This window comes from Burkholderia sp. Ax-1720 (genome assembly GCF_011753035.1).
In the GTDB taxonomy this organism is placed as follows: domain Bacteria; phylum Pseudomonadota; class Gammaproteobacteria; order Burkholderiales; family Burkholderiaceae; genus Burkholderia; species Burkholderia gladioli.
Window position 1 is genome coordinate 1 of record NZ_VWWK01000007.1, and the last position, 57395, is coordinate 57395.

Consider the following 57395-nt stretch of genomic DNA (forward strand, 5'->3'; position numbering starts at 1 on the left):
GAGGATTTCGCGCCGTCCGCGGCGCGTGCCGCCCGCGCGCCGGGTGCCGACGATGGCGCCGAACCGGCTTCGGCAGCCGTGTCGCCCGCCGCCGCCGGCCTGGCCGCCGTGCAGGCATCGCGCGCATGAGCGGCGTGCCGATCGCCGATGCGGCGCAGCCCGGCATGAGCTCCGCCTCGACGCTCGACGCGCCGGGCGAACTGACGCGCGCCAGCGGCGGCGCCGCGCCGCCCGGCGCCTTCGACGCAGGCACGCAGCCGCCGCCCGGCGAGGCCGAGCAGCCCATGCGCGGCGCGCGCCTGGCGCTGCTGACCTTCGCGCTGTCGCTGGCCACCTTCATCGAGGTGCTCGACTCGACCGTCACCAACGTGGCCGTGCCCTCGATCTCGGGCAGCCTGGGGGTGTCGAACAGCCAGGGCACCTGGGTGATCAGCTCCTACTCGGTGGCGGCCGCGATCGCGGTGCCGCTGACGGGGTGGCTGGCGCGCCGCTTCGGCGAGCGGCGCCTGTTCGTCACCTCGATCGTGCTGTTCACGCTGACCTCCCTGCTGTGCGGCATGGCCAGCGACCTGAACGTGCTGGTGGTCTGCCGCGCGATGCAGGGGCTGTTCTCCGGGCCGATGGTGCCGCTCTCGCAGACCATCCTGATGCGCGCCTTCCCGCAGGACAAGCGCACGCTCGCGCTGGCGCTATGGGCGATGACGGTGCTGCTCGCGCCGATCCTCGGCCCGGTGGTGGGCGGCTGGATCGTCAGCAATTACTCCTGGCCGTGGATCTTCCTGATCAACCTGCCTGTCGGGCTGTTCTCGTTTACGGTCTGCGTCTCGCTGCTCAAGCCGGCCCGCGACGACGGCCGCGCCGGCCCGATCGACGTGGTCGGCATCGCGCTGCTGGTGATCGGCGTGGGCGCGCTGCAGGCCATGCTCGACCTCGGCCACGATCGCGGCTGGTTCGATTCGACGCTGATCCGCACGCTGGCCGTGGTGGCCGCGCTGTCTATCGTCTCGCTGCTGATCTGGGAGCGCGGCGAGGCCCACCCGGTGGTGGACCTGAGCCTGTTCCGCGATCGCACCTTCTCGTTCTGCGTGCTGATCATCTCGCTGGGGATGATGGTGTTCTCGGTGGTGGGCGTGGTGTTCCCGCTCTGGCTGCAGACCGTGATGGGCTACAACGCCTTCCATTCGGGGCTGGCCGCCTCGCCGCTCGGGGTGCTGGCGCTGCTGTTCTCGATCCTGGTGGGCCTCTATTCGAGCCGCTTCGACGCGCGCGTGCTGGCCAGCTTCGGCTTCCTGGTGTTCGCCTGCGTGCAATGGCACAACGCGCATTTCTTCACGCTGAACATGACCTTCCTGCAGGTCATCACGCCCGGGTTGATCCAGGGCATGGGCCTGCCGTGCTTCTTCGTGCCGCTCACGGCGGCCACCCTGTCGCGCATCCCGGACGACAAGCTGGCGGCCGCCTCCAGCCTGTCGAACTTCCTGCGCACGCTGTCGGCCGCGTTCGGCACGGCGATGAGCGTGACGCTGTGGGAGAACCGCGCGACCTTCCATTACGACGTGGTCTCGCAGGCGGTGCGCAAATCCGACGGCAACACCCAGCGCTACATCGACGCCCTGCATGCCAGCGGCATCAGCGGCACGCGCGAGCTGCTGTCGATCAGCAACGTGGTGCAGAAGCAGGCCTACATGATGGCCACCAGCGACATGTACTTCATGGCCAGCATGACCTGCCTGCTGCTGGCCTGCCTGATGTGGATGACGCGCCCCAGGCGCGGCGCCGCGATGACGATCGGACATTGAGGGGAGCCGCGCCATGACCGCCAGCGCCGGGCCGCTCGCCAACGATACGGGGAACACCATGACACTCGGGGCATTGATCATCCTCTACCATCCGAGCGCGGCGCAGCTCGCGCGGATCGGCGAACTGGCGGGCGACTGCGATGCGCTGGTGGTGGTCGACAACACGCCCGGCGGCGATCCCGCCGCGCGCGCGCTGGCCTTGCGCGAGGGCATCGAGCTGATCGCGCACGGCAACCGCGGCGGCATCGCCGGCGCCTACAACGCCGGGCTTGCCGCCCTCTACGCGCGCGGCATGGATGCCGTGGCGCTGTTCGACCAGGACTCGAGCGTGCCGCCGCGCTTCTTCTCCACCATGCGCGAGGTCTGCGCCGGTTTCGGCGCGCGCGCCTTCCTGGCCGGTCCGCGCATCTTCGACGAGAACGAGCAGCGCTACCTGCCCGAGCTCGCCACCAACGGCGTGACCGTGCGGCGCCTGGCGATGCGCGCCGACACGCCGGCGCAGCGCTGCGCCTTCCTGATTTCCTCGGGCAGCGTGATCTCGCGCGAGGCCTACGCGCGCCTCGGCCGCTTCGACGAAGCGCTGTTCATCGACCACGTCGATACCGAATACTGCTTTCGCGCGCTGGCGCGCGACGTGCCCGTCTACGTGGTGCCCTCGCTGGTGCTGCCGCATCGGATCGGCAACAAGCGCCGCCATCGCTTCGGCCCGTTCGAGATCTCGGCCATGAACCATCCCTGGTATCGCCGCTACTACAGCGCGCGCAACGCCGTTCAGCTCGGCATGCAATACGGCATGCGCTTCCCGGTGGCGATCGTGCCGAACCTGCTGACCTTGTGGCAGGTGGTGCAGATCGTGCTCTGCGAGGACGACAAGGGCGCCAAGCTCAAGGGCATCTGGTTCGGCATCGCCGACGGCCTGTTCGGGCGCCTGGGTTCGCTCGACGAGGCGCGCCCGGGCTGGGCCGCGCGACTTGGCGAGAGGGTGCGCCACGGATGAAGCGGAGCTTCCTGCCGGCGCGTCCGGCACTCGCGGGCGGCGTACTCGCGGCGATTCTCGCGCTGGCCGGCTGCGTGCCGTCCGGCTTCAAGACCACCGTGCAGCCACGCGTGCCCGGCGCGAATGCGCTGGCCGGCCTGGCCACGAGCGGCACCGCCGGGCAGCCGGCGGGTGCGTGGCCCGCGCCCGACTGGGTCAGGCAGCTCGGCGACGCGCAGCTCGACCAGCTGGTGGCCGAAGCCTACGAGAACAGCCCGAACCTGCAGGCCGCCAAGGCGCGCATCGCGATCGCCCAGGCGCAGTTGCAGCAATACGACTCGATGACGGGGCTGGTCGGCACGGCCGGCGGCTCGGTCACCAAGGCGCGCGTGCCGCGCAGCGACGGCGTGGCCAACGTGCGCGCCGGCGGCGTGAACGTGCCGGTGGACCTGTTCAGCGACCCCGGCATCTCGTCCTCGTCGCTGTATGCCGGCTTCAACTACCAGATCGATCTCTGGGGGCGCAACGCGGCCGCCACGCGCGGGCTGCTGTCGAACCGCGATGCCGCGCGCGTCGACGCCGAGCAGGCGCGGCTCACGCTCGCGGTGGCGCTGGTCACGCTGTATTGCCAGCTCGACCAGGCCTATGCGCAGCGCGACCTGTTGCAGGAGAAGCGCCGCGCCAGCGACCAGATCGACGCGGTGCTGCGCGAGCGCGCGGCGCGCGGCATCGACAACGCCTACGACGCGAACGACGCCGCCATCAAGCGCGGACGTCTGATCAAGCAGCTCGCGCAGGTCGACGAGCAGATCCAGCTGGCCCAGGTGCAGATCGGCGTGATGACGGGCAAGGGCCCCGAGCGCGGGCTCGCGTTGAAGCGCCCGCATCCGGGCGACCTGGTCGATGCGCCCTTGCCGGCGCAACTGCCGGTGGACCTGCTGGGCCGGCGGCCCGACATCGTCGCCGCGCGGCTGCGCGTGCAGGCCGCGTTCTCGGCCGTCGACGGCGCCAAGGCCGATTTCTACCCGAACCTGAATCTCTCGGCGATCGGCGGGCTGTTCGCGCTGACGCCGGCCGGCCTGTTGAAGGGCCGTGCCTTCGGCGGCTCGATCGGGCCGGCCGTGACCCTGCCGATCTTCGATCGCGGCCGGCTGAAGGCGAAGCTGGCCGGCGACGTGGCCAATGCCGACCTCAGCATCGCGCTCTACAACAAGACCGTCGACGAGGCGCTGGGCCAGGTGGCCCGCCAGTTGACCCAGCTGCGCACCGTCGATACCTTGCTCGCCGAGCAGCAGCACTCGGTGGACGCCGCGCAGAAGATCGTCGACATCGCCGACGAGCGGCACCGCCGCGGCTTCGGCATGGAGAAGGACGTCAACAATGCGCGGCTGACCCTGGTGGACGAGCGCACCCAGTTGATCGACCTGATGGCCGAGCGGCGCGCCTTGCGCGTCGGGCTGATCGATGCGCTGGGCGGCGGCTTCGACGTCACGAAGCTGGCCGCGCCCGCGATCGCGCATTACGAGCTTGCTTTCCCCGCCCACGACCGACTCACCGATTCGCACTTCGACTGACCGCATGCACGACGACAACAACAAGGCGCGCCGCGAAGCCACCGGCGCAACGCAGGATGCAGGCCGGCTCGAGGCGAAGCGCGCGGCGCGGCGCCGTCACTTCGCGCTGTTCTTCGGCCTGGTGGCGATCCTGGCGATCGCCGCCGCGATCTACTGGTTCCTCAGCGGGCGTTACCGCGAGGAGACCGACGATGCCTACGTGGCCGGCAATATCGTGCAGGTCGCCGCGCAGGTGCCGGGCACCGTGATCGACGTGCTGGTCAGCGACACGCAGCGCGTGAGCGCGGGGCAGACGCTGGTGCGGCTCGACGATGCCGAGGCGGCGGTATCGCTGGCGCAGGCCAGGGCGCAGCTCGCGCAGGCGGTGCGGCAGGCGGCCAACGCGGGCGTGTCCAACGCGATGTATGCCGATGCGGTGAGCGCGCGCCAGGCCGACCTGGAGGTGGCGCGACGCGCCTACGAGGCGCGCGCGCATGCCAGCGTCGAGGTGGTCTCTCCCGAGGAGCTGGCGCGTGCCCGCGCGCAGATGGTCGGCGCGCAGGCGCAACTGGCCGCCGCCCAGGCGCAGCTCGAATCGGCGCGCGTGCTCGGCAGCCGGCTCGCGGTGGAGGACAACCCCTCGGTGGTGCAGGCCGCCGCGCAGTTCAAGCTGGCCTGGCGCAACCTGAAGCGCGCCACCATCGTCGCGCCGGTGGACGGCACGGTCGGCCAGCGCGCGGTGCAGGTCGGCCAGCAGGTCGGGCCCGGCGTGCCGCTGCTGTCGCTGATCCAGTTGAAGGCGCTGTGGATCGAGGCCAATTTCAAGGAAGGGCAGATCCGCAACATGCGCGCCGGGCAGCCGGTCAGCATCGTGTCGGACATCTATGGCTCGAAGGTGGTGTATCGCGGCCATGTGGAGGGTTTCTCGGCCGGCACCGGCAGCGCCTTCTCGATGCTGCCCTCGCAGAATGCGGCCGGCAACTGGATCAAGGTGGTGCAGCGCGTGCCGGTGGTGATCTCGATCGAGCCGGCTGACCTGGCGGCGCATCCGCTGCGCATCGGCTTGTCGATGCAGGTGACGGTCGACACGCATGAGCGCGGCGGGCACCTGCTCGACAACGAATCGCCCTTGCCGGGGCAGAGCACGCGCGTGCACGACAGCGTGGCGGCCGAGGCCGACGCGGCGGCGGACGCGGTGATCCGGGCCAACAAGAGCCGCTGACACCAATCATCAAGCCGGGCGGCCCTTCATCCGTCCTGCAATTGCTGCCGCGTGTTGCGCGTCGAGTCGTAGTGCGTTTGGCCGTCGTAGGCCAGGTTGATCTGCCGGTTGCCGGTGACGAAGGTGTTGGTGCCGTTGAGGGTCAGCCCGCCGATCGGGTCGATCACGAGCGGCCCCGACGGCTGGATGATCCGCACCGGCCGCTGCAGGACGGTCGCTATCAGTTGCGGGGCAAAATCCCCGCCGATATTGCGCCAGCTGCGGCTGGTCAGGATGTCGTCGACGATCCGGTTCAACTGCTCGCCGGTGGTGAATACCTGGAAGTAGGCGGCGTTGTCGAGGATCAGCTGCGCCACGCGCTGCCGCAGCACCGCCGGGTCCGCCGCGATGCCGTCCAGGTAATGGATCTGGTCCAGCACCGCCGCGTAGAAGCAGTTGCCGTCGCCGGCCACCGGTTGCGGCGCCAGGCCCTCGTCGTTCAGATGGATATCGAGGTTGCGCTGGTTGATGTCGATAAAGCCTTTTTTCGCGAACTCGGCGATCACGTCGAGCAGCAACTGGCGGGCGTTCCAGATCTGGTCGAACGCGTCCTGCGTGCCCCCTTTGTCGGGATGGTGCAGCAGCAGCAGCTTATGGCTCTCCTCCTTGATCAGCTTCCCAAGGCTCGGCAACTGCACCACCTGATCTCGTTTCTCGAGGCGACCCGACAGCCCCAGCGTCTCGAGCGCCGCGTTGATCCTCTCCAGCGAGACGTTGCGCGGGTCGGTGCCCTCGTCGGCGTCGAGGTCGAGGAACTCGTCTCCGTCGTCCTCGGTGTCGCTTTCGTCGCTGTAGTAACCGTCGACGGTCTCGAGCAGCTCGTCCACCAGCGAATCGCCGAGGTAGTCCTCGAGGCTTTCCAGGTCGTAGCGGTCGGCGTCCTTGCTGAAGCCGAACAGCGCGCGGCCCGCCACCTGGCCGCCCTTCGGGGCGCCGCCCTTGGTAGCCCAGGCCGACACGAACAGGCCGTTCTTGCGATTGAAGGCCTGCTGGAACGTCAGTTGTCCCAGCGCGATGCGCCGCAACAGCGCGCGCGCGAGCTTGTCGGCGCCGGGCACGCGCGTGCTGTGCGGCTCGATGAATTGCGTGAGCAGCAGGAACAGCGACCTGGCCTGGCCCTGGCGGTCCTTGCCGCTGGTTTCGCCCGATTCGATCGCGCTCAGGATGTCGAATGCCACCTCGGCATCCCGGCCCTTGAAGTGCGCGATGACGTCGTCGTAGTTGCTGGGGATCTGCTTGTCCGAATACGCGGACGAGTCGAGATAGAGGAACGGTTGGCCGCCGAATCCGCGCCGGTAATAGCCCCGCGTGTCGCCCAGGTCGATCTGCGAATAGGCGGGGTTGATGTCGGGATTGAGTTGCGGGCTGTACGGGATCAGGGCCAGGCCGGCGCTGGGGGCGCTCCCGAGCAGGCGTACGAAGTCCGCTTCCTTGTAGCCGTAGTTGAACCTGGCCTGCTTCTTGAAGATGCGTCGCCTGCCCTTCGGGCGAGCCTTCTTGAACTGGTTTCTGAGGCGCGACCAGGCCAGCTTCTCGAACAGGCGCTTGCGTTCCTCGTCGTTGAACTTGCCCAGTTGGGCAGGGCCGGCGGCAGCGGGGCTCGCGGCGGCGGGGAGCGGCGCGAGCGTGGCCGGCGTGCCGGCCGCGCGATCGGGCGTCAGGCCGGCGGCCTTGCGGCCCATCACGTCGGCCTCGCGTTCGAGGGCGGCGTCGTCATTGACGGGCAGCCCGGCCGCCTGCGTGGTGGTCGCGACGCGGCCTTGCGCCTGTTGCACGAGGTGCCAGGCCTCGTGCGGCAGGTGCGCCTGCTTGCCCGGCGCGATGTGAATCTCGTGGCCCCGCGCATAGGCATGCGCCATCAGTTGCGCCGGCCGGGACGAGTTGTAGCTGACCTTGACCTTGTCGAGGCTGTAGCCGGACAGCGATTCGATGCCGGCCTTCAGCCGATCGGGCAGGCCGGTGCGGTTGGCCGGCGCGTTCCGGCTTGCCGGCCCGGCCGCCGTGGACGGCCCGGCGGAATCGGGGCTGGCCGCCGCGTTCGTCGCGCGCCGCTGCAAGGGGCTGCCGGCCGCCGCTGCGTAGTGGAACTCGCCCATCGCGACCAGATGCTCGGCCTGCGGCGCGAGGCCGGGCGCGGGCGGGGATTCCCGAGCTTCGACGCGCTTGGGCGCCATGGCGGGCGCGATCAGGCTGGTTTTCCTGGAGCCGGGCATCGTCGTTCTGTCCTGGACGGGCAATGCGGAGTCGAAGCAGCAAGGTCCGGCAAGTATAACGGCCCGGGCGCGGCCGGATGCTGTCCGGTCGATCCTTCCGATCGCCGCGATTTTCCGCGGATATTGGCCGTGCCAATTCAAATAAAATCGGCATGGCGGATTATCGAATATCACATTGATGTAACTACTTAAAAGTTGGATAAAATCCATCGATTCGAAAATTTTCCATTTACCTATCAAAGTAAACAGGTGTATTTTCGAGGAAAAATACTATCCTTGCTTCCGGTAAGTTTCGCGCGCGGCAACGGCCCAGGAAGCCCGATCCGCCAATCGAGCCTGTTCGTCGATGGCATGGAAAACCATGCTGGACATGAATTCTCGGCGCTTCTTTCAATTCCGGATATTGCAACGGTGCCGTTCGCTGCGGCCGGTCCGTGCAATGGATTCCGTTTCGATCAATTCGCCGGTCAATATCAAAATGAAAATCGCCGGCCTGATTTTGCATGTAGTGCCTTGTGGTTGAAAGTGTCTGGCCGATTAAAGATGGATAAATGTTCCATTACCCTCAGGAGATGATTTTGAACGCAAAAATGATAAATGGTCTGGTGATCGGGCTTTCCAGTCTCGTGCTGGCGGCATGTGGCGGAGACGACGGCGCCGGCGGCGCGAGCCTGCTGAAGGCGCAGGCGACGCCCTCGGTGCAGGCGGCGGCGAACACGGCGGCCGCGGCGGCGCTGCCCTCGAATTTCATTTTCAGTGCCTACAAGGACATCACGATCAACCTGAACTGGAACACCAACGTCATCTCGACGGCGGTGACCGGTTCGCTGCAGCCGGTCCTGAGCGTGCTGCCGGCCAAGCTGAAGACGCTGACCTGGTCGTTCGCCACCGGCGAGTGCGGCAGCGAGAGCTGGTCCGGGCTGACGGGCTCGCAGGTGGCCGCGGCCAATGTGCAGAACATGGTCAACGCGGGCCGCAACTACATCATCTCGACGGGCGGCGCGGCCGGTTCGTTCAGCTGCGGCTCGGACGCGAATTTCACCAAGTTCATCAACACCTATAACTCGGCCAACCTGAAGGGCATCGATTTCGATATCGAGGCCGGCCAGAGCCAGGCCGTGATCAACGCCCTGGTGCAGCGCGTGAAGGCCGCCCAGCCTAAGTACCCGAACCTGCGCTTCAGCTTCACGCTCGCCACGCTGGGCGGCAACGCCGCGCAGAGCCTGGGCGACACGGGCGTGGTGGTGATGAACGCGATCAAGGCCGCCGGCCTGCAGAACTACACCATCAACCTGATGACGATGGACTACGGCAGCGCGAACGCCAGCAACTGCACGCTCAACGGCAGCGGCCAGTGCGACATGGGCAAGTCGGCGGTGGCCGCGGCCAACAGCCTGCACAACTACTGGGGCGTGCCGTACAACCAGATCGAGCTGACCCCGATGATCGGCGGCAACGATACGCAGGGCGAGACCTTCACCCTGGCCGACGTCGCCACGGTGTCGAGCTTCGCGCAGCAGAACGGCCTGGCCGGCGTGCACTTCTGGTCCTTCGACCGCGACAACGACTGCACGCAAAGCTGGGCGTCGCCGACCTGCAACAGCTACGGCCAGGCCGGCACGCTGGGCTTCACGAACCGCTTCATCTCGGCGCTGGGGCTGTGAACGCCTGAGTACCCGAGCCTAGCCTGACGGGCCGCGCCTTCCGGGAGGAAGGCGCGGCCTTCGCACGTTTATCGTGCGGCGAGCGCGTCGTGCCAGGTCAACGTGGCGCCAGCACCGATTCCGGCGGCGAACAGGGCCGTTGCCAGCATCGCGTGGCCTCGCGCCGAAAGCAGCGAGGCCAGCGGCACCAGCGCCAGGATCACCAAGTTGTTGAGCGTTTCGGCGCTGGCTAGCACCGTGCCCTTGTCGCCGGATGAGCGCTCGGCCAGCACCGTGGTGGCCAGCGGCGCGCCGGCACCAAGCGCGGCACCCCAGGCCGCGAGGCAGGCCAGCGCCGCTGCCAAGGGCAGCGGCCACGCGTGAAAGGCCAGCACCGAGACGAGCAGCACGATCACCATCGTCCTCAACGCGCGTTCCTCGCCGCCGGCCAGCTCACGCAGCCGCCCGGCCGCCAGGTTGCCGATGCCGAGCCCGATGCCGAACACGCTCATGCTCAGTCCGAGCCGCGCGACGTCGAAACCATGGCGCTGTCGCAATACTTCCCCGGATAGCAGAAAGGCGGACACGGCGGTGCCGTTCCAGAGCCCTTTTGCCAGCAGCGGCCGTGTGATGGACGCCACCTGCAGCCAGCGCCAGCTACTCGAACCGGGAAATGCGCGCGGCGCGTGGTCGTTCGGCAGGTGACGCGCGCCGAGCAGGAGCACGACGAGGCAGCCCGTCGAATTCGCCACGAACGGCGCGCGCCAGCCGGCCCAGGCGGTGAGCAAGCCTGCCAACGCCGGCCCGAGCACGATGCCGAGCGTCATACCCAGCATGACAGCACCCATTGCCGAGGCGTGGCGCGCTCGCGCTACCCGTTCGGTGACCATTGCGAACGCGCCCGGAATGATGATGGCCGAAGCCAGGCCGCCAAACACGCGCAAGCCGATCGCCGCGTCGAGCGTGGGCGAGAAAGCGACGCCCAGCCCATCGATCGCGAACGCGAGCAGGGCAAGACACAGCAAACGACCGCGCGCGACCCGATCGGCGAGCCTGCCGAGCAGGGGCGCGGCGATTGCATAGGCCAGCGCATAGGCTGAGACCAGCCAGGCGACGCGTGTCGTATCGGCTCCGAAGGCGGCACCGAGCGGCGCGAGCATCGTCGAGAGCATGAATTCACCGGCGCCGATGAAGAACACCGACAGCGACAGCACGAGCAGCAAGGCGCGTTCGGCGCGAGCGCGCCGCGAGATAGTCGAAGCGGGCAAGGGAGCCTCCCGAAGACAAGAAACGAATGGGGAACATCGGCCAGAAAGGAGCCGTGAAGCGGAACGAAGGGGGAAACGCCGGCGCGAAAGGCCGGGAGGGTGGAACCGGGCGAGAGGTGAGTCCGTGGCGCGAAAGGCCGCGAATGAGGCGAGGCGGGAGCGGATGCAGCACCTCGTGCCGATCCGTTTCGCGATCATGGCGCGTTGCCGCGATGCGGTCAAGCGGCCCGCGAAATCCCGCTTCCGCGTCCCGGCGGCGCTCACATCGCAGCGCAACAAGAGCCGCGCACATTGCGCAATCCACGGCAATCCCTCGCGTTGCCGATGTCGGCCACGGTCAACCGCGTGTCGGGTTTTGCACGCCGTGCGCCCCGGCCCGCGGACTACCCTCTGTGGGCTTGCTGCCCGACCCGCGCGCGGCCGCGCCGGGCGACGCGCAGCACCCAGCCAGACAGACAGGAGACGAAGCGATGAGCAGCAATCGAGGAGTCGTGTATCAGGGCCCGGGCCAGGTCGAGGTGCAGAAGATCGACTATCCGCGGATGGTCGATCCGAGCGGTCGCAAGATCGGCCATGGCGTGATCCTGAAGGTGGTCAGCACGAACATCTGCGGCTCCGACCAGCACATGGTGCGCGGCCGGACCACGGCGCCGGTCGGCCTGGTGCTCGGCCACGAGATCACCGGCGAGGTGATCGAGCTGGGCGGCGACGTGGAGACGCTCAAGATCGGCGACATCGTCACGGTGCCGTTCAACGTGGCTTGCGGGCGCTGCCCGATGTGCCGCGAACAGAGCACGGGCGTGTGCCTGAACGTCAATCCGGCGCGCGCCGGCGGCGCCTATGGTTATGTCGACATGGGCGGCTGGATCGGCGGCCAGGCCGAATACGTGCTGGTGCCCTATGCCGACTTCAACCTGATCAAGTTCCCGGATCGCGACCAGGCGATGGCGAAGATCCGCGACCTGACCTGCCTGTCCGACATCCTGCCCACCGGCTATCACGGCGCCGTCACGGCCGGCGTGAAGCCGGGCTCGACCGTCTATATCGCGGGCGCGGGCCCGGTGGGGATGGCGGCGGCCGCCTCGGCGCGCCTGCTCGGCGCGGCGGTGACGATCGTCGGCGACATGAACGCCGAGCGTCTCGCGCACGCGCGCAAGGTCGGTTTCGAAACCGTCGACCTGTCCAAGGACACGCCGCTCGGCGAGCAGATCGCGGCGATCGTCGGCCGCCCCGAGATCGATTGCGCGGTGGACTGCGTGGGCTTCGAGGCGCACGGCCACGGTTCGTCAGGCCATGCCGAGGAGGCCCCCGCCACGGTGCTGAACTCGCTGATGGAGATCACGCGGCCGGCCGGCGCGATCGGCATTCCGGGCCTCTACGTGACGGACGATCCGGGCGCGAAGGACGCCGCCGCCAAGCACGGCAGCCTGAGCATCCGCTTCGGCCTGGGCTGGGCCAAGTCGCATACCTTCCACACGGGCCAGACGCCGGTGCTGAAGTACAACCGCAACCTGATGCAGGCAATCCTGTTCGACCGCCTGCCGATCGCCGAGATCGTCAACGTCACGGTGATCTCGCTCGACCAGGCGCCGGAAGGCTATCGCAAGTTCGATGGCGGCGCGCCGCGCAAGTTCGTGATCGACCCGCATGGGCTGATCGCGGCCTGAATCCGCGGGTAGTCGACTGGAAACGGCCCGCGCCTCGGCGCGGGCCGCTTTGTTTGTTGCGCGTGCAACGGGTGGGAAAGACGCAGCCGCCGCTCAGCCCACGAACTCGCGTGCACCGAGCGCCTCGGCCGCCGCCGCGACCGGCGCTTGCCAATCGCCCAGCGTCGGCTGGCGGAACAGCCGCATGGTGGGATACCAGGGCGTGTAGTCGACGTGGTTCAGCCAGCGGCTGTCGCCGGCCTGGGAGAGCAGCAGCCAGACCGGGCGCCCCAGCGCGCCGGCCAGGTGCGCCGCGCCGGTGTCGATCGAGACCAGCAGGTCGAGCCGGTCCAGCACGGCGGCCGTGTCGGCGAAGCTGCGCAGCGCCGGCGCGAGATCGACGATGCCGTGCCGGGCGATCGCGACGCGCTCCGCCTCGCTGGGCTCGCCCACCTGCAACGAATAGAAGCGGCAGCCGGGCTGCGCCAGCAGCGGCGCCAGGGCGTCGAGCGCGATCGAGCGATAAGGCTCGTGACGCACGCCGGAATTGCTGCGCCAGACCAGCCCGATGCGCGCCTGGTTCGGCGCGTCCAGCGCGGCGCGCACGGCTTCGGGCAGCGCGACTGCCGGCGGCGCCTCGAGATAGGGCTGGTCGAAGCGTGGCTGGTAGGGCGTGGTCTGGTAGCGCGCGAACAGGCTGAACAGCCAGGTCACGCAATCGCAATCCTCGGCCAGCGAGCCGATGTGCGGGCCCGACTCGCGCACCAGGCCGTCGCTGCGCAGCACGCCGCGCGCCACCTCGGGGACCTGCACGTCGATCGATGCGGTGCCTTCCTGCTTCAGGCACGCGAGGTAGCGCGAATGCATGAACAGGTCGCCCGCGCCGCCTTCCATCATCACCAGCACGCGCTTGCCGGCCACGGAATCGTGATGGCCGAGGAACTTGCGTTCGGCCCATTCGAAGCTGCCTCGATGGCCGGGATAGAGCGTCTCGACGATGACTTGCCGATGCGTGGCGTCGCGCAGTTCCCGGTAGAGCCGGTGCGCATCGCGATAGCGGCCCTGGCCGTAGCGGGCGATGGTCTGCTCGAAGCGGACGATGTAGAGGTTCGGGTCGCCGGCCAGGCCGGCCTCGGCGCGCGTGAGCAGCGCCTCGGCTTCGGCGAAGCGGCCGAGATAATTCATCTCCACGCCCGCCAGCGCGAGCGCGAAGGGCGTCTCGGCGGCGGCCGCGCAGCGCCCGGCCTGCTCGATCGCGGCGGCGGCATGGCCGGCCTCGCGCAGCCGGCGCGCGAGCGTCAGCCCCGCGTCGCCGTGCGGGTCGTTCAGGTAGGCGAGATAGGCGCTCGCCAGCGCGGCTGGGTCTTGCACGTGCGTCCCGGGGGCGGAGGCGCCGGGCGGCAGCCCGTGTCCGCCCGGGGCGGGGACGTCAGGCGTGCAGCGCGAGCACCGGTTGCGATGCGCCGATCGGCAGCATCGGTTGCGCCAGCGGTGCCACCTGCTTGCGGCGCTCGCGCGTGGGCGCGGTGCCGAAGGCGTCGCGATAGCTCTTGCTGAAGTGGCAGGCCGACTGGAAACCGCATGCCATTGTAATGTGCATGATCGACATGTCGGTCTGCAGCAGCAGTTCGCGCGCGCGACGCAGGCGCAGCGTCAGGTAGTAGTGGGTGGGCGTCATGCCCAGGTGCTCGCGGAACAGGCGCTGCAACTGGCGTTGCGACATGTTCGCGAGCCGCGCCAGTTCCTCGCGCGAGAGCGGCTCCTCGATATTGTTCTCCATCAGCGCGATCACCTCGAACAGCGACTTGTTCGCGGAACCGAGCCGCGCCACCAGCGGCATGCGCTGCTGGGCGCTGGTATCGCGCACGTGCTCGACGATGAACTGCTCGGCGATCTGGGTGACGCGCGCGGTGCCCACGCGCGGCGCGATCAGGTTCAGCATCATGTCGAGCGGCGCCACGCCGCCCGTGCAGGTGATGCGGTCGCGATCGATCACGAACAGTTCCTTGAGGAAGCGCGTGTCGGGGAATTCCTCCTTCAGCGCCGACATGTTCTCCCAGTGGATCGCGCAGGCGTAACCGGCCAGCAGGCCCGCCTTGGCGAGCGCGTAGGTGCCCGTGCACAGGCTGCCGAGCGCCACCCCTGCACGCGCGAAGCGGCGCAGCGTGGCCAGGTGCTCGGCGGTGGTGGCGCGCTGCACGTCCACGCCGCCGCAGACGAACACCACGTCGGGCTGGCCGACGCATTCGGCGGGCGTGGTGTCCACGCTCAGGCCGTTGCTGGCCGTGACCGGGCCGCCGCCAGGCGAGACCACCGACCAGCGATAGAGCGGCTGGCCGCTGAGGTAGTTGGCCATCCTCAGCACTTCGATCGCGTTGGTGAAGGCGATCATCGTGAAGTTCGGCAGCGGAACGAACGCGAAGTGGGATAACGACGCGGTGCGGTCGGGGGACATGGGGAGCGTTCCTTGAATCGGGAATCGGCGCGCCGGGGAACACGGCTCGGCTATTGTGGAATCCCGCGCAACAAGCATGCCATACGGCTAAACCCTGATCGCACCGTACGTCGGGGCTTCGCGCCTCATGCTGCGGCGCACCGCGGCGGGGAGCCTCTGCACCGCGCCGATCCTTCCGGCGCGCATTCGGCACCGCGCCGGTGCCGCCCGGCTAGGGTAGACCCGTAGCCCGCCCATCCGCCTGGAGACGACCCGCCATCTGCCCGCGAACGACGGACGGGCGGGCGATTGCGGGCCGACTTGTACAAAACGGACGCGCATGTCGGAAAAGGCAAAGAAAGCGTCTGAATTCATCAATCGGCAAAAAATCCGAACGACAAGAATAGAGCCGTCGGCAGCCGCTCCCGAAACCCGCCCTGAAGCCTTGCAGGACGGGCCTCTCAGGGAAAACGCCAGCCGCCCGATCCACCGACCGATCGCCCCCACTACGCGACAATCTGGAGAACCCCATGAGCACGCTGCACCAGGACAGCATCATCATCGATGGCCTGAACATTTCGAAGTTCGATCGGTCGGTCTTCGAGGATATGCACAAGGGCGGCGTGACGGCCGCCAACTGCACGGTGTCGGTGTGGGACAGCTTCATCAAGACGGTCGACAACATCGGCACGATGAAGCAGCAGATCCGCGAGAACAGCGAACTGCTCACCCTGGTGCGCACCACCGAGGACATCGCCCGCGCCAAGCGCGAAGGCAGGACCGGTGTGATCCTGGGCTTCCAGAACGCCCACGCCTTCGAGGACAACCTGTCCTACATCGAAGCCTTCGCCGACATGGGCGTGCGCGTGGTGCAGCTCTGCTACAACACCCAGAACCTGGTGGGCACCGGCTGCTACGAACGCGACGGCGGCCTGTCGGATTTCGGCCGCGAGGTGATCACCGAGATGAACCGGGTCGGCATCATGGTCGACCTCTCGCACGTGGGCGGCAACACCTCCTCGGAAGCGATCGCCTTCTCGAAGAAGCCGGTCACCTATTCGCACTGCCTGCCCTCGGGCCTCAAGGAACACCCGCGCAACAAGAGCGACGAGCAACTGCGCGAGATCGCCGACGCCGGCGGCTTCGTCGGCGTGACCATGTTCGCCCCGTTCCTCAAGCGCGGCATCGACGCCACCATCGACGACTACATCGAGGCGATCGACTACGTGGTGAACCTGATCGGCGAGGACACGGTGGGCATCGGCACCGATTTCACGCAGGGCTACAGCACCGAATTCTTCGACATGCTCACCCACGACAAGGGCCGCTACCGCCGCCTGACCAACTTCGGCAAGGTGGTGAACCCGGAAGGCATCCGCACCATCGGCGAATTCCCGAACCTGACCGCCGCGATGGAACGCGCCGGCTGGAAGGAGTCGCGCATCCGCAAGATCATGGGCGAGAACTGGGTGCGCGTGTTCAAGGACGTGTGGGGCGCCTGAGCCCGGGCCGGAAAACCCTTTCATTGATCGATACCGCCATGCGCCCGCTCGTGCAGCGACGGCGCGCGGGGGAACTCGCGCCCGGCGACGGGCGCCGCAAGCCATTCCTGGAGTCAACGATGCAACCGCAACTGCCGATCGACGTCGATCCCAACACCGGCGTCTGGACCACCGACGCGCTGCCGATGCTGTACGTGCCGCGCCACTTCTTCACCAACAACCACGTGGCCGTGGAGGACGCGCTGGGCCAGGACGCCTATGCCGAGATCCTCTACAAGGCCGGCTACAAGTCCGCCTACCACTGGTGCGACAAGGAAGCGGCGCTGCACGGCCTGAGCGGCATGGCGGTGTTCGAGCACTACCTGAACCGCCTCTCGCAGCGCGGCTGGGGCCTGTTCAAGATCATCGAGGCCGATCCGGCCAGCGCGCGCGCCCGCATCGAGCTGCGCCATTCCTCCTTCGTGCTGCAGCAGCCCGAGAAGATCGGCAAGCTCTGCTACATGTTCGCGGGCTGGTTCGCCGGCGCGATGGACTGGGTCAACGACACCACGCCGGAAGGCAAGGGCGCGCCGCGCGCCTTCTCGACCGAGGCGCATTGCGCCGGCGAGCATGCCGACCATCACGGCCATTGCGTGTTCGAAGTCTCGCCGCTCGCCGCCTGATCCACCTTCATACCCATACGCCTGACTGAGCCCGCCAGAGGTCGCCCCCAATGCGTTATCCGAACCTGTTCAAGCCCATGACGCTCAACCAGCTGACCTTGCGCAATCGCATCGTCAGCACCGCGCACGCCGAGGTGTACGCGGAGCCGGGCGGCCTGCCGGGCGACCGCTACATCCGCTACTACGAAGAGAAGGCGAAGGGCGGCGTGGGCCTGGCGATCTGCGGCGGCTCCAGCCCCGTGTCGATCGACAGCCCGCAAGGCTGGTGGAAGTCGGTCAATCTGTCGACCGACAAGGTGATCGATCCGCTCACGCGCCTGGCCGACACGATGCACAAGCACGGCGCGAAGATCATGATCCAGGCCACCCACATGGGCCGCCGCTCCTCCTTCCACGGCGAGCACTGGCCGCACCTGATGTCGCCCTCGGGCGTGCGCGAGCCGGTGCACCGCGGCAACGCGAAGATCATCGAAATCGAGGAAATCCGCCGCATCATCGGCGATTTCGCGGCGGCCGCCAAGCGCGTGCAGGCCGCCGGCATGGACGGCATCGAGATCTCGGCGGCCCACCAGCACCTGATCGACCAGTTCTGGAGCCAGCGCTCGAACCACCGCACCGACGAATGGGGCGGCAGCCTCGAGAACCGGCTGCGCTTCGGCATCGAGGTGCTGAGCGCCGTGCGCGAGGCGGTGGGCAAGGATTTCTGCGTCGGCCTGCGCATGTGCGGCGACGAATTCCACGAGGACGGGCTCGACCACGAGAGCCTCAAGGAGATCGCCCAGGCGATGTCGGAGACGGGCCTGATCGACTACCTCAGCGTGGTGGGTTCGGGCGGCGACACCCACAACACCATCGCCAACTGCATGCCGCCGATGGCGCTGCCGCCGGAGCCCTTCGTGCATCTCGCGGCCGGCATCAAGTCGGTGGTGAAGATCCCCGTGATGCACGCGCAGAGCATTCGCGACGCGGGCCAGGCCGAGCGCCTGCTCGCCAACGGCATGATCGACCTGGTCGGCATGACGCGCGCGCAGATCGCCGATCCGCACATGGTGATCAAGATCCGCGACGGCCGCGAGGACGAGATCAAGCAGTGCGTGGGCGCGAACTACTGCATCGACCGCCAGTACAACGGCCTGGACGTGCTCTGCATCCAGAACGCGGCCACCTCGCGCGAGGCGACCATGCCGCACATCGTCGAGCGCTCGCGTGGACCGAAGCGCAAGGTGGTGGTGGTCGGTGCCGGCCCGGCGGGCCTGGAAGCCGCGCGCGTGGCCAAGCTGCGCGGCCACGAGGTGGTGCTGTTCGAGAAGAACCCGGAAGTGGGCGGGCAGGTGATGATCGCGGCCAAGGCGCCGCAACGCGAGCAGATGTCCGGCATCATCCGCTGGTTCGACATGGAGACCAAGCGCCTGGGCGTCGATCGCCGGCTCGGCGTGGCCGCCGACGAGAAGATGATCATGGCCGAGAAGCCCGATATCGTGGTGCTGGCCACCGGCGGCTCCAGCTTCACCTGGCAAGTGCCGGCCTGGGGCGTGGCCGAAGGCCGTGCCGTCAGTTCCTGGGACATCCTGACCGGCAAGGTCGAGCCCGGGAAGAACGTGCTGCTGTTCGACGGCGTGAGCACCCACGCGGGCGCCGGCGTGGCCGACTACATGGCCAGCCGCGGCTCGCAGGTGGAGATCGTCACGCCCGACGTGAAAGTGGCCGACGATTGCGGCGGCACCACCTTCCCGATCTTCTACCGGCGCCTCTACGCCTATGGCGTGATCCACACGCCGAATTACATGCTGGACCGCGTCTACGAGGAAAACGGCAAGACCATCGCGGTGCTGCGCAACGAGTACACGGAAGAACTCGAGGAGCGCGCGGTCGACCAGGTCGTGATCGAGAACGGTTCCTCGCCGAACGACGAACTGTACTGGAAGCTCAAGCCCGAATCGCTGAACCGCGGCCAGATCGATCCGCACACGCTGTTCGCGGCCGAGCCGCAGCCCTGCCTGTCGGAAGAACTCGGCAACGGCCGCTTCCTGCTGTTCCGTGTCGGCGACTGCATCTCGATGCACAACGTGCACGGCGCCATCTATGACTCGCTGCGTCTCGTGAAGGACTTCTGACGATGAATCCGGCTTTCCTGATTACCGCGCTGCTGTGGCTGTCGGTGGCGGGGCTCGCGTTCGCGGTGGCGCGCCGCTCGGCGTTCTGGCGCGTGGGGCGCGCCACCGCGCCCGGCGCCTTCGGCATCGCCAACCTGTTCACCATCCCCAAGCGCTATTTCGTCGACCTGCACCACGTGGTGGCGCGCGACCCGTATATCGCCAAGACCCACGTGGCCACCGCCGGCGGCGCGATCGCCGCGCTCGGCCTGGTGTTCGTCAACTACGGCCTGGCGATCTATTCGCCCTGGCTCGATAAGCTGATCTTCCTGGCCTCGCTGGCGATGCTGGTCGGCGCCGTGTTCGTGTGGCGCCGCCGCGCCGCCAGGAATGTGCCGGCGCGTCTTTCGCGCGGCCCCTGGAACACGCTGCCCTGGCTGCTCGGCTCGTTCGCGCTGGGCCTGACGCTCTACGCGATCGTGCCGGCCGGCGCGATGTCGGGCGCGGTGGCGGTGATCTGCGCCGTGCTGATCGCGATCGGCGCGTTCGCGATGACCTTCGGCGCGGCGCGCGGCGGCCCCATGAAGCATGCCATCGCCGGCCTGCTGCACCTGGCCTTCCATCCGCGCCAGGAGCGCTTCGCGGCGACGCGCGAGAGCTATACCGGCAACGGCTCGGCCGTGCCGCCGACGGCGCTCAAGCTGCCCGACATCGGCAAGCATGAATACGGCGTGGGCAAGCCCGTCGAATTCCGCTGGAACCAGCTGCTGAGCTTCGACGCCTGCGTGCAATGCGGCAAGTGCGAGGCGGCCTGCCCGGCCTTCGCCTCGGGCCAGCCGCTGAACCCGAAGAAGCTGATCCAGGACCTGGTGACGGGCATGGCGGGCGGCACCGATGCGGCCTACGCCGGCAGCCCGACGCCGGGCATCGCGGTGGGCCGCCATGGCGGCGAGCCGAACGGGCCTATCGTCTCGGGCCTGATCGAGGCCGACACGCTGTGGTCCTGCACCACCTGCCGCGCCTGCGTGCAGGAGTGCCCGATGCTGATCGAGCACGTGGACGCGATCGTCGACATGCGCCGCAACCAGACCCTGGTGCACGGCACGGTGCCGGGCAAGGGCGCCGAGGTGATCGCGAACCTGCGCGAGACCGGCACCCAGGGCGGCTACGACACGGCGGCGCGCTACGACTGGTCGGTCGACCTGGAGGCGCCGGTGGCGCAGCCGGGCCGCCCGGTCGACGTGCTGATCGTGGCCGGCGAGGGCGCCTTCGACATGCGCTACCAGCGCACGCTGCGCGCCCTGGTGAAGGTGCTGAACAAGGCCGGCGTGGATTACGCCGTGCTCGGCCGCGCCGAGACCGATACCGGCGACACCGCGCGCCGGCTCGGCGACGAGGCCACCTTCCAGCAGATGGCGAAGCGCCTGATCGCGACGCTCGACGCGTTGTCGTTCAAGCAGATCGTCACCGCCGATCCGCACGTGATGCACAGCCTGCGCAACGAATATCGCGCGCTCGGCGCCCGCTACACCGTCAAGCACCACACGGCCTTCGTGGCCGAGCTGGCCGAAGCCGGCAGGATCGCGCCGAAGGCCAGCGAGACGCTGCGCGAAAAGACCATCACCTATCACGATCCCTGCTACCTCGGCCGCTACAACGGCGAGACGGAAGCGCCGCGCAAGCTGCTGAAGTCGATCGGCATCCAGGTGGTGGAGATGGAGCGCAACGGCCTGCGCGGCCGCTGTTGCGGCGGCGGCGGCGGGGCACCCCTGACCGACATCCCCGGCAAGCAGCGGATCCCGGATATCCGTATCGCCGATGCGCGCGCGATCGGCGCCGAGGTGGTGGCGGTGGGCTGCCCGAATTGCACCGCGATGCTCGAAGGCGTGGTCGGCCCCCGGCCGGACGTGCTCGATGTCGCCGAACTGGTCGCCGCCTCGCTGGAGTGAATCGATGAACACCATCAAACGTATCGATCCGCGCCGGCCCTTCGTGGTCACGCCGGCCGGACTCAAGCGCATCACCCTCGGCGAGGTCGCCGTGGCGGGCGGCAAGGTCGCGCTCTGGACCGGCCACGGGCATGGCAAGGACGCGCCCAAGCCGAGGCGCGAGATCGAGGTGGCCGAGCACCGGCTGCTGGTGGTGGCGCATCCGGAGCGCGGCTCGCTCGACGATCACAGCTGCCAGGTGCTGGCCGCCGCGGCGCTGCTGGCCGACGCGCGCACCGAGGTGGTGCTGCTGTCCTTCGGGGAACTGAAGGACGAGGTGGCCGCGCTCGGTGCCGATCGCCTGATCGAGCTGCCCGGCTTCGAGCGCCGCGCCTTCGCGCCCGACGCGGAGCTGCGCGCACTGCTGGCTTGCGCCGAGGCGCTCGCGCCGCGCCATGTATTCCTTCCCGACAACGCCACCGGCGACGGCGACCTGGGCCGTCGCTACGCCGCCGCGCTCTGCGCGAGCGTGGCCGTGCAGGTGGTCGAGATCGACGCGAAGCATGTTGGCGTCTACGCCGATGCGAAGCGGGCCTTCTCGACACGCGCGCTGCCCGAGGTGGTGCTGCTCGCGCCCAACGCGGTCGAGCCGAAGCTGCCCTTCGTGGGCGCCGGCGAACGCATCGACGCGCCGTTCTCGCTCGGCGCCGATCGCATCGGCGCTTATCGCGACCTCGGCCTGGAAGAAATCGACGCGGCCCAGGTCGCGCTGGAGGAAGCCGACTTCATCGTCTCGGCCGGCAACGGCGTGACCGATATCGGCGCGTTCGAGCAACTGGCCGGCGTGTTCGGCGCCGCGATCGGCGCGAGCCGCGTGGCAGTCGACAACGGCCATTTCACGCGCGACAAGCAGGTGGGCGCCACCGGCAAGACCGTCGAGGCCAGCGTCTACATCGCCTTCGGCATCTCGGGCGCGGTCCAGCATCTGCAGGGCATCAAGGATTGCCGCCACGTGATCGCCGTGAACCTCGATGCGAGCGCGCCGATCGCCAAGCGCGCCAACCTGACCGTGGTGGCCGACACGCAGGCGACCATCGCCGCCCTGGTCGAACAAGTGAATGCCGCGCGCGCGGCACGCGGCCGGGCCGAGCAACACGGCAACCGGCACCTGGAAGGAGTGGCTGCATGAACGCCCCGCGCAAACTCGCGAAGCTCGCCGTGCTGGTTTCGGTAGGCCGTCATCCCGTCAGCGGCACGCCGCGCTACAGCCGCAACGACGCCGCGGCGCTGGAGCTGGGCCGCAAGCTGGCCGGCGAACACGGCGCCCAGCTCGACGTGCTGCATGCCGGCGACGCGGCCAATCCGGCGCTGGCCGACTATCTCGCGCTCGGTGCGCGCAAGCTCGAGGTGCTCGAATGCGGGCCCGGCGACGACGCCGTCGCGCCGCTGGCCGAGCGCCTGGCCGGCTACGACCTGGTGCTGACCGGCACGCGCGCCGAAGGCGCCTTCGACACCGGCCTGCTGCCTTACCAGCTCGCCGCGCGGCTCGACGTCGGCCTGGCCGGCACGGCGGTCGATATCGAGGTCTCGAACGGCGAGGCGGTGATCCGTCAATTCCTGCCCAAGGGCCTGCGCCGCAAGGTGGCGGTGCGCCTGCCGGCGCTGGTGGCCGTGCATCCGCTGGCCAATGCCCAGCCGCGCTATGCCTTCGCGCGCCAGCAGGCCGGCAGCATCGCGCCGGTGCGCGTGGCGGCCGCCGCCTCGGCCGAATCGGCGGCCTGGCGCACCGGCCCGGTGGAGCGCAAACCCGTCAAGCTCGCGGCCGCCGAGAAGCGCTCCGGGCATACTCGGATGCTGTCCGCGACCACCACCGAAAGCCGCGGCGGGAACGTCGTAATTGAGGGGAGTTCGGTCGAAAAAGCACAAGTGATCCTGGCGTATTTGCGCGAGCATCAACTGATCGATTACTGAAATCGCTGACCCATGCCTGTCGGCAAGAACCAAGGATTGAGTCCGGAGCAAACGATGAATCAAACGGCAGACGTTCGCGCGCTGGTGGAGCGCCGCAAAGCGGGTTACAGCCTGGAAGCCCCGTTCTACCTGAGCGAGGAGATCTTCCAGCTCGACATGGAGGCGATCTTCCGCAAGCACTGGATTCAGGTCGCGATCGAACCGGACGTGCCGGAACCGGGCGACTACGTGACCGTCGAACTGGGCAGCGATTCGATCCTGATCGTGCGCGACGACGACATGGAAATCCGCGCCTTCCACAACGTGTGCCGGCATCGCGGCGCGCGCCTCTGCAACGAGGACAAGGGCTCGGTCGGCAATATCGTCTGCCCCTATCACAGCTGGACCTACAACCTGAGCGGCGCGCTGATGTTCGCCGAGCACATGGGCGAGAAGTTCGACCGCTGCAAGCACAGCCTGAAGTCGGTGCACCTGCAGAACCTGGGCGGCCTGCTGTTCGTCTGCCTGGCCGACGAGCCGCCGGCCGACTTCGAGAACCTGCGCGCCGCGATGGAGCCCTACCTGCTGCCGCACGACCTGCCGAACACCAAGATCGCCGCGCAGATCGACATCATCGAGGAAGGCAACTGGAAGCTCACGATGGAGAACAATCGCGAGTGCTACCACTGCGTCGCGAACCATCCCGAGCTGACCATCTCGCTCTACGAATACGGCTTCGGCTACCAGCCCTCGCCGGCCACCGCCGAAGGCATGGCCGCCTTCGAGCGCACTTGCGTGGAGCGCGAGCAGCAATGGGGCGAGCTGGGCCTGCCCTCGGTGGAGGTCGAGCGCCTGCTGGACACCACGGGCTTTCGCACCCAGCGCCTGCCGCTCGACCGCGCCGGCGAATCGCAGACGCTCGACGCCAAGGCCGCCTCGCGCAAGCTGCTCGGCGAATTCGAGCGTGCCGACCTCGGCGGCCTGTCGTTCTGGACCCAGCCGAACTCCTGGCATCACTTCATGGCCGACCATATCGTCACCTTCTCGGTGATCCCGCTGTCGGCCGGCAAGACCCTGGTGCGCACCAAGTGGCTGGTGCACAAGGACGCCAAGGAAGGCATCGACTACGAGGTGAAGAACCTCACGGCCGTGTGGAACGCCACCAACGACCAAGACCGCGCGCTGGTGGAATTCTCGCAGCGCGGCGCTTCCAGCAGCGCCTACGAGCCGGGCCCGTATTCGCCCTACACGGAAGGCCTGGTCGAGAAATTCTCGGCCTGGTACATCGGCCGCATGGCCGACCACCTCGGCGTTTGACCCCCGACAGCACAGACAGGAACAGGCGGAGCAAGACATGATGCGAGATGCCGCGAACTTCGAACCGGTGGACAGCCGCGTGACGCAGCCCGAATTCTGGCGCGCCGTGCCGGAACGCTGGACGAGCGACGTCGAGGAAACGCTGATCTGCTGCCACGTGCGGCAGGAAACGCACGACGTGAAGAGCTTCTTCTTCCGCTCGCCCTCGGGCCGCTCGTTCGCCTTCGAGCCGGGCCAGTTCGTCACGCTCGAGCTCGACATCGACGGCGAGACCATCAACCGCTGCTACACCATCTCGTCCTCGCCGGCGCGGCCGCATACGCTATCGATCACGGTCAAGCGCGTGCCGGGCGGCAAGGTCTCGAACTGGCTGCACGACAACCTGCTGGCCGGCGCGCAGGTGCGCGTTCTCGGCCCGGCCGGCGAATTCACCTGCGCGCGGCATCCGGCGCGCAAGTACCTGTTCCTCTCGGCCGGCTCCGGCATCACGCCGCTGATGTCGATGAGCCGTGCGCATCACGATCTCGCCGAGGATCGCGACATCGTGTTCGTGCACAGCGCGCGCACGCCCGACGACATCATCTTCTCGCGCGAGCTGGACCTGATCGCCGCCAACCAGGCCAATTTCCGCACCTCGTTCGTCTGCGAGCGGATCGGCACGCGTACCAACTGGCACGGCGTGACGGGTTACCTCTCGCTGCCGCTGCTCAAGCTGATCGCGCCGGATTTCATGGAACGCGAGATCTTCACCTGCGGGCCGGCGCCCTATATGAAGGCCGTGCGCGACCTGCTCGACGAAGCCGGTTTCGATCGCAAGCAGTATCACGAGGAAAGCTTCTCGTTCGAGACGCTGCTCGACGAGGCCGCGCCCGAAGTGGTGGAGACGCTGGTGGAGGAGGGCGTGCCGGTGCCCGATACCACGCACTACACGGTGAGCTTCGCCAAGAGCCGCCGCGAGATCAGTTGCGGCGCCGACCAGCACGTGCTCGAGGCCGCGCGCCAGGCCGGCGTGCGCCTGCCTTCGTCGTGCTCGCAGGGCATGTGCGGCACCTGCAAGGTCAAGCTCGTGTCGGGCCAGGTGGAGATGAAGCACAACGGCGGCATCCGCCAGCGCGAGATCGACCAGGGCATGGTGCTGCTGTGCTGCAGCAAGCCCTTGTCGGATCTGGTGGTCGACAAGTAAGGCACTGGTCATAGCAATATCGCGGGAAATCCGGCGCGTCGCATATGAGCAAGGACGTGTCGGAAAACGACGATACCGGGGAATTGTGGTTACGGAACCTAGAGAGACCCCATAGAGCAACGCTACGGATTGCTCAGGACCACCCCAAGGAGATCGACCATGAATTTCATCGGAAAGCTGGCCTGGTGCGGCGCCTTCGCGGCGCTGCTGACGGCCGTGGCGCCCGCGGCAGTCGCCGATACCAAGCCGACCATCAAGATCGGCTATGTGGAAGGCTGGGATGACAGCGTCGGCACCTCGAACGTGGCCGCGCAGATCATCGAGAAGAAGCTGGGTTACCCGGTGCAGCTGGTGCCGGTGGCGGCCGGCGTGATGTGGCAGGGCGTGGCGCGCGGCGACCTCGACGCGACGCTGTCGGCCTGGCTGCCGGTGACGCACGGCGCGTACTGGGATCAGTTCAAGAGCAAGGTGGTCGATCTCGGCGTGAATTACCCGGGCGCGAAGATCGGCCTGATCGTGCCGACCTACGTGAAGGCCAAGAGCATCGCCGACCTCGAGGGCGAGAAGGCCGACTTCGCCGGCCGCATCGTCGGCATCGATGCCGGCGCCGGCGTGATGCGCAAGGCCGATGACGCGATCAAGGCCTATGGCCTGTCGTACAACCTGATGGCGAGTTCGGGCAGCGCGATGACGGCCGAGTTGGCGCGCGCCGAGAACGCGAAGAAGCCGATCATCGTGACGGGCTGGGTGCCGCACTGGATGTTCGCGAAGTGGGACCTGCGCTTCCTCGACGATCCGAAGAAGGTGTTCGGCGAAGCCGAGCACGTGGACAGCGTCGCGAATCCGAACCTGGAAACCAAGGCGAAACCGGTGGTGGCCTTCCTGAAGAAGTTCCAGTGGAAGCCGGGCGAACTCGATGCGGTGATGCTGGCGATCCAGGGCGGAGCGAAGCCCGATGCGGCCGCCGAGCAGTGGATTTCGCAGCACGGTGACCGCGTCAAGAGCTGGACCGACGGCGCGCAATAAGCCGACGAGACTGGCAGAAAGATAACAATATTCAAGACAACGAAGTAAAAAATGCCCGTCCGATCGATGGTCGGACGGGCATTGTTTTGCTCGAAAAACCGCATATTTCCAGGCATTTTGTGAAAAGCTTGTTACACTATGCCGCTTGTGCGGACTCTTACTAGGAGGTTCTGGATGAGTCAAGCAGGACTGCGCGCGCGCAGCACCAGCGAGGTCGACAAGACCATCTCACATGCAGAAGAAGGCCGCTCACTGCATCGCGGCCTCAGTTGGAAGGATGCATTCTGGGTCACCAGCGGCGTACCGGCAGGTGTGCTGTTCACGATCGGCGGCGTGTGCGCCACCGTCGGCCAGCCCGCGTGGGCCATATGGATTGGCGCAATCACGATGGGCCTGTTGCAAAGCGCGACTTATGCGGAAATATCGGGGCTATTTCCACATAAATCGGGCGGCGCGTCCGTGTACGGCGCGATTGGTTGGGTACGCTACGGCAAGCTGATCGCCCCGGTTTCGGTGTGGTGCAACTGGCTGGCCTGGTCCCCGATGCTGGCGCTCGGCTGCGGCCTGGCCGCGAGCTATGCGCTCACCTCCCTGTTCCCCGCCGATGCCGCGATCCAGCACTGGCAACTGACCATCGCCAATCTCGGCTTCATCAAGCCTGGGCTCACGCTGCGCATCAACGCGACCTTCGTGATCGCCACGATCCTGCTGCTGATCACGTTCCGGCTCCAGCACAGCGGGGCGTCGAAGGCTGCCAAGACGCAGCGCATTCTCGGTATCGCATCGCTCACGCCCTTGCTGATCGTCGGTATCGTTCCGTTCGTGACGGGCGATGTGCCGATGTCGCATCTCTTGCCGCTGCTCCCGCTCGGGCACGATGCGCAGGGCAATCTCACCGCGGCGACGTTCGGCAGTTGGAACGGGCAGGGCGTGGTGATGGCGCTCGGCGCGATGTTCATGGCCGGCTGGGCTTCCTACGGCTTCGAGACGGCGGTCTGTTACACGCGTGAATTCAAGGATCCGGCGCGCGATACCGCCAAGGCGATCTTCTGGTCCGGCGCGCTGTGCCTGATCGTGATGACCCTGGTGCCGATGGCCTTCCAGGGCGCGCTCGGCACCAGCGCGATGCTCGATCCGAAGATTGGCGACGGCACCGGCGTGGCCGCCGCGATGGCGAAGATGGTGGGCGGCGGTGCCTGGGTGGCCAATGCCATCGTCGTGATGCTGATGCTGTCGATCCTGCTGATCGTGATGACTTCGATGATGGGTTCGTCGCGCACGCTGTACCAGGCTTCGGTCGATGGCTGGCTGCCGCGTTACCTCTCGCATGTGAACGAACACGGTTCGCCGACGCGCGCGATGTGGACCGACCTCGGCTTCAACCTCGTGTTGCTGATGATGTCGGACTACATGACGGTGCTGTCGATCTCGAACGTCTGCTACATGATCTTCGTGTTCCTGAATTTGCAATCCGGCTGGATCCATCGCATGGATCGCGGCGAGTGGAAGCGGCCGTTCAAGTGCCCGACCTGGTTGCTGGTGGCGGGCTCGATCTGCGGCTACCTGAACCTCGTTTATGTGGGCGCGGGTGCAAACCTGCAAGGCGATGGCACGCTGCGCAATGGGCTGATCGCGATGCTGCTGATCGTGCCGGTGTTCCTCTATCGCCATTACTGGCAGGATCGCGGACGGTTCCCGAAGCAGATGCAGAAGGATATGGAGCTGGCGGTGCCGCGACGGCATTCCATCTATGAGATGCTGCCTTATGCAGCGCTGATCGCGGCGGCGCTGACGATCGCGGTGTCCTACTACCTGGCCTGGCATTGATGAAAAAGCGGAGCCTTCGGGCTCCGCTTTTTGTTTGGGTCAGCGCAATACCTCGACATGATCGGCGTCGACCTTGGCGTGGCCCCAGCCCTTGCGCTCGAACTTGCCGAATATCTTCACTTCGTTCTTCTCGTTGACGGGCTTGCCCGGTACCCAGCGCCAGATCTTGTCGTCGATCTCGAGTTGGATCGTGCCGGTCGAGTCGGCGAATTCGTAGTCTTCCCCGCCGAGATGGCGGACGATGCGGCCTTGCAGTTGCACCGGCTGGTCGTGCCGACCGTTTGCGAGGATTTCCTTCACGGTGGTGGCGATGTTCGCGGAAGGGCCGGCGTACTGGGCGTGGACGGTGGGGGCCAGCAGGCTGGCGAGGGTGACCGTCATGATTCGGGCGAAGTGCTTCATGATCTTCTTCCTGTTCCTGGATGGCTGTTTCGCTGCGGATGCCGCATCGCAGGCGACGGCCAGTGTTTGGGAAACGGAAGGTTAAGCAGATCGGGAAGGGACGTCGAAGCGGCACGGCGCCACAGCGGGCTGGTAGGAGAAGAGGCCGGGGGAGTGAAATGGAAACGCGCGGCTCAGTTGCGTGGACGTGATGCCGGGCGTTTGTTCGGATCGTGTCCGAGGTTGCGAAGCTGTTTGCGAAGGCGGAGGTTGTCGGCGAATATCGTGGCGAAGGCGATGATTGTTGCGATCGGGAAAAACCATTCATCCGAGTAATGAAGCAGCACCCACGCGACAGCAGAGATGACCAGCGCCGTTGCGATCAATGTGATTTTGTCGATGATCCAGTTCATGCGTCGATCCTTGGTGCAGCGAGGCGTGTCCGAAATGCAAAGATGCGGCTGCTGGTGAAGATAAAGCAGATCGGCAAGGGACGTCGAAGCGGCACGGCGCCACAGCGAACAGTGTGAGAGGATGCGGCGAGATAATTACCGAGTTTCAGAGGTGGGACATGACGTTCGCGGTCACCCGTGTTTCCCGAGGCGAGATCCTTTTGAACGATGGTGCATGGAATGTCCGAGTGTCGGGTGAAGGCCTGCTGCCGTCGAAGCCCGGTGAGCCATCATTCGTCGTATACCTGGACTCGATGAACGACGTCGACATGCAAGGAAAATCGGCGCCGACAAGCGACGCCATTCGTCACGAGATCATCGAGTCAATCAGGCTTTATTTGTCAACGCGCGGCATGCAGGTGGTATTCGAGTAAGCATCCATTGGCTGTGCTCGCAGGAAGGCATTCAGCCCAGGTAGCTGGCCTTGTCCTCTTGCAGATAATCGCCGAGCCGTTTTGCAGGTCGACCGATCAGCGATTCCAGATGATCGGTGACGATGGAGAGATTGCCGGCGCGGATTTCCGCCTCGATCGACGCCAAGACAGCAACAAACACGGCAGGAACGCCGGCCGCGTTCAATCCGGCTGTGAATTGCTCGTCATTCACCTTCACCACGTCGAGCGGCTTGCCCGTGGTGCGACGCGCCAGCTCGGCGATTTCCTCGCGAGTTAGCGCCTCGGAGCCGGTGAGCGTGTAGACCCGGCTATCGATGCTCGGGCCGGCCAGCGCCACGGCAATCGCCTCGGCGATTTCCTCTCGCGCCGCATAGGACGTTCTCCCGCCTTCCGCCGCAGAATGCCAATGCCCGCTCTTCAATGCGGCGGGCAGCGACATCAGCAGATTCTGGTGGTACCAGCCGTTGCGGAAGATCAGGTACGACAAACCCGTTGCCTTGATGGCTCGTTCGGTCTCCAGATGATCGTGAGCGAAGCTCAGCAGGGAACTGTCCGGATTGAATTGCGAGGTATAGGCGAGGCGCTGAACCCCCGCCGCTGCCGCCGCCGAGACCGCATTGCGATGTTGCTTCAGCCGCGCGCCAGCCTCTTCCAGGGCATCCGTCGAGATGATGAAAGCGGTACTTACGCCCTTGAAAGCTTCGATCAAGCCCTGATGGTCTTCAAAGTCCGCCTTGCGAACCTCGATTCCCGAAGCCGCCAGATCGGCAAGCTTCCCGGGGTTGCGAGAGCCCGCGATGATGCGGGCCGGTGTCACGCCGCGCGCCAGTAGATGCTGGATGACGAGGCGGCCGAGATGGCCGGATGCGCCGGTGACGAAAATGGTGTCGTTCATGGACTGACCTTATTCCGAGTGTTAGTCTCATTTCGAGAGTGACTCGATCATCGGGCCTCCCTGCGTCCCCGTAAAGAAGGCAGTTTTTGAGGAGATAGTTACCAAATGGGAACCACCGAGATGCCGGCATGCCCGATCAAGGCGCGGCTGGAAAAGGCGCGGGCCAAGTATCCGCTATGGGCGAATTGCCCGGTGCGCGACGTCATGGATGTGATCAATGGGCGATGGAGTTCGCTGCTGATGATGGCACTGGCCGAGAAGCCGCATCGATTCGGCGAGCTTCGCCGCCTGGTGCCCGATATTTCGCAGCGCATGCTCACGCAGACGCTTCGCGATCTGCAACGAGACGGCTATGTCTATCGCGAGGTGTTTCCCACCAAACCGCCGAGCGTCGAATATGGCCTCACCGACTTCGGTCGCTCGATGTTCGCGGCGCTCAACGTGCTGATCCAGTGGGCCGACGGCAATCACGCCGAGGTGACGGCCGCGCGCCTGCGTTTCGATGGCGAGAGCGAAGCGGCATGAGCAGTGCCTCGGGCCGCCCGCCTTGCGCTCCGATCCCAAGGCGGCTCGTCACCAAACGTTTCGGTGAGGTAATCGACGAAGCGGCGCACCTTGAGCGGGATGCGTCGCGCGCTCGGATAAACCGCCTGGATCGCCAGCTCGGTGGCGCGATAGGCGGGCAGCAGCGCCACCAACTCGCCGCGCCGAAGATGCTCGCCGAACACGAAGCTCGGGCCATAGGCGATGCCGGCGCCGGCCAACGCGGCGGATAGCAGCATTTGCGTGTTGTTGGCCGCGATCCGACAAGGGCCGTCGATCACATGAGCGCGGTTTCTCGAATCGAACAAGGTCCAGTCGCCGGCGGAGACGGCCTCGCTGAACGCCAGCCGCGGCGCCTGGCGCAGGTCGCGAGGCGTGCGCGGCGTGCCGTGTCGTTCGAGGTAGGCCGGTGATGCACATACCACCATCCGGCACGGCGCAATCCGCCGAACGACGAGCGCGGGATCGTCCAGCCTCCCGATGCGGATCGCCACGTCGATGCCGGCATCGAGCAGGTCGACATAGCGGTCGCCGAGCGTGACCTCCACGTTCACGTCGGGATGGTCTTCGAGATAGCGCGCCGTTACTTCGCCGAGATGCATCGCGCCGAACGTGACGGGCGCCGCGATACGCAGCACGCCGCGCGCCTTGCCCTGCGAATCGCCGGCTTCCCGATTGGCATCGTCGAAGGCTTCGAGGATCTGCTTGCTGCGCTCGTAGTAGGTCTGGCCCGCGTCGGTCAGGCTCAGGCGTCGCGTGGTTCGCTGCAGCAGCCGCGCGTTCAATTGCGCCTCGATCGCGCTCACATGCTTGCCGGCCATCGCCGGCGAAAGCCCGAAACGGCGCGCGGCGGCCGCCAGGCTGCCTTCTTCCACCGCGGCGACGAACACGGCGAGGCTTGTCAGTCGGTCCATTTCCTGTTCCTCATTCGATAGCACGATTATCGACTGTCGATACGATATCGCCAATTATTGAATGAAAGACTCGGATCTACGATGGCGGCACATCACCGAGAAGGAGTATCTGGATGGACATCGAAACCAATGGCACGCGCATCCACGTCAAGCAGCAGGGCAAGGGGGAACTGGCGCTGGTGTGCCTGCACTATTACGGCGGCTCGTCGCGCACGTGGGATGCGGTAGCTACGGAGTTGGCGGACCGCTATCGAATCGTCGCTACCGATCATCGAGGCTGGGGCGACTCCGCGGCGCCGATGGACGGTTACCGCATCGCCGATCTTGCCGCCGATGCAGAGGGTGTCATCGACGCGTTGGGTTTGCAGCGCTATGTGTTGGTGGGGCATTCGATGGGCGGCAAGGTCGCTCAACTGATGGCATCGCGTCGGCCGCGCGGGCTGGAGGGCCTGGTGCTGGTTGCGCCGTCGCCGCCGTCGCCAACCATGCTTCCCGAGGAGCAACGCGCGATGCTGGCTGGCGCGTATCAATCGCGCGAGTCGGTCGAGTTCGTCATCGACCACGTGCTCACCGCGAGGAAACTGGATGCCGCCCAGCGCGAGCAGGTGATCGAAGACAGCCTGAAGGGCGCGCCGCAGGCCAAGGCCGCTTGGCCCAACGTGGCGATGCTCGAGGATATTACCAAGACAGTGCCGTCGATCGATGTGCCCACCATCGTCATCTCCGGCGAGCGCGATCAAGTGGATCCCATCGCCACGCTGCAAGTTGAGTTGCTGCCACGTATTCCGCAAGCGGTCATGCATGTCGTGCCGGGAGTGGGGCACTTGTTGCCGCTCGAAGCGCCGGCGGAGCTTGCGCGGATAGTTGGTCGATTCGTGGACGGAGCGGGGATGAAGGGAGACGAGCGGCGCTCAAATAGGTGAATAAGGATTCGTTCGAGATCCCCGCCGCCTTGGCAATCGTCGCGGTTGGCTTGGCGAGTTCCTCGGATGTTATAGCGCGCATCGCGGCGGATGGGATTGCGTCTCCTTTTACTTCATTTCCGGGCCGGTCACATGGACTCTGCGGCAGACGAGACAAGTTGTAGTAGAGCGGTCACTCGGGCAAGATGAGTGCCTGGCGCGATCCCGCGCCCAAGCAGATGTCATCGACTTCCGATAATCCGTGAGTTGGAAATCTCTTCCGTTATGAATTGCCGCCATCTGCTACGTGCCTTTCTCGTTTGTCTATCGATTGCCTTGCTCAATAGTCATGCGTTTGCGCAGACGCGGGAAAATCGTTGTGGTTGGCTGCACAATCCGACGCCCGCCAACTGGTGGCTCGACGACAAGAATGGGAGTTGGACGCTGTCGACCATGGGAGACAAGCCGGTTCCCGGCTTCGACAATCTTCCCGACATGACATCGCGGGATTGGGTCGTCACCAACGCAGGCGGGCATGGATATGGATGCGCCTGCATCGATATGGACACAGACAAAGGCAGCGGCACGGTTACCCGTGTCCATTCGGCGAAAGTGCTCCCGTTGAAGCGCTGCAAGGCGGATCGTTCGCTGCCTGCGCCGTGAATGCCTCGGTGTGTGACGAGGGGTAATCATTCGTCTGATAATGGGGCGGGGTACAGGTAACAGTCGTTGCCCCGAGCGCTATCGCGATCACGCAGCCTCGTCCGATGAGCCAGTTCATGTTGTTGATCTTTCGAAGATGCTGATGTTTGGCCGTCAAGTGCGCGCGCGACTGGCCCGCAAGCGTGTAATGGCTACGTTTGCGAGCCAGACGACGACGCCGGCGACAGCAATCGAGATGATCAGTATCGCCAGCATAGCGAGCACTTCCATGTCATCTGGGTTGGCCAGTTCATCATGGCCGGCCGCGTTGAGAAGAAAGAGGAGGCCGTCGTTCAGCAGGTCAGGCATCTCGATTGGCAGGCTTGCCGCGAGATTGGCGAGCAGCCATCCGCCCACCAAGGTCGCGCCGATATTCAACGCAATCTTTCCAAATTTCTTCATTTCACTTCGACCGTGCCATCGGCTTTGAGGCTTGCCCCTGGCACTGGGAGGTCAGCTCTTTCGGAAACCGAAGATTAGGCAAGCTGGTTTGTTCTGTCGAAGCGGTACAGCGCCACATTGGTGGCTGGTGATCGGCTGAATGCCGACAATCTTTCCCGATCCATATCGATTCGCATCGACTGCGGAAGTAGGTGTTTCGTAATAATTCCACCTGCATTTCCCCATCCCCCCTACACAAAGCTGTCACGCATCTCCCCCACCATTCAGCGGCAAACGCTTTCCCCCAAGCTACCGCGAGCAATAGACACCGGAACACGGTGCGGTTGGCGACCCAAACGACGAGACCCCATGAGCCCACGCATCTCCACGCTTGCTTGCGCAGCGACGCTGCTGTTCCTGGCCGCTTGCGGCAGTTCCGACGGCACGAACTCCTCGCCGACTTCCACGGCCGCCAGCCTGAGCCTGTCCGGCGTGGTTGCCGCCGGCGCGCCTGTCGTGGGCGTAGCCGTCACCGTCACCGACAGCACGGGCAAATCCACCAACGCCGGCGTGACCGACGCGCAAGGCAAGTTCACCGCCGCCGTCAGCGGCACGCCGCCCTTCGTGCTGACGGCGCCGTTCAACGACGTGGACGGCAGTCCCGCCACGCTGTCGGCCGTGATCGATCCGGCCGCGAACGGCACGGGCAGCCCGGCCGCCGCGGTAGCGAACCTGAACCCACTCACCTCGCTGCAGACGCAGCGCGTGCTCGGCCTGGTGCCGAGCGGCGCGCCCAGCGCCGCGCAGATCGGCGCGGCCAAGATCACGCAGGCCAGCATCGCCCAGGCCGGTGCGGACGTGACCAGCGCGCTGCAGCCGCTGTTTACCGCCTTCGGCGTGTCGGCCAACGCGGCCAGCAACCCGATCAGCGACGGCACCTACGTGGCGAACGCCAGCAACCCGCTGGACAACCTGTTCGACATCGCGCATTTCAACGTGCACACCGGCAGCATCGCGGTGGGCGCCGACGCGAGCCGCGCCACCGTCACAATTCCCGTCACGGGCGCGACCTCCGGCCCGGTGCCGGCGGCCGCCGTGGCGTCGGCGCTGGCGCTCAGCAACGGCCCGACCACCACGCCGATCCAGCACGTGATCGTGGTGGTGGGCGAGAACCAGACCTTCGACGGCCTGTTCGGCGGCTACGTCGCGCCGAGCGGCCAGACCGTGAAGAACCTGCTGTCGCAAGGCATCATCAACGCGGACGGCTCGCCCGGCCCGAACTTCGCACTTGCTCAGCAGAGCCAGGGCGCCACGCAGACGGCCTACACGCTGCAGCCCACGCGCGCGAGCGCTTACACGACGCTGCCGCAGCCGGAGCAGATCGGCATCGTCAACCTGCAGACCTTTGCCACCGGCACTGGCGTGGCGGACACGCGCTTCCCGGCGAACCTGCCGAACGGCCCGTTCCAGATCAGCAAGTACGTGCCCTACGCGCAGGAGATCACGCAGCTCGAGCCCTTCGGCCTGACGCTGTTCACGATGACGGGCGACCCGGTGCACCGCTTCTTCCAGATGTGGCAGCAGACGGGCGGCGACAACAGCAAGCACGACATGTTCACCTGGGTGGCCACGACGGTGGGCCAGGGCGGCGACACCAGCGGCATCACGCCGAGCAACCCGTCGCAAGGCGGCGAGCTGATGGGCTTCATGAACATGTCCACCGGCGATGCGCCGTACTTCCAGTCGCTCGCGCAGACCTACGCGATCAGCGACAACTACCACCAGTCGATCATGGGTGGCACGGGCGCGAACTTCTTCTCGATCGCGACCGCCGATTCGCCGTTCTTCAACAACGCAGGCGCCGTGGCCACGCCGCCCGCGAACCAGATCGAAAACCCGAACCCGATGTCGGGCACGCCGAACTTCTACACGCAGGACGGTTATGAAGGCGGCTCCTACGTGAACTGCTCCGACGCGAGCCAGCCGGGCGTGAAGCCGATCCTCGACTACCTCGCCGCCAGGCACGTGGCCGCCAACTGCGACGCGGGCAAGTACTACCTGGTCAACAACTACAACCCCGGCTACGACCTGAACGGCAACGTGCAGCCGATCGGCCCGAACAACTTCAACTATCCGCCGCAGACGGTGCCGACCATCGCCGAGGCGCTGGCCGCGAAGAACGTGTCGTGGAAGTGGTACACGGGCGGGCGCGAGTCGGGCGACCTGACGGGCGAGACGCAATTGCTCGAGACCGTCGACAGCCTGCCGCAGGCGCAGGCTGCCGCCGCGGCGCAGTCCACGCAGTACAACAACATCGGCGATCCGCTGGTGGCCTCGCAGAAGGTGATGACCACCGCTTCGCTGCGTTCGAACCTGGTCGGCCTGACCACCTTCAACAACGACGTGAAGAACGGTACGCTGCCGGCGGTATCGTTCGTGGTGCCGAAGAACCTGGACAGCGGCCACCCCGGCTACTCGGCGCCGGCGACCTACGAGACTTTCCTGAAGACGCTGATCGGCAACGTGCAGGCGAACCCGACGCTGTGGGCGCATACCGCGATCGTGATCACCACCGACGAGGGCGGCGGCCACTTCGATTCCGGCGCGATCCAGAACCTGGACTTCTTCGGCGATGGCCCGCGGATCCCGATGCTGGTGGTGTCGCCTTACGCGCGCAAGGGCGCGGTCGATCACACCTATGCCGATCACGGTTCGGTGCTGAAGTTCATCGAGCGCAACTGGCGCCTGCAACCGCTTTCCGCGCGCAGCCGTGACCGCCTGCCGAACCCGGTCGGCACCGCGCAAAGCGTCTACCTGCCCGTCAACACCACCTCGATCGGCGATCTGATGTCGATGTTCAGCTTCTGATGGAGAAAGCGTCGACGCGGGCCGTCAGGGCCCGCCAGGCAGTGGAAGGCGTAGTGATGGCTGCCGCCGCGATCGGGCTGCTCGGCTCGATCGCGATGCGCAGCGCCGATGCCGTGCAATTCCCTCAGGTGGCCGACGCGGGGCAGGGCGGCGCGTCGGCGCCGAAGGCGGGTGCCAAGGTACGCCGTGCCGCGCCCCCGCCGTTCAAGTTCAATGTCTGGGTGCGCTACCCGGCGGTGCCCGAGCATCTGAGCCCGGCCGCCGAACTCGGCAAGCAACTGTTCTTCGATCCCTCGCTGTCCGCTTCCGGGCGGATGTCCTGCGCGAGCTGCCATAGCCCCGAGCACGCCTACGGGCCGCCGAACGGGCTGGCGGTGCAACTGGGCGGCCCTGATATGAAGCATCCGGGCGCGCGCTCGGTGCCCTCGCTGCGCTACCTGACGTTCACGCCGATGTTCAGCCGTCACTTCTATACGCCCGCGTCGGAAGACGTGGAGGATGAAGGGCCGACGGGCGGCTTCATGCGCGACGGCGCGGCGGCGTCCCTGCACGCGCAGGCCGGCTTGCCATTGCTGAATCCGGACGAGATGGCGAATCGCGATCCGGCGGCGGTGGTGGAGGCGCTGCGGCGCGGCGCGAATGCCGAGCGGTTTCGCGCGGTGTATGGAGCGCAGGTTTTCTCGCAGCCGCAGCAGGCGTTCCAGGATATCGGGCTGGCGCTGGAGGCGTTCCAGACCGAGGATCCGAGTTTTCATCCGTATACGAGCAAGTTCGATGCGGTGATGTCGGGGCATGCGAATTTCACCTCGGCGGAGCTGCATGGGCTGTCGCTGTTCAATGATCCGGCCAAGGGCAATTGCGCGAAGTGTCATCTGGATACGCCCGGGCCGGGTGGGCGGCCGGCGCAGTTCGCGGATTTTTCGTTTGCCGCGCTGGGGGTGCCCCGGAATGCGGAGATTCCGGCGAACCGGGATCCGAATCATTACGACCTTGGCTTGTGCGGGCGGCCGGAGTTGGCCAAGGAAACGAGTTTCTGCGGGATGTTCAAGTCGCCGACCTTGCGCAATTCGGCGTCGCGGAGCGTGTTCTTTCATAACGGGCGGTATCACACGCTCGAGGATGTGATGCGCTTTTATGTGCAGCGCGATACGAACCCGGAGAAGTGGTATCCGCGCAAGGCGAATGGGAAGGTGGATAAGTATGACGATCTGCCGGTGAAGTACCGGGAGAACGCGGATGTGGCGGATGCGCCGTTCGATCGGAAGCTGGGAGGGAAGCCGGCGTTGAGCGAGGCGGAGATCCGGGATGTGATCGCGTTTTTGAAGACGCTGGATGATGGGTATTCGGAGAAGGCGGGTGGGGTGGGGCGGTGAGTTGGTTTTGTGCCTTCGGGGGGCAGAAGGGCTGACCGCCTCGCGGAGATGAATGTGGCGAGGGCCTGTCCGTAATTTTGCGTTCGAGGCATATTCTTGTCCCAAGGAGGACGTATGCCTCGCAAACCGAAAGCCATGCCAGCCGAGTTGCCGGCCACGACGCTGCAGACCTGCATCGTGCATCTGATGCGTAACAGCCTGGATTACGCGAGCTGGAAAGACCGTCGAGGGCTGGCCGCGGCCATCCGGCCGATCTACACGGCGGCGAGCGCGGAAGCGGCCCAGGCCGAATTGGATGCGTTTGCCGATGGCGAATGGGGAAGGCGCTTCGCGACCGTCAGTGCCTCGTGGCGCAGCGCCTGGGATCGCGTGATCCCGTTCTTCGCATTTCCCCCGGCGATTCGCAAGATCATCTACACGACCAATTCGATTGAGAATATCAACGGGCAGTTGCGCAAGATCATCAAGGCGCGAGGTCACTTGCCCAGTGACGAAGCGGCCACCAAGCTCATCTGGCTGGCCTTGCGTAACATTACGGCTGACTGGGGACGCGCCGCGCACGACTGGAGGGCGGCAATGAACCAGTTGCCATCCTCTACGAAGAGCGTTTTGCCCGGCCATCCGTGTGATGCTCAACCCGCCTCGAACACGGAAACTCTGACAGGCTCGACAGACTCGACTCTCCGCAGTTCCGTCGGACAGCGGCTGACTCAACTCGACCCGACCCGAATGCGACATGTGGCGAACCGGTAGAGGACATGCGGACCGCTCTTCAATTCTTTGCGGCTGGTAGACGTCCTCCTCGCGCCGTGCGAACACTTTCGACGGTGTTGTCGGGGCCTATCAGTTGACCTTTAAATCGCTCGAACCAAAGGAATGGCCCAACACGAGTGCCCAGTGGGGCTTCAAAAAGCTTCCATAGTTCTCCGTTCGACGCGATATAGATGGGCGAAGATCCGGCTGCATCCGGGTCTCGCGCGTTTGTTCTCTCCAGGTAAGAGCGCGCCATCCAACGAACTCGATCGGGTTCGTCCACGCGAAATTCGTTGCTGGCAGGTGGCTGTTGTTTCTGATCTCTTGAACGCTGTTCTCGGATCCAAGAGGGTTGAACGCCGTGGAGAACAAATGCATAGAAGCCGGCCCAATCCTTAGGCTCAGGCCATTCGAGCTGGTATGCCTCTTGTTCCGCAGCCGACATGCCGCGGAACCACTTCGCCCACTGATTCCAATAGGCCTCTCCGTGCCCCATCCGCCAACCGATGCTGCCCCACGGAATGAGTGGAAAGGCAGCCCATACTGGATTTGTCGACATATCTCCGTCCCAACGACTAGTGCTGAGTTCCTGGATGGTGTAGACGGCGCAATCAGGAAACTAGCGGTGGTCGATTGTCGAGGATTTATGCACCAGGGTCGAGTGCCTGAATTTGGCCGACAGTGTCAGAACGAATAGAGTAGCCGTGTAGTCATCCCCCGAGCATCTTCTATCTCACCTTCCCCCACAAAAAAAGCCCCCACACATTCCTGCGCGGGGGCTGTCAAAGTCAGAGACTAAAGGAAACACCTACCCGGCGCGCGTTCCCGCCCACCGAGTCACATCAAACTCAGCCAAACACCACCGTCCGATCCCCATTGAGAAACACCCGCCGCTCGATAAATGCCTTCACCGCCCGAGCCAGCGTAATCGACTCCATATCCCGTCCAACCATCAGCAGCCGTTCCGGCCGATACGAGTGATCGACCCGCTCGACCACCTGTTCGATAATCGGCCCTTCATCCAGGTCATCGGTAACGAAGTGGGCCGTCGCCCCGATCAGCTTGACTCCACGCGTATGCGCCTGGTGATAAGGCTTCGCCCCCTTGAACCCCGGCAAGAACGAGTGATGAATATTGATCGCCCGATTCGCCAGCTTCGCGCTGGTTTCCGGCGACAGCACCTGCATATATCTCGCCAGAATCACCAGTTCAGCCCCACTGGACTCGAACATATCCAGCCACTGCGCCTCCTGCTGGGCCTTCGTCTCCGCGGTGATCGGAAAATGCCGAAACGGCAAGCCATGCTGCACCGCCAGCGGCTCCAGATCCGCGTGATTCGAGGCAATCCCCACGATATCCATCTTCAGCTCGCCCATCTTCCAGCGGAACAGCAGATCCGCCAGGCAATGCTCGAGCTTGGAAACCAGGATCATCACCTTCGGCCGCGCATCGGCATCATGAATTGCCCACTGCATCTGGAAGCGCTCGGCGATCGGCGCGAACTCGGCCCGCAGCGCGTCGATATCGGGCGTATCCGCGGCATCGGAGGCATGGAACACGCAGCGCACGAAAAAGCGCCCGCTCAGGTCGTCGTCGAACACGGTCAGTTCGTCGACATAGCAGCGGTGGCTATCGAGCACGCCCACCACGGCGGCCACCTGGCCGGCCGCGCTGGGGCAGGATAGCGTCAACAGGAATCGGGAGTTGCGAACGGAGCCGGACATGCTTTCCTCGGATCACCGGCGGCGCGGCGCGCCACACGCGGCCGCTTCTCGCGGCAGGGCTCCAGTAGACCAGTCCGTAATCCGGGTGGATAGAATCGAAACGCCGTGCCGCTGGTATCGAAACGCCAAACCGGGGCGGTGACGGCACCCAACCGACAGCGCCGAACCATGATCAGCCGCCCAGCCCCTCAGCGCCCGTTCACGGCGGCACGAACCGGTGCCGCCGCCACGGCGCGCCCGGCGCCGGCCGGCTCGCGGCAGCGGTCGAACAGCCAGCGCCGGAACCGGCCCACCGCCGGCGCCTCGGGCCGCGATGGCGGCCGCACCAGGAAATACCCGCGCTCGGTCACCGCCGTCTCCTCCACGCAGCGCACCAACTGGCCACTCGCAAGCAGCTCGTCCACCAGCGGCGACCAGCCCAGCGCCACGCCCTGGTTCATCAGGGCGGCATGCACCACCAGCGCATAACTATTGAACGTCAGCCCATGCGGCTCGGGCGGGGCGGTGAGCTGGTGGGCGGCGAACCAGCCGTGCCAGTCCAGCCAGCGTTCCGGCTTGGTCGGCTGCACGTGCAGCAGCGGCAGCGCCAGCAGGTCGGCCGGGCCCTTCAGCTTGCGTCGATGCGCGGCCAGGAAGGCCGGCGAGCACACGGGCGTCACGGCTTCCTCGAACAGGCGCGTGGAAGTGCAGGCCGGCCAGTCGCCGTCGCCGAACAGGATCGCCACGTCGGCGTGGTCGCGTTGCAGGTCGGCGTGCTGGGCCGTCACCACGCGCACGTCCACGTCGGGCATCTCGGCCTTCAGTTGCGCCAGGCGTGGCATCAGCCAGTAGGTCGCGAAACCCACGTCGGTCACCAGGGTGAGGGCGCCGCGGGCGCGGCGTTCGCGGATGTCGGCGGTGGCGCAGCGCAGCGTGTCCAGGCTCTGGCGCACCGCCTCGAACAGGCGCGCGCCGTCCTCGGTCAGGGTCACGCCGCGGTGGCCGCGCTCGAACAGCGGCGCGCCGAGCGCTTCCTCGAGCTGCACCACGCGCTGGCTGACGGCCGGCTGCGTCGAGCCCAGCTCGCGCGCGGCGGCCGTGAAGCTGGCCAGGCGCGCCGCCGATTCGAAGGCGGACAGCGCCTGCATCGGCGGTAACCGATCGGGACTTCTCATAAGCACCTCTGATGGCCCATAAGCAAACGACCTCTTCCCCGCGCGATTCCAGCCGGCGACAGTGAAGCCTGCCGCGGCGCGCTCGCCGCGCCGAAAACCCGGCGCGGCCGGCGGCGCCGCGATCCCGTCGATTCTAATTCAGTCAATTCGCGATGCTTAACACGAAGCCGAATATCCTTATCTTGATGGCTGATCAACTGACCCCGTTCGCCTTGTCCGCCTACGGACATCGCGGCGCGATCACGCCCACCATCGACCGCCTGGCCGCCGGCGGGGTGGTGTTCGAATCGGCCTATTGCGCCAGCCCCCTGTGCGCGCCCTCGCGCTTTTCCTTCATGTCGGGCAAGCTGCCGGCCGCGATCGGCGCCTACGACAACGCGGCCGAGCTGCCGGCCCAGACGCTCACCTTCGCGCACTACCTGCGCGCGGCCGGCTATCGCACGGCGCTGGCCGGCAAGATGCACTTCTGCGGGCCGGACCAACTGCACGGCTTCGAGGAACGCCTCACCACCGACATCTACCCGGCCGATTTCGGCTGGGTGCCCGACTGGAGCCAGCCCGAGGCGCGCCCGAGCTGGTACCACAACATGGGCTCGGTGCTCGACGCGGGCCCCTGCGTGCGCACCAACCAGCTCGATTTCGACGACGAGGTGACCTTCGCCACCCGCCAGAAGCTCTACGACCTGGCGCGCGAGAAATCGGCGGGGCAGGACACGCGGCCGTTCTGCCTGGTGATGTCGCTCACGCACCCGCACGATCCCTACGCGATCACGCGCGAGTATTGGGACCTCTACCAGGACGAGGACGTGCCGATGCCGGCCGTCACGCTCGGCTACGACGAGAGCGACCCGCATTCGAAGCGGCTGCGCGCGGTCAGCGAGATCGACCGCACGCCGCCCAGCGAGGCGCAGGTGAGGGCGGCGCGCCATGCCTATTACGGCTCGAGCTCCTATGTCGACGCGCAGTTCGGCGCGGTGATGAACGCGCTGGAAGCCTGCGGCTTCGCCGACGATACGATCGTGATCGTGACGGCCGACCACGGCGACATGCTCGGCGAGCGCGGCCTCTGGTACAAGATGACCTTCTTCGAGGGCGGCTGCCGCGTGCCGCTGATCGTCAACGCGCCCAAGCGCTTCGCGCCGGGCCGCGTGGCGGCCTCGGTCTCGCACCTGGACCTGCTGCCCACCCTGGTGGAGTTCGCCACCGGCGGCGCGCCGGTGGAATGGCCGGATAGCATCGACGGACGCAGCCTGCTGCCGCATCTGAGGGGGGGCGCCGGCCACGACGAGGCGATCGGCGAATACCTGGCCGAAGGCGCGATCGCGCCGATCGTGATGATCCGGCGCGGCGAGTGGAAGTTCATCCACACGCCGGTGGATCCGGACCAGCTCTACAACCTGCGCGACGATCCGCGCGAGCTGCGCAACCTCGCCGCCGATCCGGCGCTGGCCGAGCTGGTCACCGCGTTCCGCGCCGAAGTGGCCAAGCGCTGGGACCTGGACGCGATCCACGCGCAGGTGCTGGCCAGCCAGCGCCGCCGCCGCTTCCATTTCGCGGCGACCACGCAGGGGCGCATCGCCTCCTGGGACTGGCAGCCGTTCCAGGACGCGAGCCAGCGCTACATGCGCAACCACATCGAACTCGACACGCTCGAGGCGATGGCGCGCTATCCGCGCGTGCAGGGCTGAATACCGGGCGCCGGCCACCCGCCGCAGGCCATCCATCCATTCCATAAGGAAAACCCACGATGACACGCTTCAATCGATCTGCCGGGGCGGCTCGCGCGCCGCGGCGCAGCACCTTCGCGACGGCCGCGCTGTCGGCCTTGCTGGCCGTCGTCCTGCCGGGCGCCTTGGCACGGGCGGCCGAGCCCGCCGCCTGTACCGAGGTGCGGATGGCCGCGCCGGGCTGGACCGATATCGACGCCACCAATGCGATGACGGGCGTGGTGCTGGATGCCCTCGGCTATCGCCAGCGCGTCTCGAACCTGTCGGTGCCGATCACCTTCCAGGGCCTCAAGAAAGGGCAGATCGACGTGTTCCTCGGCAACTGGATGCCGGCGCAGGGGCCGTTGGTCAAGCCCTTCGTCGAGGAGAAGTCGATCGAGGTACTGCACCCGAACCTGACGCACGCGAAGTTCACGCTGGCCGTGCCCGACTACGTGGCGGCCGCCGGTGTGCACAGCTTCGCCGACCTCGCCAAGTACGCCGACCGCTTCGGCAATCGCATCTACGGCATCGAGCCGGGCGCGCCGGCCAACCAGAACATCAAGCGGATGATCGCCGACAAGGCGCTAGGCGCGGGCAACTGGAGCCTGGTGGAATCGAGCGAGACCGGCATGCTGACCCAGGTCGAGCGCGCCGAACGCGACCGCCAGTGGATCGTGTTCCTGGCCTGGGAGCCGCACCTGATGAACACCAAGTTCCATCCCGTCTACCTGTCGGGCGGCGATGCCTACTTCGGCCCCGACTACGGCGGCGCCACCGTCAACACGGTGGCGCGCAGCGGCTACGCGAACCAGTGCCCGAACCTCGGCAAGCTGTTCCGGCAGGTGACCTTCAGCGTGGACGTGGAGAACGCCATGATCGCCTCGATGCTGATCGACAAGCTCTCGCCCACCGATGCCGCGAAACGCGCCCTGCAGGCCCATCCCGACCTGCTCGACGCCTGGCTGGCGGGCGTCACCACCGCCAGCGGCGCGCCCGCGCTGCCGGCCGCCAGGACGGCGCTGGGCCTGCACTGAGGCGCCCGGAACCCGCGCGAGGTTCGCGGCGGTGGCACCGCGAACCCGTCTCAGGGCTTTCACGGGTCGGTCGCATACAGACCATTTGTTGTCGTTCGCAGACGGGTGACCCATAAATTGGGTTTGTATTTTTTTCCTCACGTGTCCGGTTCGCGATTCGGCTTTGCCGGCCACGCCAGCGTCACCCGTTTCAAGCAAGGCTTCGGACCCGCGCCGCGCGTGGGTCATTCTTCCAACAGGGATGCAGGTTTGGGGTTGCCACGATGAAAAAAAGAATGAAAGTTGCCGCAGCCGGCGCCGCCGCGCTGGCCATGGCGGGCGTGTCGTCGACGAGTCACGCGCAGAGCAGCGTCACGCTGTACGGCATCATCGACGCCGGTATTACCTATGTGAACAATTCCGGCGGCGCGCATGTGTTCAAGTTCGACGACGGCGTGTCCTACGGCAACCGGATCGGCTTCAAGGGCACCGAAGACCTCGGCGGCGGCCTGAAGGCGGTGTTCGCCCTGGAAAGCGGCTTCCGGCTCGGCAACGGGCAGCTCAATTTCGGCGGCGCGCTGTTCGGCCGCCAGGCTTATGTCGGACTGCAGAACGACTGGGGCACGCTGTCCTTCGGCGACCAGCTCGACATGACCGAGGAGATGGTCTACCTGACCAACGTCTCGGCCTGGGCCAGCGGCTACGCGATCCACCAGGGCGACTTCGACCGATTCAACGGCGACCGCCTGCCGAACTCGGTGAAGTTCCTGTCGAACACCTTCGCGGGCTTCAAGTTCGGCGGCATGTACTCGTTCGGCAACGTGGCCGGCAATTTCCACCGCAACAGCGCCTACAGCCTGGGCGCGAGCTACGCGAACGGCGATTTCTCGGCCGGCGCCGCCTACACGCAGCTGAACAACCCGAACGGCATCTACGCCTTCGATCCCTACGCGATGATCGGCACCAAGACCTTCCTCGGCCAGCCGACCGTCAGCGTCGATCCGGCCACGGGCGCGGTGACGGACCTGTTCTCCAGCACGCCGATGAACATCGACAAGCAGGGTACCTTCGGCGTGGGCGCGAGCTACGCGATCGGCAAGCTCTCGCTGATCGGCAACTTCACCTACACGACGATCAAGGGTTTTGGCCAGAGCTCGCACATGCAGGTGTATGAAGGCGGCGCGACGTATCAGTTCACGCCGGCGCTGAGCCTGATCGGCGGCTACCAGCACACGCGCTTCGAGGGCCATCACTGGAACCAGGGTTCGGCCGGCGTGCATTACCTGCTGTCCAAGCGCACCGACGTGTATATTTCCGGCGACTACCTGCGCGCCTCGAATGGCGTGGATGCCGTGATCGGCTACAGCTTCACGCCGTCGACCACGCAGACGCAGGCGGACGTGCGGATCGGCATGCGCCATTCGTTCTGATGTGTTGATGATGGGCCGGGCGGCCCGGCATTGTGAACCAGGGGCGGCGGCCACGCGGCGAGCGTGGCCGCCGCCCCTTCGTCGTTGTCCATGCCGAATCAGTCGTTATTGTGCTGATGGACCGTGACGTCCGCCCGCATCGCGTTCCCGATCTGGCTTCTCACGGTATCGTCGTCCGCGCCCGACATCAGCTCGACGTGCGTTTTGACAAGTCGCTCCGTATGCGCATCCGGGAGGCGGTCGGGCCGGATCTGGGCCAGGCTGCGATGGTGCGTGTCCGCGTTCAATCGTCCGCCATCGGCCTGCTCGCCGCGGATGAACTCGGCCACCGCGCTCTGGTTGCCCTGCGCGGCCATGGTCTTGGCCTCCAGGAACACGTCGACGATGGGGGCGACGTGCAAGGACATTTCATGATCGATGACATGCGCGCCATACCCGCTGTTCTGGGTGAGCACATGGTTTTCGTTCACCTGCACGGAGAGCGAAAGCGGATGTCCGGCGGCGATATGCTGCGCGAGCGCCGCCGGATCGGTATGGACTCCCACGCCGTTCACTGACGCGCCGGTGGTGCCCGCTCGGCTGGCCGGCATGCGGTTCGAGGTGGAAAATTCCAGCTCGATGTCCTTGGGGTGCTGCTGGATCGTATCGACCAACGGGGCATGCACGCGGCTGTCGGCTTCGCAGTACATCATGAGTGCATTGCTGTACCGGCTCGCGTCGTGCTCGAATTCTCCGGATACCGAAATGTTCTGGTAGGCCTCGGCGTGCTCGGGTGCCTCCATCGGGTACGCCGAGGCATGCTGGTTCGGCGTGGAGGCGCGCTGGGAACCCGCATCCGGACGCGACTCGGCCGAGCGATTCGACGTCGGCCGTTGCGGGAGATTCTGCAGGGCGCCGCCCATGCGGGATCGCGTTTCCGTCGGCTGCGGCCGGGAACCCGGCGCGTGCGCCGCTGGCTGGGTGGAATCCTGGCCGGTGGCTGGGGTGGTGCCGTGGATCGATGGCGTGGAAAGTTTCATCGCTTGTTCTCAACAGGATGTCGGATGGGGTGGAGATGCGACGACCGATGGATCGCCGCCCTGGCTGGGGCACCTCCGTGCTTGCACCACCTCATCGCGGATGAGCCTGCATGGCAATGTAGCCGTCATCCTGTTTTTGAATTCTCAGTTTGACTGAGTGTGTCTCAGCAATGGGGTGCAATTGATGAATTGCGCTCCGTGAGACGGGGCTTCGCGCGAATCTCACGATTGCTCAGCGGATTTTCTACACTGGTGCGTGCACTGGGTTTCAGCAGACCTTCCTTGCCTTGTCGGGCTCGCGCAGCGTGCCAGGCTCAGCGCTGCGTCTGCCGGTCGTTGCGCGGGCTCGCGCCGAAGCGCGCCCGGTAGCTGCGCGAGAAGTGCGAGGGCGATTCGAAGCCGCAAGCCACGCAGATCGCCGTGATCGTCATGTCGGTCTGCTGCAGCAGCTCGCGGGCGCGGTCCAGCCGCAGCTGCATGTAGAAGCGCGTGGGCGTGTCGTTGAGGATCGAGCTGAACAGGCGCTCGAGCTGGCGCCGCGTGATGCCGACATCCTGCGCCAGCGCATCCGAGGACAGCGGCGTCTCGGTGTGCCGCTCCATCGCGCCGATCACCTGGATCAGCTTGCGGTTGTGTACGCCGTAGCGCGCCGCGATCTCCAGCCGCTGCCGATCCGAATGCTGGCGGATCCTGCCCACCACGAACTGCTCGGAGATGGTCGCGGCCAGGTCGGCGCCGTGCCGGCGGCCGATCAGCTCCAGCATCATGTCGATCGAGGCGGTGCCGCCCGCGCAGGTGATGCGGCGCTCGCCGGTCTCGAACAGTTCCTGCGTCGCGTTCAGGCGCGGATAGCGCTCGCGGAACGCGGCCAGTGCCTCCCAGTGCAGCGTCAGCGTGTGCGAGGGGTCGAACAGCCCGGCCTCGGCCAGCACGAAGCTGCCCGTGTCGATCCCGCCGATGGTGGCGCCGCCCAGGTGCTGGCGCCGCAGCCAGTCGCCCAGCGTGCGCGTGTAGCGCGCCAGCGGCTCGAAGCCGGCGATCACGAACACCGTATCGGCGCGCTCCACCTCGCCGAAGGCCGCGTCGGCGTTCAGCGCCACGCCGTTGCTGGCCAGCACCGGCGCGCCGTCCATGCTCAGCAGTTGCCAGCGGTACAGATCGGGCCGAAAGCGGTTCGCCACCCGCAGCGGCTCGATCGCCGACATGCAGCCAAGTGCGGAAAAGCCGGGGAGCAGCAGGAAGTGGAGGGTTTCCGGCATGGGGCGGGCGGGTGAGGTGAGGGCGGGGCGCGCTTGATTATAGAGGCTGGCGGACCCGGACCGGCACTTGAGACGAACGAGCAGTTTGTTGAGCCGCGCGGACATTCATCGAGAAGCGTCGCGGCACTACAGTGGATACACGTGATCGACAAGGAGATCACGAACCCGCAGCGAAACGACATGGGTCGACAACGTTGCGAACGCAACCAACATATCACTGGAGTCCATCATGAAGACGCTTCTCGCCAATCGTATCGTCGCCGCCACCGCAGCCGCCGTTGCCCTCACGTTCGCCTCTGGCGCCGCCCAGGCGCAGACCAGCCAGTTGACGCATGCACAGGTGCGCGCCGAACTCGTGCAACTGCAAGCCGCCGGATACAACTCGGCGCGCGGCGAGGACACCACGTACCCGGCACAACTGCAGGCAGCCGAGCAGCGCGTGGGGCAGCAGCAGGTCGCCGTGCGCACCATCAGCGACGAGCAGGGTTATGGCGGCAGCGTCGGCGGCGCTTCGGCTTCGGGTACGCGCCATCACCATGTCACCCTGGAAAACGACGGCATGAAGCCCGTCTATTTCGGTCAATGAGCGTGGCCATGGCCGGCACGCACAGGATCGGTGCCGGCCCGGATCAATTCTTCATCTCGGGATGGAAACGGGCTGCAGGCTTGGTCGAGGACGGCTCGGCCATCACCTGCTCTCGACGCGGCCCGGCGCATCGAGCACGCCGCGCGGATTAGCAATGCCAGGAGCGGCCCGCGCGCGTGGCACGCGATTGTTTCAGTGATTTGACGTGATTCTTCCAATTCCAGGAAAGGTGCCTGCGCAACCAGGTCGACATTTTCCGGAGCGGCCTTTCCTATACTCGCCGGCGTCTCAACCCGGCGTTTCAATGGAACTGGAGTCTCACGGTGAAAAGAATATCCCTGGCCACGGCCTGCCTGGCCACCTTCGCGGCAGCCTCGGCGCACGCGCAAAGCTCGGTCACCCTGTACGGGCTGGTCGATGCCGGCATCGCCTATACCAACAACGTGGGCGGCAGCGGTCGCGTCGCGCTCGCCAGCGGCAACATCAGTGGCAGCCGCTTCGGCCTGCGCGGCACCGAGGACCTGGGAGGCGGCCTGCAGGCGATCTTCGTGCTGGAGAACGGCTTCAGCGTCAACAACGGCCAGCTCGGGCAGAACGGCCGCATGTTCGGCCGGCAAGCCTATGTCGGCCTGGCCAGCAAGCAGTTCGGCACGCTCACGCTGGGCCGCCAATACGACGACGTGGTCGATTTCGTCTCGCCGCTGTCGGCCACGGCCGGCACCTTCGGCGATTCCGGCTTCGCGCATCCCTACGACAACGACAATCTCCAGCACAGCGTGCGCTTCAACAACGCCGTGAAATTCACCAGTCTGGACTACGCCGGTTTCAAGTTCGGCGGCATGTATGCCTTCAGCAACAGCACCGGCTTCGCCACCAGCCGCGCCTACAGCGTCGCGGCCAGCTATGCCCACGGCCCACTCACGGCTGCCGCCGGGTATTTGCAAACCAATGGCTCGGGCACGCGCACGCCGGGCGGCACCGCGTTCGCGAATACCGGAGGCGCGGTCGACCAGGCCGAGGTGAAAGGCAACTTGAGCGCCGACGTGCAGCGCAGCGTCGCCGCCGGTGTGAACTACGCGTTCGGTCCTGCGGTGCTGGGCTTCGTCTATTCGCACAGCCAGTACCAGGGCACCAGCGCGTTCGGGCTCGGCAACGGCTCGGCGCGCTTCGACAATTACGAGCTGAACGGCATGTACCACCTCACGCCGGCGCTCAGGCTCGGCGTGTCCTATGCCTATACCGACGCGCATCTGAGCGGCGCCACCGCCTACGGCACGGATCCGAAGTGGAACCAGGTCAACGCGATCGCGCGTTATGCCTTGTCCAAGCGTACCGAGTTGTATGCCGAGGCGATGGTCCAGCATGCCACCGGCAGCAGGAACGTCGCCTCGCTCTACAACGCCGGCGGCGCGTCTTCCACGGGCAATCAGGTAATGGGTGCGGTGGGGATGCTGACGCGCTTCTGAGCCTGGTTTGATGACGGCGACATCGTCGCCGTCTTGCTTACACGCGCTGCCGCTCGGCCCGGGTCGCGCTGACCAGCCGGTGCACGGCCTCGACCACCGCCTCGGGATTCGCGCGGTTGCCGCCGGCGATGTCGAGCGCGCTGCCGTGCGCGACCGAGGAGAACAGCACCGGCGTGCCGATCGTCATGCCCGCGGTGCGATTGGTCGCCAGCAGCTTGGCCGCGATATGCCCCTGGTCGTGATACATGACGACGAAAGCGTCGTAGCCGGACTTCTGGAACATCGTATCGGCGCCGAACGGGCCGTCCGCGTCGATGCCGAGTTCGCGCGCTGCCTTCAGCGCCGGCTCGATGATGCGCGCCTCGTCGTCGCCGAACATGCCGTGTTCGCTCGCATGCGGGTTGAGCCCCGCCACCGCGATGCGCGCCGCGCCACCGTTGCGCGACAGCACCGCATGGGTTGCCTGCAGCACGCGCAGCACCCGTTCCTCGGTCACCAGCTCCAGCGCGCGGCGCAGGCTCACGTGCAAGGTGGTGTGCACGATGCGGGTGGTGTCGAAGCACAGCATCAGGAAGGCATCGTCGGCCGGCGTGCCGGTGCAGCGCGCCACGAAGGACGGGTAACCGTCGAATTCGATGCCGGCCTCCTTGATCGAATACTCCGTCTGCGGACAGGCCACCACCGCATCGACGGCACCGGCCATCGCCGCCTCGATGGCGACACGCGCGGCCTCGATGGCGGCACGGCCATGCGCGGCGGCGATCTTGCCGACTTCCAGCGGTTCGGACGAGAACTGATCGAGCGCGAGCAGGGTGACGTCACGCCCGCTCGAGGTCACGGCCTCGCGCGCCTCGGCGATTGCATGGATGCGCGCGTCGATTCCGCAGGCACGCGCGTGCCAGGCCAGCGCATCGGCGTCGCCGACCAGCAGGGGATCGCAGATCTGGCGCACGCGCGCGTCGAGCGCGGCTTTCAACGCGATTTCGGGGCCGATTCCGGCGGGGTCGCCAAGCGCGATGGCGATTCTGGGACGGTGCATGGACTTCGTCTCCTCCAGGGAAATACAGGGTGGTGCTCAGTGTTCGTCGGCCACGTCGATACCGATCTCGCCGTTCTCGACATGGGCCTCGTAGGTCTTCAGCGGAATCATGCAGGGCGCGGATACCACGGCGCCGGTACGGATGTCGAAGGCGCCGTTGTGGAAATCGCATTCGATCCGATGGCCTTCGAGGCAACCCTCCGAGAGCGAACCCGGGCCGTGCGTGCAGGTGTCGTCGGTGACGAAGAACTGCCCGTCCACATTGAACACGGCCAGCGTCAGGCCATGCTTCTCGATCCGGATCGCCTTGCCCTCACCAACCTCCGAAACCTTGCAAATACCTACGCGGCTACACGCTTGCGACATGGGAAATCTCCGTTTGACAAAGGATTTCGACGGATGATAACTTTGTTCAATTGAAAAGAACAGCGTTCCTATATATGGAACGACCATCAAGAGCGAGCCGACCGACAGGCCGGCATGAGACGAGATTCGATACGCAAGGAAGGACAGGACATGCTGAGGAAAGAACAGAACGATCTGCTGACGCAAACCGGCGCCGGCAAGCCGATGGGCGAGTTGTTCCGGCGCTATTGGTTGCCGGCGCTGCTGTCGGAGGAGGTCGCGCAGGCGGGCGGCGCGCCGGTACGCCTGCAACTGCTGTCGGAGCGCATGCTGGCGTTCCGCGATTCGGAGGGCAAGCTCGGCCTGATCGACGAGTTCTGCGCGCATCGCGGCGTGTCGCTCTGGTTCGGTCGCAACGAGGAGGGCGGGATTCGCTGCCCGTACCATGGCTGGAAATACGATGTGAACGGCCGCTGCATGGAAGTGCCGTCGGAGCCGGCGGAAAGCGGCTTCTGCGAGCGCATCAAGCTCAAGTCGTATCCGCTGGTGGAGCGTGGCGGCATCGTCTGGGTCTACATGGGGCCGCCCGAGGACCAGCCGCCGCTGCCCGAATTCGAGTTCGCCACCTTGCCGCTCGGCCGCAGCTTCATCACCAAGCGCCTTCAGGAAAGCAACTGGCTGCAGGCGCTGGAGGGCGGCGTCGATTCGAGTCACGTGTCGTTCCTGCACAGCGCGAGCCTGCATCGCGATCCGCTGTTCAAGGGCGCGAAGGGCAACCAATACAACCTGAACGACCTGAGCCCGGTGTTCGAGGTGGTCGACGCGGAGGGTGGCCTGTTCATCGGCGCGCGCCGCAATGCGGAGAACGAACAGTATTACTGGCGGATCACGCCCTGGGTGATGCCCTGCTTCACGCTGGTGCCACCGCGTGGTGACCACCCGGTGCACGGCCACTTCTGGGTGCCGATCGACGACGAGCACTGCTGGGCCTGGAGCTTCGACTATCACCCGACGCGCGAACTGACCGAGGCCGAGGTGAACGCCATGAAGGAGGGCCACGGCATCCACGTGAAATACATCCCCGGCACTTACCTGCCGCTGCAGAACAAGGGCAACGACTACCTGATGGATCGCGAGTCGCAGCGTGCCGGGCTGACCTACAGCGGCGTGGAGGGCATCGGCATGCAGGACGCGTCGTTGCAGGAGAGCATGGGGCCGATCCAGGACCGCACGCGCGAGAACCTGGTGTCCACCGACAACGGCATCATCATGGTCCGCAACCGCCTGATGAAGGCGGCACGCGCGCTGGCCGAGCAGGGGCAACTGCCGCCGGGCCGCGATGCCGATGCGCAGCGGATCCGCTCGGTCGCCACCGTGCTGCCGCGCAGCCAGCCGTTCAGGGAGGGCGCGAGGGAGGCGCTGCGCGCCGAAAACGGCAAGCCGCATACCTCGGTCTGATGTTCATGCGGGCGCCGCGCGCGGCGCCCGTTTCCCGATGAGGCGCCGTCGATGCAGCGGCGACGCGCCAGCGAAGGCAGGTGTCGACATGCACAACACTGCACCCCACGATCATCCGGGCAAGGCCGATCACCGGCAATCCTGGCCCGAGGCACGCTACCGGATCGAGGCGGCGAATGCCCTGCCGCGCCGGATTCGCGTGGTGTTTCTCGATGACGACGATCCCGACGTCGCGCTTTGCCGCTTGCAGCCGCGGCACGCGAACGTCGAATTCAGCGGGCCGGCGGCCTTTCTCGCGGCGACCGGCATGACGCCGGCCGTCGCGCTCGCCGAGCTCGGAGCCGGTGTGCTCGCCGATGGCGGCGGCCAAGCGCCGGTGCCCGACGATCGCCTCGATGCCTGGCGTGGCGTGCCCGATCTGGTCGTGATCGTCGGCGGCGACGCGGACGATCCAGCGCTCGGCATGCTGGCGGCACGGCTCTATCGACGCGAGACCGTCAGCGTATCGGGCCTGTTCCGCATCGCGGCGGCGCCCGTCGCGGGCGCGGCGCGCAGCTCGGACACGCTGCGGACGCTTTGCTCGACGATGCTGCTCGTCAACGACATCGGCTACCTCGACGACCTGTTGCAGGCCCTGGCCACCCGACAATAGCAATGACACATGGAGCGAGACTTGGTTAACAAGGAATTGAATCGATGGTGGGCCGTCGTTGGCGGTGCCATCTGTCTGTCGGTGGGCGCCGGCGTGATCGCGGCGTTCATGTTCGGCACCTTCATCCGCGCGATCGCCGCGCAGAATCACTGGAGCCGGTCCGAGGTATCGCTGGGCCTGACCATCTTCGAGTTCGCGATGGGACCGGGCACCATCGTGCTCGGTTCGCTGATCGACCGCTGGGGCGTGCGCAAGCCGACGCTGATCTTCCTCAGCCTGTTCGCGCTGTCGATCGCGCTGGTCGGCGTGATTCCGCCCTCGGTGCCGCTGTTCTGCCTGGCGTTCGTCGCCGTCGGCTTCTTCGCGCCGGGCAGCAACGCACTGCCGTACGCGAACGTGGTCTGCGCGCGCTTCGACAAGCATCGCGGCCTGGCGCTGGGCCTGACCGTCGGCGGCACCGCGGTGGGGGGCGCGCTGATGCCGCAATACGCGGGTTTCCTGCTCAGCCATTTCGGCTGGCGCGGCGGGTATCTCGGCGTGGCGGCCGCGGTCGCGGCGTTCTCGCTGCCGGCGCTGTACTTCCTCGTCAGGATGCCGAAAGGCACCAAGGAGGCGCGCAGGCGCAGTCTCGACGCCGGCTTGCCGAAGCTCTCGAGGATCGTTCGCACCAGCCGCAGCTTTCGCCAGCTCGGCATCGCGATCTTCTGCATGTCGGGCGTGATGCTGGCCCTGCTGTCGCAACTGGTGCCGATGATGATGGATCGCGGCGCGACGATCGGCATGGCTACCAGCATGCTGTCGATCGCCGGCCTGTCGTCGGCGATCGGGCGCCTGCTCGCAGGCTACCTGATGGACCGCATGCATGCGCCCTATGTCGCGGCGATGTCGTTCGCGATCACGCTGGCCGGCGTGCTGATCCTGGCCAGCGGCGCGATCGGTCTCGACGCGATGATCGCGGCGGGCCTGATCGGCGTGAGCATCGGCGCCGAGGCCGACATCATCACCTTCATTGTCAGCCGCTATTTCGACCTGCGCCTGTTCGGGCGCGTCTGCGGCGGCATCTGGGCCTGCTGGGGCTGGGGCGCGGGCATCATGATCTTCCTGACCGGCCTCTGCTACGACCTGTTGCACTCGTATCACGTCGCGCTATGGAGCTTCGTGGCGATGATCACGCTGGCGATCGTGTCGATCTGCCGGCTCGGGCCTTATGTCTATCCCGAGCGCGTCGACGTGCATGCGGCACGCGCCGGCATCGCCGACACGCCGGAGGAAGGTGCCGGGCGCGCCTGACGGGTTGGCAAGGGCAATGAAAAAACGGGCTTCATGCCCGTTTTTTCATTGCTGCGATTTTGCCGCGCGATCAGATCTTGAACGATTCGAAGGTTTCCGGCGCAAACAGGTCTTCCGGCGTGAGCCGCTGTTTCGATAGCCCCTGCTCGTGCGAGTAGCGCAGGAATACCTCGAGCGTCTCGCGATTCTTCTGCAGGCCATAGGGCCAGAAATCGTCGCCCATTTCCTCGCGCGTCTGCTCGATGTGCGCGTGGAGCCAGGGCAGCATCGCCTTGAGCGCGGCGGTTTCGTTGAGATCCTGGTAGGTACGCCGCTGCGATTCGACGAAGGCCTTGTAGAGCGACTGGGCGACCCAGCGATTGGCTTCGTAGATCTCGCGGCGCACCACCACGGTATGCATGATGGGGAAGATGCCGGTAGTGCGGAAGTAATCGCGTTCGAGGTCCACGTAGTTCTCGAACAGCCGCTTCACGCGCCCGTCGCCGCGCAGGAAGGACGAGGGCATGCGCGCCGTGTAGAGCGCGTCGATCTCGCCGTCGTAGAGCATCTGCGAAAGGGTCTTGTCCGGGCCGATCTGCTCGACGCGGATGTTGGACGGCAGGTCGAGCTTGAGCTTCTCCGAGCGGTTCGGTTCTTCCTCGCCGCCGCTGAAGTAGGTGACGCTGTCGACCGGCACGCCGTAATGATCGGAGAGGATGCCGCGGATCCAGACCGGCGCCGTCATCTGGTATTCGGGGTTGCCGATGCGCTTGCCGATCAGGTCTTGCGGCGTGCGGATCCCGGAGTTGGCGTTCACGTAGATGCAGGAATGGCGGAAGAAGCGCGAGGGGAACACGGGGATCGCGATGAACGGACGCGGCTCGCGGAAGCAGGACATCGTGTACGAGGACAGCGACATCTCCGATGCATCGAATTCCCGATTGCGCAGCATCCGGAAGAAGGTTTCCTCCACCGGCATGTTCAGGTAGTTGAGGTCGATGCCGTCGGGCTGGACCGAGCCGTCCATCAGCGCGCGGGTACGATCGTAGTTCCAGCAGCCGAAGGCGAGTTTCAGTTTGGACAAGGGTTCGCTCCTGATAGGGTCGCGCGGCGGCGCGCGCCGATGGCGCGCGAGGGGACGCCGGGTGACGGGTTCAATAAAACTGGTCGAAATGCACGCGATCGAACGGCACCTGGCGCGCCAGCAGCATCTGCTGCACGGCGGCGCCCATCGCCGGCGGGCCCGCGAAGTAGATTTCCATGTCGCGCAGGCGATCGCCGAGCAGCGCGTCGGCCAGCTCGTGCACGAACCCGACGTGGTCCGCGCCGCCAGCGGCTTCGCTCGCGTCGGGCGCGGATACCGCCGTGCGGTAGTGGATGCGCGTGCCGAAGCCGGGCAGCGCCTCGAGCATGTCGCGCCCGCAGAGGTCGTCGAGCGTGCGGCCGCCGTAAAGGAAATGAAATTCGTTATCCTGAAAGTTGAGATCGAAAGCAATGCCGCGCGCGATCGAAATCATCGGCGCCAGGCCGGAGCCGCCGGCCAGGCAGACCACGTCGCGTCTCACGTCGCGGCGCAGCCAGGCGTGTCCATAAGGGCCGTCGATCTCGATGCGATGTCCTGGCCGCAGCGTGTCGAACAGCGTTCGCGTGCCGGCGCCGCCGGGCACGCGGCGCACCTGGAAGTGCAGTGACGGATCGGCCGGATCGGCCACGTTGCTCATCGAATAGGCGCGCTGTCCCGTCACGCCGGGCAAGCTCAGCAGGGCGTACTGGCCGGGCTCGAAGGGCAGCGGCGTTTCGAGCGAGAAGCGGAATTCGCGGATGTCGTGGGTGATGTCGCGGCAGGCTTCGAGGCGCGCGGTGAGCTGGCGCGGCGGATGGACCGGCGCGTATTGCTCGGCGGTGCGGACCTTGATCGTGCAATCGCCGCCGGGCACGGCCTGGCAGCCCAGGAAGCGGCCGCGCTCGCGATCCTTGGCGCTGCGGCCCGGTGCTTCGGGCCAGTGTTCGTGGAGTTCGCCCTCGACGAGCTGGAACTTGCAGTTGCCGCAGGCGCCGACATTGCATTCGTAGGGGAAGGCGATGCCGGCGCGTTGCGCGGCGCGCAGGATCGTGTCGTCCGGCTTGCATGGAAACCGGGTGCCGGTCCCTTCGAGGGTGATATGACGAGTCGATGTTGACATGAGTTCGCGTTCTCTCCTTCAGGGACGCGGTAGGTTTCAGGGCCGCCGGTACCCGAGCCGGGTCGAGATGCCTTCGGCGGCGGTGATGAGTTCCGGCGTGAAGCCACGCAAGGCTTTCTTGGTCAGGCGCTGCGTCGGGCCGCCGACGCTGATCGCCGCGATCACCTGGCCGTTCAGGTCGCGCACCGGAGCGGCGATGCCGCGCATGCCGATCTCGGATTCCTCGTCGTCGGTCGAGTAACCGTCCAC

General features: G+C 66.3%; 49 protein-coding genes and 1 pseudogene (1 of these 50 running past the window's edge). 32 read left to right on the forward strand and 18 right to left on the reverse strand.

What is annotated here, in order from left to right:
- Window positions 1–284: 284 nt before the first annotated feature.
- Genes F3J18_RS03810 through F3J18_RS03825 form a run of 4 tightly spaced genes read left to right on the forward strand, consistent with a single transcriptional unit; the run spans window position 285 to window position 5550 of the window.
- Window positions 285–1799 (forward strand): DHA2 family efflux MFS transporter permease subunit, encoded by a 1515-nt coding sequence (locus F3J18_RS03810; protein WP_063778003.1) that lies wholly within the window; start codon window positions 285–287, stop codon window positions 1797–1799.
- 58 nt (window positions 1800–1857) lie between these two features.
- Entirely contained in the window at window positions 1858–2796 is a 939-nt protein-coding gene (locus tag F3J18_RS03815; protein WP_166911522.1) for a glycosyltransferase family 2 protein, read from the forward strand.
- Window positions 2793–4349: an efflux transporter outer membrane subunit gene (locus F3J18_RS03820; RefSeq protein WP_166911429.1), complete on the forward strand. Its 1557-nt coding sequence runs from the start codon at window positions 2793–2795 to the stop codon at window positions 4347–4349. Before F3J18_RS03815 ends, F3J18_RS03820 begins: the two co-directional genes overlap by 4 nt.
- A 4-nt stretch (window positions 4350–4353) precedes the next feature.
- The gene (locus F3J18_RS03825; RefSeq protein ID WP_166911431.1) at window positions 4354–5550 is read left to right on the forward strand and encodes an HlyD family efflux transporter periplasmic adaptor subunit; all 1197 of its coding nucleotides are present in this window, start codon (window positions 4354–4356) and stop codon (window positions 5548–5550) included.
- Window positions 5551–5576: 26 nt separating this feature from the next.
- Here the strand turns inward: F3J18_RS03825 and F3J18_RS03830 are convergent, their stop codons facing one another.
- Window positions 5577–8012 carry a DUF4157 domain-containing protein gene (locus F3J18_RS03830; RefSeq protein ID WP_166911433.1) on the reverse strand — a complete coding sequence of 812 codons (2436 nt, stop codon included), beginning with the start codon at window positions 8010–8012 and terminating at the stop codon, window positions 5577–5579.
- 66 nt (window positions 8013–8078) lie between these two features.
- Between F3J18_RS03830 and F3J18_RS03835 the strand changes: the two genes are divergently transcribed.
- A complete protein-coding gene (locus tag F3J18_RS03835; protein WP_152554402.1) occupies window positions 8079–8378 on the forward strand; it encodes a hypothetical protein in 300 nt (99 codons plus the stop codon).
- A gap of 14 nt (window positions 8379–8392) precedes the next feature.
- Window positions 8393–9466 (forward strand): glycosyl hydrolase family 18 protein, encoded by a 1074-nt coding sequence (locus tag F3J18_RS03840; RefSeq protein WP_226285043.1) that lies wholly within the window; start codon window positions 8393–8395, stop codon window positions 9464–9466.
- A 68-nt stretch (window positions 9467–9534) separates the two neighbouring features.
- Here the strand turns inward: F3J18_RS03840 and F3J18_RS03845 are convergent, their stop codons facing one another.
- Entirely contained in the window at window positions 9535–10659 is a 1125-nt protein-coding gene (locus F3J18_RS03845) for an MFS transporter (RefSeq protein ID WP_345891785.1), read from the reverse strand.
- Between the two features lie 524 nt (window positions 10660–11183).
- Between F3J18_RS03845 and fdhA the strand changes: the two genes are divergently transcribed.
- Window positions 11184–12380 (forward strand): formaldehyde dehydrogenase, glutathione-independent, encoded by a 1197-nt coding sequence (fdhA, locus tag F3J18_RS03850; RefSeq protein WP_025099089.1) that lies wholly within the window; start codon window positions 11184–11186, stop codon window positions 12378–12380.
- A 93-nt stretch (window positions 12381–12473) separates the two neighbouring features.
- Here fdhA and F3J18_RS03855 read toward each other — a convergent pair whose 3' ends face one another.
- Window positions 12474–13730, reverse strand: coding sequence for a glycosyltransferase family 9 protein (locus tag F3J18_RS03855; RefSeq protein WP_166911436.1), 1257 nt, complete (start codon window positions 13728–13730; stop codon window positions 12474–12476).
- Window positions 13731–13788: 58 nt separating this feature from the next.
- Window positions 13789–14814: a GlxA family transcriptional regulator gene (locus tag F3J18_RS03860; protein WP_025099091.1), complete on the reverse strand. Its 1026-nt coding sequence runs from the start codon at window positions 14812–14814 to the stop codon at window positions 13789–13791.
- A gap of 509 nt (window positions 14815–15323) precedes the next feature.
- Here F3J18_RS03860 and F3J18_RS03865 point away from each other — a divergent pair.
- The 10 genes from F3J18_RS03865 (at window position 15324) to F3J18_RS03910 (ending at window position 28281) form a co-directional block, all read left to right on the forward strand.
- The gene (locus tag F3J18_RS03865) at window positions 15324–16295 is read left to right on the forward strand and encodes a dipeptidase (RefSeq protein ID WP_025099092.1); all 972 of its coding nucleotides are present in this window, start codon (window positions 15324–15326) and stop codon (window positions 16293–16295) included.
- 119 nt (window positions 16296–16414) lie between these two features.
- Entirely contained in the window at window positions 16415–16957 is a 543-nt protein-coding gene (locus F3J18_RS03870) for a DUF5943 domain-containing protein (protein WP_025099093.1), read from the forward strand.
- A 50-nt stretch (window positions 16958–17007) separates the two neighbouring features.
- Entirely contained in the window at window positions 17008–19071 is a 2064-nt protein-coding gene (locus F3J18_RS03875) for an NADH:flavin oxidoreductase (RefSeq protein ID WP_166911438.1), read from the forward strand.
- Window positions 19072–19073: 2 nt separating this feature from the next.
- The gene (locus tag F3J18_RS03880; RefSeq protein ID WP_025099095.1) at window positions 19074–20999 is read left to right on the forward strand and encodes a (Fe-S)-binding protein; all 1926 of its coding nucleotides are present in this window, start codon (window positions 19074–19076) and stop codon (window positions 20997–20999) included.
- Between the two features lie 4 nt (window positions 21000–21003).
- On the forward strand, window positions 21004–22167 hold the full coding sequence (locus F3J18_RS03885; protein WP_166911440.1) for an electron transfer flavoprotein subunit alpha/FixB family protein: 1164 nt from the start codon (window positions 21004–21006) through the stop codon (window positions 22165–22167).
- On the forward strand, window positions 22164–22949 hold the full coding sequence (locus F3J18_RS03890) for an electron transfer flavoprotein subunit beta/FixA family protein (RefSeq protein WP_166911442.1): 786 nt from the start codon (window positions 22164–22166) through the stop codon (window positions 22947–22949). Before F3J18_RS03885 ends, F3J18_RS03890 begins: the two co-directional genes overlap by 4 nt.
- 54 nt (window positions 22950–23003) lie before the next feature.
- Window positions 23004–24245: an aromatic ring-hydroxylating dioxygenase subunit alpha gene (locus F3J18_RS03895; RefSeq protein WP_025099098.1), complete on the forward strand. Its 1242-nt coding sequence runs from the start codon at window positions 23004–23006 to the stop codon at window positions 24243–24245.
- A 37-nt stretch (window positions 24246–24282) separates the two neighbouring features.
- On the forward strand, window positions 24283–25428 hold the full coding sequence (locus F3J18_RS03900; protein WP_025099099.1) for a hybrid-cluster NAD(P)-dependent oxidoreductase: 1146 nt from the start codon (window positions 24283–24285) through the stop codon (window positions 25426–25428).
- 159 nt (window positions 25429–25587) lie between these two features.
- Entirely contained in the window at window positions 25588–26454 is an 867-nt protein-coding gene (locus F3J18_RS03905; protein WP_025099100.1) for a glycine betaine ABC transporter substrate-binding protein, read from the forward strand.
- A 174-nt stretch (window positions 26455–26628) separates the two neighbouring features.
- A complete protein-coding gene (locus tag F3J18_RS03910; RefSeq protein ID WP_166911524.1) occupies window positions 26629–28281 on the forward strand; it encodes an APC family permease in 1653 nt (550 codons plus the stop codon).
- Between the two features lie 39 nt (window positions 28282–28320).
- Here F3J18_RS03910 and F3J18_RS03915 read toward each other — a convergent pair whose 3' ends face one another.
- Entirely contained in the window at window positions 28321–28683 is a 363-nt protein-coding gene (locus F3J18_RS03915; protein ID WP_166911444.1) for a NirD/YgiW/YdeI family stress tolerance protein, read from the reverse strand.
- Between the two features lie 173 nt (window positions 28684–28856).
- Window positions 28857–29075, reverse strand: a complete 219-nt coding sequence (locus F3J18_RS03920; protein ID WP_166911446.1) for a hypothetical protein — start codon at window positions 29073–29075, stop codon at window positions 28857–28859.
- Window positions 29076–29233: 158 nt separating this feature from the next.
- Between F3J18_RS03920 and F3J18_RS03925 the strand changes: the two genes are divergently transcribed.
- On the forward strand, window positions 29234–29488 hold the full coding sequence (locus F3J18_RS03925) for an Imm74 family immunity protein (protein ID WP_166911448.1): 255 nt from the start codon (window positions 29234–29236) through the stop codon (window positions 29486–29488).
- A gap of 31 nt (window positions 29489–29519) precedes the next feature.
- Here F3J18_RS03925 and F3J18_RS03930 read toward each other — a convergent pair whose 3' ends face one another.
- On the reverse strand, window positions 29520–30404 hold the full coding sequence (locus F3J18_RS03930) for an SDR family oxidoreductase (protein ID WP_025099103.1): 885 nt from the start codon (window positions 30402–30404) through the stop codon (window positions 29520–29522).
- 105 nt (window positions 30405–30509) lie between these two features.
- Here F3J18_RS03930 and F3J18_RS03935 point away from each other — a divergent pair, with 105 nt between their 5' ends.
- Window positions 30510–30929, forward strand: a complete 420-nt coding sequence (locus F3J18_RS03935) for a helix-turn-helix domain-containing protein (RefSeq protein WP_025099104.1) — start codon at window positions 30510–30512, stop codon at window positions 30927–30929.
- On the opposite strand, the gene F3J18_RS03940 is transcribed toward F3J18_RS03935, so the two are convergent.
- The gene (locus F3J18_RS03940; RefSeq protein WP_166911450.1) at window positions 30872–31861 is read right to left on the reverse strand and encodes a LysR family transcriptional regulator; all 990 of its coding nucleotides are present in this window, start codon (window positions 31859–31861) and stop codon (window positions 30872–30874) included. The two genes, F3J18_RS03935 and F3J18_RS03940, sit on opposite strands and share 58 nt — an antisense overlap.
- Window positions 31862–31974: 113 nt before the next feature.
- Between F3J18_RS03940 and F3J18_RS03945 the strand changes: the two genes are divergently transcribed.
- Both F3J18_RS03945 and F3J18_RS03950 read left to right on the forward strand, forming a co-directional pair.
- Window positions 31975–32784, forward strand: coding sequence for an alpha/beta hydrolase (locus F3J18_RS03945; RefSeq protein ID WP_166911452.1), 810 nt, complete (start codon window positions 31975–31977; stop codon window positions 32782–32784).
- Between the two features lie 246 nt (window positions 32785–33030).
- Window positions 33031–33426, forward strand: a complete 396-nt coding sequence (locus tag F3J18_RS03950; RefSeq protein WP_240154493.1) for a DUF4087 domain-containing protein — start codon at window positions 33031–33033, stop codon at window positions 33424–33426.
- A 153-nt stretch (window positions 33427–33579) separates the two neighbouring features.
- Here the strand turns inward: F3J18_RS03950 and F3J18_RS03955 are convergent, their stop codons facing one another.
- Window positions 33580–33867: a hypothetical protein gene (locus tag F3J18_RS03955; RefSeq protein ID WP_166911454.1), complete on the reverse strand. Its 288-nt coding sequence runs from the start codon at window positions 33865–33867 to the stop codon at window positions 33580–33582.
- A gap of 348 nt (window positions 33868–34215) precedes the next feature.
- On the opposite strand from F3J18_RS03955, the gene F3J18_RS03960 reads away from it, so the two are divergent.
- The 3 genes and pseudogenes from F3J18_RS03960 to F3J18_RS03970 form a co-directional block, all read left to right on the forward strand.
- A complete protein-coding gene (locus tag F3J18_RS03960) occupies window positions 34216–36714 on the forward strand; it encodes an alkaline phosphatase family protein (RefSeq protein ID WP_240154494.1) in 2499 nt (832 codons plus the stop codon).
- Between the two features lie 56 nt (window positions 36715–36770).
- A complete protein-coding gene (locus tag F3J18_RS03965) occupies window positions 36771–38087 on the forward strand; it encodes a cytochrome c peroxidase (protein ID WP_240154495.1) in 1317 nt (438 codons plus the stop codon).
- A gap of 126 nt (window positions 38088–38213) precedes the next feature.
- A pseudogene (locus F3J18_RS03970) lies at window positions 38214–38716 on the forward strand (transposase); the annotation flags it as partial.
- A 972-nt stretch (window positions 38717–39688) separates the two neighbouring features.
- On the opposite strand, the gene purU reads toward F3J18_RS03970, so the two are convergent.
- Together purU and F3J18_RS03980 are read right to left on the reverse strand one after the other, a co-directional pair.
- Entirely contained in the window at window positions 39689–40564 is an 876-nt protein-coding gene (gene purU, locus F3J18_RS03975) for a formyltetrahydrofolate deformylase (RefSeq protein ID WP_025099116.1), read from the reverse strand.
- 188 nt (window positions 40565–40752) lie between these two features.
- Window positions 40753–41691 carry a LysR family transcriptional regulator gene (locus tag F3J18_RS03980; RefSeq protein ID WP_060001591.1) on the reverse strand — a complete coding sequence of 313 codons (939 nt, stop codon included), beginning with the start codon at window positions 41689–41691 and terminating at the stop codon, window positions 40753–40755.
- A gap of 179 nt (window positions 41692–41870) precedes the next feature.
- On the opposite strand from F3J18_RS03980, the gene betC reads away from it, so the two are divergent.
- The 3 genes from betC to F3J18_RS03995 all read left to right on the forward strand — a co-directional run bounded on the left by betC (window position 41871) and on the right by F3J18_RS03995 (window position 45870).
- Window positions 41871–43406, forward strand: a complete 1536-nt coding sequence (betC, locus tag F3J18_RS03985; protein ID WP_166911458.1) for a choline-sulfatase — start codon at window positions 41871–41873, stop codon at window positions 43404–43406.
- A gap of 59 nt (window positions 43407–43465) precedes the next feature.
- On the forward strand, window positions 43466–44461 hold the full coding sequence (gene choX / locus F3J18_RS03990) for a choline ABC transporter substrate-binding protein (RefSeq protein WP_166911460.1): 996 nt from the start codon (window positions 43466–43468) through the stop codon (window positions 44459–44461).
- A gap of 311 nt (window positions 44462–44772) precedes the next feature.
- On the forward strand, window positions 44773–45870 hold the full coding sequence (locus F3J18_RS03995) for a porin (protein WP_223996694.1): 1098 nt from the start codon (window positions 44773–44775) through the stop codon (window positions 45868–45870).
- Between the two features lie 98 nt (window positions 45871–45968).
- Here the strand turns inward: F3J18_RS03995 and F3J18_RS04000 are convergent, their stop codons facing one another.
- Both F3J18_RS04000 and F3J18_RS04005 read right to left on the reverse strand, forming a co-directional pair.
- Window positions 45969–46889 (reverse strand): hypothetical protein, encoded by a 921-nt coding sequence (locus F3J18_RS04000; protein ID WP_166911462.1) that lies wholly within the window; start codon window positions 46887–46889, stop codon window positions 45969–45971.
- Window positions 46890–47203: 314 nt separating this feature from the next.
- Entirely contained in the window at window positions 47204–48148 is a 945-nt protein-coding gene (locus F3J18_RS04005) for a GlxA family transcriptional regulator (RefSeq protein ID WP_017919152.1), read from the reverse strand.
- Window positions 48149–48377: 229 nt separating this feature from the next.
- Between F3J18_RS04005 and F3J18_RS04010 the strand changes: the two genes are divergently transcribed.
- Both F3J18_RS04010 and F3J18_RS04015 read left to right on the forward strand, forming a co-directional pair.
- Window positions 48378–48734 carry a DUF4148 domain-containing protein gene (locus F3J18_RS04010; RefSeq protein ID WP_166911464.1) on the forward strand — a complete coding sequence of 119 codons (357 nt, stop codon included), beginning with the start codon at window positions 48378–48380 and terminating at the stop codon, window positions 48732–48734.
- Between the two features lie 323 nt (window positions 48735–49057).
- Window positions 49058–50200 carry a porin gene (locus F3J18_RS04015; protein WP_166911466.1) on the forward strand — a complete coding sequence of 381 codons (1143 nt, stop codon included), beginning with the start codon at window positions 49058–49060 and terminating at the stop codon, window positions 50198–50200.
- Window positions 50201–50237: 37 nt separating this feature from the next.
- On the opposite strand, the gene F3J18_RS04020 is transcribed toward F3J18_RS04015, so the two are convergent.
- Together F3J18_RS04020 and F3J18_RS04025 are read right to left on the reverse strand one after the other, a co-directional pair.
- Entirely contained in the window at window positions 50238–51239 is a 1002-nt protein-coding gene (locus F3J18_RS04020) for a 4-hydroxythreonine-4-phosphate dehydrogenase PdxA (RefSeq protein ID WP_103691784.1), read from the reverse strand.
- 36 nt (window positions 51240–51275) lie between these two features.
- A complete protein-coding gene (locus tag F3J18_RS04025; protein WP_103691785.1) occupies window positions 51276–51605 on the reverse strand; it encodes a non-heme iron oxygenase ferredoxin subunit in 330 nt (109 codons plus the stop codon).
- 150 nt (window positions 51606–51755) lie between these two features.
- Here F3J18_RS04025 and F3J18_RS04030 point away from each other — a divergent pair, with 150 nt between their 5' ends.
- The 3 genes from F3J18_RS04030 (at window position 51756) to F3J18_RS04040 (ending at window position 54984) form a co-directional block, all read left to right on the forward strand.
- On the forward strand, window positions 51756–53042 hold the full coding sequence (locus tag F3J18_RS04030) for a Rieske 2Fe-2S domain-containing protein (RefSeq protein ID WP_103691786.1): 1287 nt from the start codon (window positions 51756–51758) through the stop codon (window positions 53040–53042).
- A 202-nt stretch (window positions 53043–53244) separates the two neighbouring features.
- Entirely contained in the window at window positions 53245–53694 is a 450-nt protein-coding gene (locus F3J18_RS04035; protein WP_166911468.1) for a hypothetical protein, read from the forward strand.
- A 21-nt stretch (window positions 53695–53715) separates the two neighbouring features.
- Window positions 53716–54984 carry an MFS transporter gene (locus F3J18_RS04040; RefSeq protein WP_240154496.1) on the forward strand — a complete coding sequence of 423 codons (1269 nt, stop codon included), beginning with the start codon at window positions 53716–53718 and terminating at the stop codon, window positions 54982–54984.
- 70 nt (window positions 54985–55054) lie between these two features.
- On the opposite strand, the gene F3J18_RS04045 is transcribed toward F3J18_RS04040, so the two are convergent.
- The 3 genes from F3J18_RS04045 to F3J18_RS04055 form a co-directional block, all read right to left on the reverse strand.
- Window positions 55055–56047: a 4,5-dihydroxyphthalate decarboxylase gene (locus F3J18_RS04045; RefSeq protein WP_103691789.1), complete on the reverse strand. Its 993-nt coding sequence runs from the start codon at window positions 56045–56047 to the stop codon at window positions 55055–55057.
- Window positions 56048–56117: 70 nt separating this feature from the next.
- Complete coding sequence (locus tag F3J18_RS04050; RefSeq protein ID WP_103691790.1) at window positions 56118–57146, reverse strand: 2Fe-2S iron-sulfur cluster-binding protein; 1029 nt, start codon at window positions 57144–57146, stop codon at window positions 56118–56120.
- Window positions 57147–57182: 36 nt separating this feature from the next.
- Window positions 57183–57395: the final stretch of an IclR family transcriptional regulator gene (locus F3J18_RS04055; protein WP_238145870.1), read on the reverse strand. The gene runs 738 nt beyond the window's last position; 213 of the gene's 951 nt are visible here — the last part of the coding sequence; its start codon lies beyond the right edge, outside the window; its stop codon occupies window positions 57183–57185.

What these genes read in the sequence shown, in the direction of transcription:
- F3J18_RS03810 (WP_063778003.1), top strand. Translation starts at nt 285, where the DNA reads ATGCGCGGCGCGCGCCTGGCGCTGCTGACCTTCGCGCTGTCGCTGGCC.
- F3J18_RS03815 (WP_166911522.1), top strand. Translation starts at nt 1,858, where the DNA reads ATGACACTCGGGGCATTGATCATCCTCTACCATCCGAGCGCGGCGCAG.
- F3J18_RS03820 (WP_166911429.1), top strand. Translation starts at nt 2,793, where the DNA reads ATGAAGCGGAGCTTCCTGCCGGCGCGTCCGGCACTCGCGGGCGGCGTA.
- F3J18_RS03825 (WP_166911431.1), top strand. Translation starts at nt 4,354, where the DNA reads ATGCACGACGACAACAACAAGGCGCGCCGCGAAGCCACCGGCGCAACG.
- F3J18_RS03830 (WP_166911433.1), bottom strand. Translation starts at nt 8,012, where the DNA reads ATGGATTTTATCCAACTTTTAAGTAGTTACATCAATGTGATATTCGAT.
- F3J18_RS03840 (WP_226285043.1), top strand. Translation starts at nt 8,393, where the DNA reads ATGATAAATGGTCTGGTGATCGGGCTTTCCAGTCTCGTGCTGGCGGCA.
- fdhA (WP_025099089.1), top strand. Translation starts at nt 11,184, where the DNA reads ATGAGCAGCAATCGAGGAGTCGTGTATCAGGGCCCGGGCCAGGTCGAG.
- F3J18_RS03860 (WP_025099091.1), bottom strand. Translation starts at nt 14,814, where the DNA reads ATGTCCCCCGACCGCACCGCGTCGTTATCCCACTTCGCGTTCGTTCCG.
- F3J18_RS03865 (WP_025099092.1), top strand. Translation starts at nt 15,324, where the DNA reads ATGAGCACGCTGCACCAGGACAGCATCATCATCGATGGCCTGAACATT.
- F3J18_RS03870 (WP_025099093.1), top strand. Translation starts at nt 16,415, where the DNA reads ATGCAACCGCAACTGCCGATCGACGTCGATCCCAACACCGGCGTCTGG.
- F3J18_RS03875 (WP_166911438.1), top strand. Translation starts at nt 17,008, where the DNA reads ATGCGTTATCCGAACCTGTTCAAGCCCATGACGCTCAACCAGCTGACC.
- F3J18_RS03880 (WP_025099095.1), top strand. Translation starts at nt 19,074, where the DNA reads ATGAATCCGGCTTTCCTGATTACCGCGCTGCTGTGGCTGTCGGTGGCG.
- F3J18_RS03885 (WP_166911440.1), top strand. Translation starts at nt 21,004, where the DNA reads ATGAACACCATCAAACGTATCGATCCGCGCCGGCCCTTCGTGGTCACG.
- F3J18_RS03890 (WP_166911442.1), top strand. Translation starts at nt 22,164, where the DNA reads ATGAACGCCCCGCGCAAACTCGCGAAGCTCGCCGTGCTGGTTTCGGTA.
- F3J18_RS03895 (WP_025099098.1), top strand. Translation starts at nt 23,004, where the DNA reads ATGAATCAAACGGCAGACGTTCGCGCGCTGGTGGAGCGCCGCAAAGCG.
- F3J18_RS03900 (WP_025099099.1), top strand. Translation starts at nt 24,283, where the DNA reads ATGATGCGAGATGCCGCGAACTTCGAACCGGTGGACAGCCGCGTGACG.
- F3J18_RS03905 (WP_025099100.1), top strand. Translation starts at nt 25,588, where the DNA reads ATGAATTTCATCGGAAAGCTGGCCTGGTGCGGCGCCTTCGCGGCGCTG.
- F3J18_RS03910 (WP_166911524.1), top strand. Translation starts at nt 26,629, where the DNA reads ATGAGTCAAGCAGGACTGCGCGCGCGCAGCACCAGCGAGGTCGACAAG.
- F3J18_RS03915 (WP_166911444.1), bottom strand. Translation starts at nt 28,683, where the DNA reads ATGAAGCACTTCGCCCGAATCATGACGGTCACCCTCGCCAGCCTGCTG.
- F3J18_RS03920 (WP_166911446.1), bottom strand. Translation starts at nt 29,075, where the DNA reads ATGAACTGGATCATCGACAAAATCACATTGATCGCAACGGCGCTGGTC.
- F3J18_RS03925 (WP_166911448.1), top strand. Translation starts at nt 29,234, where the DNA reads ATGACGTTCGCGGTCACCCGTGTTTCCCGAGGCGAGATCCTTTTGAAC.
- F3J18_RS03930 (WP_025099103.1), bottom strand. Translation starts at nt 30,404, where the DNA reads ATGAACGACACCATTTTCGTCACCGGCGCATCCGGCCATCTCGGCCGC.
- F3J18_RS03935 (WP_025099104.1), top strand. Translation starts at nt 30,510, where the DNA reads ATGGGAACCACCGAGATGCCGGCATGCCCGATCAAGGCGCGGCTGGAA.
- F3J18_RS03940 (WP_166911450.1), bottom strand. Translation starts at nt 31,861, where the DNA reads ATGGACCGACTGACAAGCCTCGCCGTGTTCGTCGCCGCGGTGGAAGAA.
- F3J18_RS03945 (WP_166911452.1), top strand. Translation starts at nt 31,975, where the DNA reads ATGGACATCGAAACCAATGGCACGCGCATCCACGTCAAGCAGCAGGGC.
- F3J18_RS03955 (WP_166911454.1), bottom strand. Translation starts at nt 33,867, where the DNA reads ATGAAGAAATTTGGAAAGATTGCGTTGAATATCGGCGCGACCTTGGTG.
- F3J18_RS03960 (WP_240154494.1), top strand. Translation starts at nt 34,216, where the DNA reads ATGAGCCCACGCATCTCCACGCTTGCTTGCGCAGCGACGCTGCTGTTC.
- F3J18_RS03965 (WP_240154495.1), top strand. Translation starts at nt 36,771, where the DNA reads ATGGCTGCCGCCGCGATCGGGCTGCTCGGCTCGATCGCGATGCGCAGC.
- purU (WP_025099116.1), bottom strand. Translation starts at nt 40,564, where the DNA reads ATGTCCGGCTCCGTTCGCAACTCCCGATTCCTGTTGACGCTATCCTGC.
- F3J18_RS03980 (WP_060001591.1), bottom strand. Translation starts at nt 41,691, where the DNA reads ATGCAGGCGCTGTCCGCCTTCGAATCGGCGGCGCGCCTGGCCAGCTTC.
- betC (WP_166911458.1), top strand. Translation starts at nt 41,871, where the DNA reads ATGCTTAACACGAAGCCGAATATCCTTATCTTGATGGCTGATCAACTG.
- choX (WP_166911460.1), top strand. Translation starts at nt 43,466, where the DNA reads ATGACACGCTTCAATCGATCTGCCGGGGCGGCTCGCGCGCCGCGGCGC.
- F3J18_RS03995 (WP_223996694.1), top strand. Translation starts at nt 44,773, where the DNA reads ATGGCGGGCGTGTCGTCGACGAGTCACGCGCAGAGCAGCGTCACGCTG.
- F3J18_RS04000 (WP_166911462.1), bottom strand. Translation starts at nt 46,889, where the DNA reads ATGAAACTTTCCACGCCATCGATCCACGGCACCACCCCAGCCACCGGC.
- F3J18_RS04005 (WP_017919152.1), bottom strand. Translation starts at nt 48,148, where the DNA reads ATGCCGGAAACCCTCCACTTCCTGCTGCTCCCCGGCTTTTCCGCACTT.
- F3J18_RS04010 (WP_166911464.1), top strand. Translation starts at nt 48,378, where the DNA reads ATGAAGACGCTTCTCGCCAATCGTATCGTCGCCGCCACCGCAGCCGCC.
- F3J18_RS04020 (WP_103691784.1), bottom strand. Translation starts at nt 51,239, where the DNA reads ATGCACCGTCCCAGAATCGCCATCGCGCTTGGCGACCCCGCCGGAATC.
- F3J18_RS04025 (WP_103691785.1), bottom strand. Translation starts at nt 51,605, where the DNA reads ATGTCGCAAGCGTGTAGCCGCGTAGGTATTTGCAAGGTTTCGGAGGTT.
- F3J18_RS04030 (WP_103691786.1), top strand. Translation starts at nt 51,756, where the DNA reads ATGCTGAGGAAAGAACAGAACGATCTGCTGACGCAAACCGGCGCCGGC.
- F3J18_RS04050 (WP_103691790.1), bottom strand. Translation starts at nt 57,146, where the DNA reads ATGTCAACATCGACTCGTCATATCACCCTCGAAGGGACCGGCACCCGG.